The sequence below is a fragment of the Bradyrhizobium sp. CB1717 genome, from assembly GCF_029714325.1.
Lineage (GTDB): Bacteria > Pseudomonadota > Alphaproteobacteria > Rhizobiales > Xanthobacteraceae > Bradyrhizobium.
In genome coordinates this window covers 9,106,849-9,163,134 of record NZ_CP121666.1, presented here as the reverse complement: position 1 = coordinate 9,163,134, position 56,286 = coordinate 9,106,849, and the positions used below count along the sequence as shown (strand labels likewise).

At 65.0% G+C, this 56,286-nt stretch carries 50 protein-coding genes (2 of these 50 cut by a window edge); 30 read left to right on the top strand and 20 right to left on the bottom strand.

The features are described from left to right. The 3 genes from QA649_RS42560 to QA649_RS42550 all read left to right on the top strand — a co-directional run. Positions 1 to 815: the 3' portion of an ABC transporter permease gene (locus QA649_RS42560; RefSeq protein WP_283022377.1), read on the top strand. 4 nt of this gene lie to the left of the window's left edge; 815 of the gene's 819 nt are visible here — the last part of the coding sequence; its start codon lies off the left edge, out of view; its stop codon occupies positions 813 to 815. A gap of 121 nt (positions 816 to 936) precedes the next feature. Continuing rightward, complete coding sequence (gene phaZ, locus QA649_RS42555) at positions 937 to 2,265, top strand: polyhydroxyalkanoate depolymerase (protein ID WP_283022376.1); 1,329 nt, start codon at positions 937 to 939, stop codon at positions 2,263 to 2,265. 218 nt (positions 2,266 to 2,483) lie between these two features. Next, entirely contained in the window at positions 2,484 to 3,323 is an 840-nt protein-coding gene (locus QA649_RS42550) for a SprT family zinc-dependent metalloprotease (RefSeq protein ID WP_283022375.1), read from the top strand. 153 nt (positions 3,324 to 3,476) lie between these two features. On the opposite strand, the gene QA649_RS42545 is transcribed toward QA649_RS42550, so the two are convergent. Both QA649_RS42545 and QA649_RS42540 read right to left on the bottom strand, forming a co-directional pair. Next, positions 3,477 to 4,130, bottom strand: a complete 654-nt coding sequence (locus QA649_RS42545; RefSeq protein ID WP_283022374.1) for a hypothetical protein — start codon at positions 4,128 to 4,130, stop codon at positions 3,477 to 3,479. Between the two features lie 343 nt (positions 4,131 to 4,473). Beyond that, a complete protein-coding gene (locus QA649_RS42540) occupies positions 4,474 to 6,690 on the bottom strand; it encodes a penicillin-binding protein 1A (protein ID WP_283022373.1) in 2,217 nt (738 codons plus the stop codon). A gap of 181 nt (positions 6,691 to 6,871) precedes the next feature. On the opposite strand from QA649_RS42540, the gene QA649_RS42535 reads away from it, so the two are divergent. Next, positions 6,872 to 7,297: a DUF1330 domain-containing protein gene (locus QA649_RS42535; protein WP_283022372.1), complete on the top strand. Its 426-nt coding sequence runs from the start codon at positions 6,872 to 6,874 to the stop codon at positions 7,295 to 7,297. Between the two features lie 294 nt (positions 7,298 to 7,591). Here QA649_RS42535 and QA649_RS42530 read toward each other — a convergent pair whose 3' ends face one another. The 3 genes from QA649_RS42530 to QA649_RS42520 all read right to left on the bottom strand — a co-directional run bounded on the left by QA649_RS42530 (position 7,592) and on the right by QA649_RS42520 (position 10,798). After that, positions 7,592 to 8,818 (bottom strand): ABC transporter substrate-binding protein, encoded by a 1,227-nt coding sequence (locus tag QA649_RS42530; RefSeq protein ID WP_283022371.1) that lies wholly within the window; start codon positions 8,816 to 8,818, stop codon positions 7,592 to 7,594. A gap of 206 nt (positions 8,819 to 9,024) precedes the next feature. Next, entirely contained in the window at positions 9,025 to 10,248 is a 1,224-nt protein-coding gene (locus tag QA649_RS42525) for an ABC transporter substrate-binding protein (RefSeq protein WP_283022370.1), read from the bottom strand. A 133-nt stretch (positions 10,249 to 10,381) separates the two neighbouring features. Next, on the bottom strand, positions 10,382 to 10,798 hold the full coding sequence (locus QA649_RS42520; protein WP_283022369.1) for a DUF1304 domain-containing protein: 417 nt from the start codon (positions 10,796 to 10,798) through the stop codon (positions 10,382 to 10,384). Between the two features lie 40 nt (positions 10,799 to 10,838). Between QA649_RS42520 and QA649_RS42515 the strand changes: the two genes are divergently transcribed. Then, entirely contained in the window at positions 10,839 to 11,369 is a 531-nt protein-coding gene (locus tag QA649_RS42515) for a methylated-DNA--[protein]-cysteine S-methyltransferase (RefSeq protein ID WP_283022368.1), read from the top strand. 147 nt (positions 11,370 to 11,516) lie between these two features. Here the strand turns inward: QA649_RS42515 and QA649_RS42510 are convergent, their stop codons facing one another. After that, positions 11,517 to 14,306 carry a [protein-PII] uridylyltransferase gene (locus QA649_RS42510; RefSeq protein ID WP_018644339.1) on the bottom strand — a complete coding sequence of 930 codons (2,790 nt, stop codon included), beginning with the start codon at positions 14,304 to 14,306 and terminating at the stop codon, positions 11,517 to 11,519. A 188-nt stretch (positions 14,307 to 14,494) separates the two neighbouring features. On the opposite strand from QA649_RS42510, the gene QA649_RS42505 reads away from it, so the two are divergent. The 6 genes from QA649_RS42505 (at position 14,495) to QA649_RS42480 (ending at position 20,959) form a co-directional block, all read left to right on the top strand. Continuing rightward, positions 14,495 to 15,466 (top strand): aliphatic sulfonate ABC transporter substrate-binding protein, encoded by a 972-nt coding sequence (locus tag QA649_RS42505; protein WP_283022367.1) that lies wholly within the window; start codon positions 14,495 to 14,497, stop codon positions 15,464 to 15,466. A gap of 214 nt (positions 15,467 to 15,680) precedes the next feature. After that, positions 15,681 to 16,526 carry an ABC transporter permease gene (locus QA649_RS42500; protein WP_283022366.1) on the top strand — a complete coding sequence of 282 codons (846 nt, stop codon included), beginning with the start codon at positions 15,681 to 15,683 and terminating at the stop codon, positions 16,524 to 16,526. A 4-nt stretch (positions 16,527 to 16,530) separates the two neighbouring features. After that, positions 16,531 to 17,316, top strand: coding sequence for an ABC transporter ATP-binding protein (locus QA649_RS42495; protein WP_283022365.1), 786 nt, complete (start codon positions 16,531 to 16,533; stop codon positions 17,314 to 17,316). Positions 17,317 to 17,368: 52 nt separating this feature from the next. Then, complete coding sequence (locus QA649_RS42490) at positions 17,369 to 17,878, top strand: OsmC family protein (RefSeq protein ID WP_027572477.1); 510 nt, start codon at positions 17,369 to 17,371, stop codon at positions 17,876 to 17,878. A 188-nt stretch (positions 17,879 to 18,066) separates the two neighbouring features. Then, the gene (locus tag QA649_RS42485; RefSeq protein WP_283022364.1) at positions 18,067 to 18,876 is read left to right on the top strand and encodes a hypothetical protein; all 810 of its coding nucleotides are present in this window, start codon (positions 18,067 to 18,069) and stop codon (positions 18,874 to 18,876) included. Between the two features lie 406 nt (positions 18,877 to 19,282). Next, the gene (locus QA649_RS42480) at positions 19,283 to 20,959 is read left to right on the top strand and encodes a PAS domain-containing methyl-accepting chemotaxis protein (RefSeq protein ID WP_283022363.1); all 1,677 of its coding nucleotides are present in this window, start codon (positions 19,283 to 19,285) and stop codon (positions 20,957 to 20,959) included. 126 nt (positions 20,960 to 21,085) lie between these two features. Here QA649_RS42480 and mutS read toward each other — a convergent pair whose 3' ends face one another. Beyond that, entirely contained in the window at positions 21,086 to 23,824 is a 2,739-nt protein-coding gene (gene mutS / locus QA649_RS42475; protein ID WP_283022362.1) for a DNA mismatch repair protein MutS, read from the bottom strand. Between the two features lie 215 nt (positions 23,825 to 24,039). On the opposite strand from mutS, the gene pcaF reads away from it, so the two are divergent. From pcaF to QA649_RS42445, 6 genes are all read left to right on the top strand, one after another. After that, complete coding sequence (gene pcaF, locus QA649_RS42470) at positions 24,040 to 25,248, top strand: 3-oxoadipyl-CoA thiolase (RefSeq protein WP_283022361.1); 1,209 nt, start codon at positions 24,040 to 24,042, stop codon at positions 25,246 to 25,248. A 137-nt stretch (positions 25,249 to 25,385) separates the two neighbouring features. Then, on the top strand, positions 25,386 to 26,279 hold the full coding sequence (locus QA649_RS42465) for a dioxygenase (protein WP_283022360.1): 894 nt from the start codon (positions 25,386 to 25,388) through the stop codon (positions 26,277 to 26,279). A 117-nt stretch (positions 26,280 to 26,396) separates the two neighbouring features. Then, positions 26,397 to 27,098: a protocatechuate 3,4-dioxygenase subunit beta gene (gene pcaH, locus QA649_RS42460; RefSeq protein ID WP_283022359.1), complete on the top strand. Its 702-nt coding sequence runs from the start codon at positions 26,397 to 26,399 to the stop codon at positions 27,096 to 27,098. 1 nt (position 27,099) lies between these two features. Further along, positions 27,100 to 27,690 carry a protocatechuate 3,4-dioxygenase subunit alpha gene (pcaG, locus tag QA649_RS42455; RefSeq protein WP_283022358.1) on the top strand — a complete coding sequence of 197 codons (591 nt, stop codon included), beginning with the start codon at positions 27,100 to 27,102 and terminating at the stop codon, positions 27,688 to 27,690. Between the two features lie 230 nt (positions 27,691 to 27,920). Next, positions 27,921 to 29,609, top strand: a complete 1,689-nt coding sequence (locus QA649_RS42450; RefSeq protein ID WP_283022357.1) for a methyl-accepting chemotaxis protein — start codon at positions 27,921 to 27,923, stop codon at positions 29,607 to 29,609. A gap of 40 nt (positions 29,610 to 29,649) precedes the next feature. Continuing rightward, positions 29,650 to 30,741: a phosphotransferase gene (locus QA649_RS42445; RefSeq protein WP_283022356.1), complete on the top strand. Its 1,092-nt coding sequence runs from the start codon at positions 29,650 to 29,652 to the stop codon at positions 30,739 to 30,741. A gap of 165 nt (positions 30,742 to 30,906) precedes the next feature. Here the strand turns inward: QA649_RS42445 and QA649_RS42440 are convergent, their stop codons facing one another. From QA649_RS42440 to QA649_RS42430, 3 genes are read right to left on the bottom strand one after another with little or no spacing between them, the layout of a single operon-like run. Beyond that, positions 30,907 to 32,463, bottom strand: coding sequence for an MDR family MFS transporter (locus tag QA649_RS42440; protein WP_283022355.1), 1,557 nt, complete (start codon positions 32,461 to 32,463; stop codon positions 30,907 to 30,909). 30 nt (positions 32,464 to 32,493) lie between these two features. Further along, positions 32,494 to 33,657, bottom strand: coding sequence for an HlyD family secretion protein (locus tag QA649_RS42435; RefSeq protein ID WP_283022354.1), 1,164 nt, complete (start codon positions 33,655 to 33,657; stop codon positions 32,494 to 32,496). Further along, on the bottom strand, positions 33,650 to 34,132 hold the full coding sequence (locus QA649_RS42430; RefSeq protein WP_283022353.1) for a MarR family transcriptional regulator: 483 nt from the start codon (positions 34,130 to 34,132) through the stop codon (positions 33,650 to 33,652). Before QA649_RS42430 ends, QA649_RS42435 begins: the two co-directional genes overlap by 8 nt. 157 nt (positions 34,133 to 34,289) lie before the next feature. Here QA649_RS42430 and QA649_RS42425 point away from each other — a divergent pair, with 157 nt between their 5' ends. The 6 genes from QA649_RS42425 (at position 34,290) to QA649_RS42400 (ending at position 40,533) form a co-directional block, all read left to right on the top strand. Next, complete coding sequence (locus tag QA649_RS42425) at positions 34,290 to 34,784, top strand: transcriptional repressor (protein WP_283022352.1); 495 nt, start codon at positions 34,290 to 34,292, stop codon at positions 34,782 to 34,784. A 35-nt stretch (positions 34,785 to 34,819) separates the two neighbouring features. Further along, positions 34,820 to 35,773: a DMT family transporter gene (locus QA649_RS42420; RefSeq protein ID WP_283022351.1), complete on the top strand. Its 954-nt coding sequence runs from the start codon at positions 34,820 to 34,822 to the stop codon at positions 35,771 to 35,773. 12 nt (positions 35,774 to 35,785) lie between these two features. Continuing rightward, entirely contained in the window at positions 35,786 to 37,069 is a 1,284-nt protein-coding gene (gene ispG, locus QA649_RS42415; RefSeq protein ID WP_283022350.1) for a flavodoxin-dependent (E)-4-hydroxy-3-methylbut-2-enyl-diphosphate synthase, read from the top strand. A 232-nt stretch (positions 37,070 to 37,301) separates the two neighbouring features. Continuing rightward, entirely contained in the window at positions 37,302 to 38,198 is an 897-nt protein-coding gene (locus QA649_RS42410) for a TauD/TfdA family dioxygenase (protein ID WP_283022349.1), read from the top strand. Between the two features lie 181 nt (positions 38,199 to 38,379). Then, entirely contained in the window at positions 38,380 to 39,717 is a 1,338-nt protein-coding gene (locus QA649_RS42405; protein WP_283022348.1) for a Rieske 2Fe-2S domain-containing protein, read from the top strand. 3 nt (positions 39,718 to 39,720) lie between these two features. Further along, positions 39,721 to 40,533, top strand: a complete 813-nt coding sequence (locus QA649_RS42400; protein ID WP_283022347.1) for an N-acetylmuramoyl-L-alanine amidase — start codon at positions 39,721 to 39,723, stop codon at positions 40,531 to 40,533. A gap of 106 nt (positions 40,534 to 40,639) precedes the next feature. On the opposite strand, the gene QA649_RS42395 is transcribed toward QA649_RS42400, so the two are convergent. From QA649_RS42395 to QA649_RS42385, 3 genes are all read right to left on the bottom strand, one after another. Beyond that, positions 40,640 to 42,250, bottom strand: a complete 1,611-nt coding sequence (locus QA649_RS42395) for a Na+/H+ antiporter (RefSeq protein WP_283022346.1) — start codon at positions 42,248 to 42,250, stop codon at positions 40,640 to 40,642. Positions 42,251 to 42,307: 57 nt separating this feature from the next. Continuing rightward, positions 42,308 to 43,177 carry a class A beta-lactamase gene (bla, locus tag QA649_RS42390; RefSeq protein ID WP_283026222.1) on the bottom strand — a complete coding sequence of 290 codons (870 nt, stop codon included), beginning with the start codon at positions 43,175 to 43,177 and terminating at the stop codon, positions 42,308 to 42,310. A 215-nt stretch (positions 43,178 to 43,392) separates the two neighbouring features. Then, on the bottom strand, positions 43,393 to 43,767 hold the full coding sequence (locus QA649_RS42385; RefSeq protein WP_283022345.1) for a nuclear transport factor 2 family protein: 375 nt from the start codon (positions 43,765 to 43,767) through the stop codon (positions 43,393 to 43,395). A gap of 94 nt (positions 43,768 to 43,861) precedes the next feature. Between QA649_RS42385 and QA649_RS42380 the strand changes: the two genes are divergently transcribed. After that, positions 43,862 to 44,290: a GFA family protein gene (locus QA649_RS42380; RefSeq protein ID WP_283022344.1), complete on the top strand. Its 429-nt coding sequence runs from the start codon at positions 43,862 to 43,864 to the stop codon at positions 44,288 to 44,290. 181 nt (positions 44,291 to 44,471) lie between these two features. Further along, positions 44,472 to 46,280, top strand: coding sequence for a caspase family protein (locus QA649_RS42375; protein WP_283022343.1), 1,809 nt, complete (start codon positions 44,472 to 44,474; stop codon positions 46,278 to 46,280). Between the two features lie 20 nt (positions 46,281 to 46,300). Here QA649_RS42375 and QA649_RS42370 read toward each other — a convergent pair whose 3' ends face one another. Continuing rightward, positions 46,301 to 46,990, bottom strand: coding sequence for a DUF1345 domain-containing protein (locus tag QA649_RS42370; protein WP_283022342.1), 690 nt, complete (start codon positions 46,988 to 46,990; stop codon positions 46,301 to 46,303). Positions 46,991 to 47,179: 189 nt separating this feature from the next. Further along, positions 47,180 to 48,103 (bottom strand): polyprenyl synthetase family protein, encoded by a 924-nt coding sequence (locus QA649_RS42365; RefSeq protein ID WP_283022341.1) that lies wholly within the window; start codon positions 48,101 to 48,103, stop codon positions 47,180 to 47,182. A 161-nt stretch (positions 48,104 to 48,264) separates the two neighbouring features. On the opposite strand from QA649_RS42365, the gene mtgA reads away from it, so the two are divergent. The 3 genes from mtgA to QA649_RS42350 all read left to right on the top strand — a co-directional run bounded on the left by mtgA (position 48,265) and on the right by QA649_RS42350 (position 50,083). After that, entirely contained in the window at positions 48,265 to 48,939 is a 675-nt protein-coding gene (gene mtgA / locus QA649_RS42360; RefSeq protein ID WP_283022340.1) for a monofunctional biosynthetic peptidoglycan transglycosylase, read from the top strand. Between the two features lie 170 nt (positions 48,940 to 49,109). Beyond that, positions 49,110 to 49,292 carry a 50S ribosomal protein L32 gene (rpmF, locus tag QA649_RS42355; RefSeq protein ID WP_007598106.1) on the top strand — a complete coding sequence of 61 codons (183 nt, stop codon included), beginning with the start codon at positions 49,110 to 49,112 and terminating at the stop codon, positions 49,290 to 49,292. Positions 49,293 to 49,435: 143 nt separating this feature from the next. Beyond that, a complete protein-coding gene (locus tag QA649_RS42350; protein ID WP_283022338.1) occupies positions 49,436 to 50,083 on the top strand; it encodes a hypothetical protein in 648 nt (215 codons plus the stop codon). A 105-nt stretch (positions 50,084 to 50,188) separates the two neighbouring features. Here the strand turns inward: QA649_RS42350 and QA649_RS42345 are convergent, their stop codons facing one another. After that, a complete protein-coding gene (locus QA649_RS42345; protein ID WP_283026221.1) occupies positions 50,189 to 50,449 on the bottom strand; it encodes a hypothetical protein in 261 nt (86 codons plus the stop codon). Between the two features lie 221 nt (positions 50,450 to 50,670). Here QA649_RS42345 and QA649_RS42340 point away from each other — a divergent pair, with 221 nt between their 5' ends. Continuing rightward, positions 50,671 to 52,365 (top strand): bifunctional diguanylate cyclase/phosphodiesterase, encoded by a 1,695-nt coding sequence (locus tag QA649_RS42340; protein ID WP_283022337.1) that lies wholly within the window; start codon positions 50,671 to 50,673, stop codon positions 52,363 to 52,365. A 146-nt stretch (positions 52,366 to 52,511) separates the two neighbouring features. Here QA649_RS42340 and QA649_RS42335 read toward each other — a convergent pair whose 3' ends face one another. Further along, positions 52,512 to 52,880, bottom strand: a complete 369-nt coding sequence (locus tag QA649_RS42335; RefSeq protein ID WP_283022336.1) for an antibiotic biosynthesis monooxygenase family protein — start codon at positions 52,878 to 52,880, stop codon at positions 52,512 to 52,514. Positions 52,881 to 52,977: 97 nt separating this feature from the next. On the opposite strand from QA649_RS42335, the gene QA649_RS42330 reads away from it, so the two are divergent. Next, positions 52,978 to 53,442 (top strand): MarR family winged helix-turn-helix transcriptional regulator, encoded by a 465-nt coding sequence (locus QA649_RS42330; RefSeq protein WP_283022335.1) that lies wholly within the window; start codon positions 52,978 to 52,980, stop codon positions 53,440 to 53,442. 133 nt (positions 53,443 to 53,575) lie between these two features. Here the strand turns inward: QA649_RS42330 and QA649_RS42325 are convergent, their stop codons facing one another. The 3 genes from QA649_RS42325 to QA649_RS42315 form a co-directional block, all read right to left on the bottom strand. Then, the gene (locus QA649_RS42325) at positions 53,576 to 55,084 is read right to left on the bottom strand and encodes a tripartite tricarboxylate transporter permease (protein WP_283022334.1); all 1,509 of its coding nucleotides are present in this window, start codon (positions 55,082 to 55,084) and stop codon (positions 53,576 to 53,578) included. Positions 55,085 to 55,088: 4 nt separating this feature from the next. Then, complete coding sequence (locus QA649_RS42320; RefSeq protein WP_283022333.1) at positions 55,089 to 55,574, bottom strand: tripartite tricarboxylate transporter TctB family protein; 486 nt, start codon at positions 55,572 to 55,574, stop codon at positions 55,089 to 55,091. Positions 55,575 to 55,728: 154 nt separating this feature from the next. Then, a protein-coding gene (locus QA649_RS42315) for a tripartite tricarboxylate transporter substrate binding protein (RefSeq protein ID WP_283022332.1) crosses the window boundary here: on the bottom strand, positions 55,729 to 56,286 show its 3' portion. 417 nt of this gene lie beyond the right edge of the window; 558 of the gene's 975 nt are visible here — the last part of the coding sequence; its start codon lies beyond the right edge, outside the window; it ends in the stop codon at positions 55,729 to 55,731.

Here is a 56,286-nt window from a genome sequence, read left to right as displayed (position 1 = left end):
CCGAGCTCTCCCTCCACCGCGGCATCTCGCTCCACCGCATCGGTGCGATGATCCTGCGCTACTGGTACCTGCTGCTGTCGTCGTGGCCGCGGCTGCTCGAGCTGTTGTACTGGCCGGCGCTGCAGGTCATCACCTGGGGCTTCATCCAGTACTACATCGCGGAAAACGCCAGCTTCTTCGCGCGGGCCGGCGGCACGCTGATCGGCGCCGTCATCCTCTGGGACATCCTTTTCCGCGGCCAGCTCGGCTTCTCCATCTCGTTCCTGGAAGAGATGTGGGCGCGCAACCTCGGCAACCTCATGATGAGCCCCCTGAAGCCCATCGAGTTTCTGCTGTCGCTGACGGTCATGAGCCTGATCCGGCTCGCCATCGGCATCGTCCCGATGACGCTGCTCGCGCTGTTCCTGTTTCACTTCAACGTTTACGCGCTCGGCCTGCCGCTGATCGCCTTCTTCTGCAATCTGATCTTCACCAGCTGGTCGGTCGGCATCTTCGTCTCGGGCCTTGTGCTGCGGCACGGTCTGGGCGCCGAGAGCATCGTCTGGACCTTGATGTTCGCGATCATGCCGCTTGCCTGCATCTACTATCCCGTCAGCGTGCTGCCGGTCTGGCTGCAATATGTCGCCTGGGCGCTGCCGCCGACCTATGTGTTCGAGGGGATGCGCGCGCTGCTGATCGAGAACACCTTCAGGATCGATCTGATGCTGGAGGCGTTGGTCATCAATGCTGTACTTCTGGTTGCTTCTTTTTGGGCATTCCTTGCCCTTTTGCGCAGCGCCAAAAAACACGGCTCGCTGCTGTCGGGCGGCGAATAGCGTCACTTTCTCGTGGATTCAGGCCGATTTAACCGTCTCCGCTCCGTAGATGTACGGAACCATGCATTGACGCAATATTACGCATTCGGCAGTATGCTGCGATGCGAAGAGGATTATAGCGATGCCTATTGGTGAGTTTGGCGGCGCCCCGCCCCTGGCTGCAGAAGGCAGTCCGGTCCTGACGACGCCGATGTACTGGATGTACGAGATGGCCCACGCCTCTCTCAATCCGGCCCGTGCAGTCACCGACGCGACCAAGCTGCTGTTTCAGAATCCCCTCAATCCCTGGGCCCGTACCGAGGTCGGCAAGTCGGTCGCCGCGGCCTGCGAGTTGTTCGAGCGCACCACGCGCCGCTACGGCAAGCCGGAATGGGGCCTCGACGACACCGAGGTCAACGGCCTCCGCGTTCCCGTCGAGATCCGTTCGGTCTGGGAAAAGCCGTTCTGCCGGCTGCTCTACTTCGATCGCAAGTTCACCCGTCCGCTGCGCAGCCCGCAGCCGCGCGTGCTGATCGTGGCGCCGATGTCCGGCCATTACGCGACGCTGCTGCGCGGCACGGTCGAGGCCTTCCTGCCGGCGCATGAGGTCTACATCACCGACTGGGCCGATGCCCGCATGGTGCCGCTCAGCGAAGGGCGCTTCGATCTCGACGACTACATCGACTACATCATCGAGATGCTGCACGTCCTCGGCGGCAATACCCATGTGATGGCGGTGTGCCAGCCTTCCGTGCCCGTCGTCGCCGCCGTCTCGATCATGGAAGCGCGCCGCGATCCGTTCGTGCCGACCTCGATGACGCTGATGGGCGGCCCGATCGATACGCGCCGCAATCCGACCGGGGTGAACGACCTCGCCCAGCAGCGCGGCATCGACTGGTTCCGCAACCACGTCATCACCAAGGTGCCGTTCCCGCATCCGGGCATGATGCGCGACGTCTATCCGGGATTCCTGCAGCTCAACGGCTTCATCAGCATGAATCTCGACCGGCACATGGATGCTCACAAGCAGCTGTTCGCCAATCTGGTGAAGGGCGACGGCGACCTCGTCGACAAGCACCGCGACTTCTACGACGAATATCTCGCGGTGATGGATCTCTCGGCCGAATATTACCTGCAGACCGTCGACACGGTGTTCGTGAAGCATTCGCTGCCGAAGGGCGAGATGACCCATCGTGGAACCCGCGTCGATCCTTCCAAGGTCACGCGCGTGGCGTTGATGACGGTCGAAGGCGAGAACGACGACATCTCAGGTCTCGGTCAGACCGAAGCGACGCACGGTCTGTGCAGCTCGATTCCCGATCATCGCCGCGTTCATTACGTCCAGAAGGGCGTCGGACATTACGGCGTGTTCAATGGCTCGCGTTTCAAGTCGGAGATCGTGCCGCGGATTCACGACTTCATGGTCTCCGCTGCGAATCCGAGCTCGTTGCAGGCTCTCGCGGCCGAATAATCCTGAATTTCGGCTTTCCCGTCGAAATTTCCGCCCCTGCCGGAGCCTCCGGCAGGGGTAAGTTCCCTCCAGATTCGCGGTATCAAGGTAGCGTCATAGGAGTGAGTCACCCCTCACCCCTTGGGGGTGTCGCATGCGTCCAGCGGGGGCGAAAAAAGCCGGTTCCAACCCCAGTCTGTAGGGTCTCCCGGACTGAAGAACCCCTGTATATTGGGCAAATGATTTGTTTTTGCGCCGAGCGCTTTCCCTGGCGGTGGTTATGGCAGAATCCGGGCGAACTCCTGCCCCCCGGACTGACAGACATGGCCACTCGCGCACTCCTCTATCGGCGGCCCCACGAACCGAAGACCCTCGTCATCACCCATGGATCGCAATTCTTTGCGATACGCCTGCGAAGACATCGCCGAGCGCGCCGCTACACGCTCAGAATTCATCCGAGTGATCGCGAAGCCATCCTCACCATGCCGCCGCGCGGCACGCTGGCCGAAGCAAAAGACTTCGCGACGCGTCACGGCGCGTGGATCGCGGCACGTCTCGGCCGTCTGCCGAAGGCTGCACCGTTCCAGCCTGGCACAGTGATACCGCTTCGCGGCACGCCCCATCGCATCGTTCATCGCGCAGGCACCCGTGGCACGGTGTGGACCGAGACGCGCGACAGCGGTGAAAAGATTCTCTGCGTGGCCGGCGGTCTCGAACATGCCGACCGTCGTGTGCATGACTTCCTCAAGCGCGAGGCGCGCCGCGACCTGCAGCGTTCGGCGGAGGCCTATGCCGTCGAGCTCGGTGTCAGGGTCAAGCGCCTGTCGATCCGCGACCAGTCCAGTCGCTGGGGCTCCTGCACCTCGGCCGGCTCGCTGTCATTCTCCTGGCGCCTGATCCTCGCGCCACCCTTCGTGCTCGACTATCTCGCCGCCCACGAGGTCGCCCATCTCGTCGAGATGAACCACTCGGCGCGGTTCTGGCGCGTGTGCGGAAAAGTCTGCCCGTCGATGGAGCGCGCCAAGAAGTGGCTCGACACGCACGGCAACGATCTGCATCGGTACGGGGTCGAGGATTAGGCCTCGCTGTTGGCATCTTGGGAGGTGTCATCGCCCGCGCAGGCAGGCGATCCAGTATTCCAGAGGCCTTAGTGATTGAATCGATGGGCTGCGGCGTACCGGATTCCCCGCCTTCGCGGGGAATGACAGTGGAGAACGAGGCGCGTTCTCCACTCACGCACTGAAATCCGCACTCGTCCCCGCCTGCGCGCGTGACGCCAGATAACGCGCTTGCTGCTGCGCAGTCGCCCTTTGCCCCTCCGCCAGCATCGCCTGGAACGCCGCGTCGAGTTGCTCGCGGCTATAGGTCGTGGACCTGCCTTCACGCGGTGTCCATTGCGATTGGGTGATCGCGGTCGGTGCCTTCTCGACCGTGCCGCCAAGCCGCTCGGCGTATTGGTCGGCCCGCCACTGCGCCAGATCCGGTCCGCTCAGGCCGGGAGGATCCTTGCCGATCTCTGAGGCCGCTGCGTTGGTGATGGTCGAGGAGCCACCATTGTACAGCGTGGCCACCACCCTGCCGCCAACTTTCACCTGGGCGTAAATGTTCTCGGGTGCGTCGTCCGAGACGCCGGGTTGAGCTGCACCCGTGTCGTGGGCCATCAGCCAATGCATCGCCATCAAGTCGTGCAGGAAGGGATCATCCGCAGCCGATATCGGCTTGGCGCCTGTCAGCGGCTTGATCTGGGAGACGTCAATCCGGAAGCCGCCGGTCGCAGCTTGGGTCGTGTCCTCAACTACCGGCTGGAGGCCCGATGTCGCATTTGAAGTGGACGTTGATGCGGGCCGCAGATGAGGCAACACCGCGCTGGATACACCTGAAATCATGGAACGCTCTCCGGCTACTCACTCAACCTATGAGAGCAAATCCCGGGCCGCTGCCGGAAGCCTGAAGAGATTGATGTTTTTACGCTCAGCGAGCCGCCGGCCCCGGTCGATCTTGCCGCGCTAGGCAGGACTTGCCGAAGCGGCGGCGGGGAATGACAAACACGACTGAGGCCGCATTCTGCGCATTTTGCGAGATCCTTGTCTTGCGCCGCGACGATTGCGCCGGTCGCCTGATTAGCCCCGTCGCATCAAACGCTTCAAACGATCCACCCAGCGTCATGCCTGATGTCAGGGGTTGTTTTCGCAGTTTTTGTTTTGAGGCCATTGCGGCTTCAGCCCGCAGCTAGCGATTGCCGCCGAACAGCCGGTCCATCAGCCAGCCGTCGAGCCCGGCCGCCGCCTCCGGCCGCACATTGGCGCGCGTGGGCGGCGGCGGGCGATAGCCGCCGGCGCTCGCCGGTGCCGGTCCAGGCGCGGCCGCCGTCGGCGGCGACACTTGCGAGGCCGCCTGCGCGAGGTTCGACAGGCCCCAGGTCGCTTGCGAGTTCGGCAGATTGGCAACCGGCACGCCCTCGTGCGCCGTCTTCATGAAGCGCGACCAGACTTCGACGGGCAGGCCGCCGCCGGTGGCCTTCTTGGTCGGCGAGTTGTCGTCATTGCCGAGCCAGACGCCGGTGACGAGGTTGGCGGTGTAGCCGATGAACCAGGCGTCGCGATAATCCTGGCTGGTGCCGGTCTTGCCGGCCGCGGGCCAGCCGGGAATCTCCGCCTTCTTGGCAGTGCCTGATATCAGCGTCTCCCGCATCATCGCATTCATCATGCCGACATTGCGGGGATCGATCACCTGGTTCCGCTCGTCGGGCTGGCGCATGTAGAGCAGCTTGCCGCTGAGCGTCCTGATCCTCGTGACGACATGCGGAGCCACCGCGAAGCCGCCATTGGCGAAGGGCGCGTAGGCGCCGACCAGCTCGACCACCGAAACCTCGGAGGTGCCGAGCGCGATCGAGGCATTGGGCTCGAGTTTTGACGAGATGCCGAGCCGGTGCGCGGTGCGCACCACGTTCTTCGGCCCGACCTCGAGGCCGAGGCGGATGGCGACCGTGTTGAGCGACATCGCCAGCGCCTGGGTCAGCGTCACCGCGCCAAAATATTCGTGGGTGTAGTTCTCGGGCTTCCAGCCCTTGACCTCGATCGGCGCGTCCTGGCGGACCGTGTCGGGCGTCAGCCCCTGCTCGAGCGCGGTCAGGTACACGAACGGCTTGAACGAGGAGCCCGGCTGACGCCTGGCGGTGACCGCACGGTTGTACTGGCTCTCGGAATAGTTCCGCCCGCCGACCAAGGCGCGCACAGCGCCATCGGGCGTCATCGCCACCAGCGCGCCCTGGCTGACGTTGAACTTCACGCTCTTGGCGGCGAGTTCGTCGATGATGGCGGCTTCCGCCACACTCTGCAGCTTCGGATCGATCGTGGTCTCGACCTTGATGCTCTCATCGATCTGGCCGACCAGGTCGTCCAGCACTTCGCCGATCCAGTCGGCGACGTAATTGACCGTGCCGGCGCCGGCCGGCTTCACATTGTAGGAGGGATGGCCGATCGAGGCCTGCGCCTGTGCTTCCGTGATGAATTTTGCATCCGCCATCGCCGTGAGCACGATCTGCGCGCGCGCTTCGGCGCCTTCGGGGTTGCGGTTCGGCGCAAGGCGCGACGGCGATTTGACGAGGCCGGCCAGCATCGCGGCTTCGGCCACGGTGACGTTCCTTGCCGACTTGCCGAAATATTTCTGCGCGGCGGCCTCGACGCCGTAGGCGCCGGAGCCGAAATAGACGCGGTTGAGATAGAGTTCCAGGATCTCGTCCTTGGAGTGCTTGCGCTCGAGCCAGATCGCCAGCTCCGCCTCCTGCAGCTTGCGCTGCATGGTGCGCTCCTGGGTCAGGAACAGGTTCTTGGCGAGCTGCTGCGTCAGCGTCGAGCCGCCCTGCGACACGCCGCGATGGAGCACGTTGGTGACGAGGGCGCGCAGGATGCCGACGGGGTCGATGCCGAAATGCGAATAGAAGCGGCGGTCCTCAATGGCGATGAAAGCCTTCGGCAAATACGGCGGCAAATCCTTCAGCGCGACATTGGCACCGGCCATCTCGCCACGCTGCGCCAGCATGCTGCCGTCGATGCCGACGATCTGGATCGTCGGCGGACGCTTGGGAATCTCCAGCGACTGGATCGGCGGCAGGTGAGCGCCGACATAGATCACGACGCCGATCACGGCGATGACGCCCCACAGGCTCAGCACCGCGCCCCAATAGACCAGGCGGCCGAGGCTGAACCCGCCGCCGGATTTCGAGCGCCGCTTGGCGCCGCTGCGGCCGGCCGGTGCCTTGCGCTCACGCGGCGGCTCCTCGCCGGCATCGTCGTTCTTGCGCTTGGCGGATGATTTCGTTGATTTCTTCGGCTTGTCCTCGCCGCCGGGGATGCGGTCCGCAGCCGTCAGGCGCAGATCGGCGAGCGCCGCGGGCAAGCCGAACAGCGGCTCCTTCCGCCCACCCTTTTTCTTTCCCCACGCCATACGCAAATACGCCCGGTCAGCCCGCCCCGCCGCACGCTAGCGGTCGCTGTTTAAGGCCGGGTTACCCCGGCGTTAACGCGCGATTAGGAGGTGCGGCATTCGCCCGCCGCAGTTCCGCTCATCGGACGGTGAAGCTAGGATCGCCGCCACAAAACGAGAGGGAACACGCGAGGGAGTACCTATGGGCCACATCGATCCGACCAAGGAGATTTTTGCGCAATTCCGGGACAACGACCGCCCGGGCCCGATCCACATGCTCAACCTGGTACGCCTGCGAAAGGAAGCCGCCTACCCCGATGGCCGCAAGGCCAGCGGCGCGGAAGCCTATGCCGCCTACGGCCGCGAAAGCGGCCCGGTGTTCGAACGCCTCGGCGGCCGCATCGTCTGGCAGGGCAAATTCGAGCTGATGCTGATCGGTCCGCAGGAGGAACGCTGGGACCATTGCTTCATCGCCGAATACCCAAGCGTTGCTGCCTTCGTCGAGATGATCCGCGACCCCGTTTATCGCGAGGCGGTGAAGCACCGTCAGGCCGCCGTGGAGGATTCGCGATTGATCCGGCACGCGGTGCTGCCGGTGGGGAAGAATTTCGGGGAGGTGCCGAAGTAGACGCCGCACAAGGCGGTAGCCTCTCTCCCCGTCATCCCCGCTCAACGGCGAAGCCGTTGTCGGTGGAGGTGCGAGACCTACGATGCGAATGCATCGTGGGTCGAGCCTCGAAGGATGCGCGGCCCCCATGCTTCTTGGCGACCGCCAGCCGGGCCGTCACCTTCGAGGGCCGCCGAAGAGGCGGCCACCTCAGGGTGACGGTGATGGATTGGGCTCGCGATCAATTCGCGCAGCGCGGCTAAAAAAAATCGGCGGCTCTCAGGCCGCCGATCGCATTTCAGAATCAAGCAACCGCTAACCCGCCGGGCCAGCATCCTCCAGGATCGGGCCGAACAGTTCCCAGCGCTCGCCATTGAACTTCATCATCTGAAGCTGCTTGTTGACGCGGTAGTCGGTCGGCGAGGTGTTGACGGCGATCCCCGGAAGCAGCAGATCAAGCTGCACGTTCTTCAGGCTGGTCGCCTGCTTCATCACGTTTTCACGGGTCAGATCGTCCCCGCACTGCTTCAGCACGTAAATCATCAACTGGCTCGTGATGTAGCCATAGGAGTTGAAGCTCGAATCCTTGTCGCCCTCCGGATAGTACTTCGCCATGAACTCGAAGTACTTCTTCATGCCGGGGTCGTCCTTCCAGGTCGGGTCGAGCGGATCCTTGCCGTAGTTGACGCTGATCACGCCCTTGGAGGCCTCGAGGCCCGCGGGCTTCATCACCGCACCGACCGAGGTAGCGTTGATGTCGAGGATCTGTACCGGATGCCAGCCGAGCTCGGCGATCTTCTTGATCGCCTGCGCAGCCTGCTTCGGCGTCGTGGCGCTGAAGAACAGGTCCGCACCGGCGTCCTTGATCTTGAGGATCTGCGAATCGACGGTCGGGTCGGAGACTTCATAGGAGGTCTCTGACACGATCATGCTCGACGCCTTGTCGGCGAGCCCGGCCTTGATGCCGTTCAAATAGTCTTTGCCGAGGTCGTCATTCTGGTAGAGGATTCCGATCTTGGCGTTTGGATGGTTCTTGATGATGTACTGGCCGTAGATGCGGCCCTCGACGAAGTAGTTGGGGTTGAAGCCCATGGTCCACGGGAAGTTCTTCGGGTCCGTGAACTTGGACGCGCCGGTCGATGCGAACAGCTGCGGCACTTTCTTGGAATTGAGATATTTCTGCACCGCCGCGTTCGAGGGGGTGCCGAGAAGCTGGAAGGTGAGCAGCACCTCGTCGCTCTCGACCAGCTTGCGCACCTGTTCCACGGCCTTCGGCGGCGAGTAGGCGTCGTCATACTGGACGAGGTTGATCTTGCGACCGTTCACGCCGCCCTGATCGTTGATCATCTTCATGTAAGCAGCCTGCGTCTTGCCGATAGTGGCATAGGCCGAGGCGGGCCCGCTAAAGGGGTTGGTCTGTCCGATCTTGATTTCGGTGTCGCTGGCGCCCGGATCATATTTCTTCTGGGCATTGGCCGCACAGACCGATAGCGCCACGGTCAGCGCCGTTGCCGTGGCCAGATGCAGAATTCCATTCCTCATTCGCAATTCCCTCAGTTTGTTATTGCCGATGATCTGACCGGCGCGCGCTTGCGCGTCGGACGTCACCGCTGAGGGCGAGTGTGGAGGAGGCGTTGCTGCGACGCAAGGTCGGCGTTCGTGGGGTGCACGCTTGTAGGGTGGGTTACGCCAGCGGACTACGCTTCGCGTAGCCGCGGGCTAACCTACCCTACGAAGTCTTACCGAAACTAACCCGACGGGCCCGTGTCCTCGATGATCGGGCCGAACAGCTCCCAGCGTTCGCCGTTGAACTTCATCATCTGCATCTGCTTGTTGACGCGGTAGTCGTTCGGGCCGGTGTTGATCTTGATGCCGGGCAGCGCAAAGCTGGGCGTGAAGTCCTTGATGTTGGCGACCTGCTTCATCACGTTCTCACGCGTGAGGTCGTCGCCGCACTGTTTCAGCACCTGCGTCAGCAGCTCGGCCACCGAATAGGCATAGGTGTTGACGGTGTTGAGCTTGTCGCCTTCGGGGAAGTACTTGTCCATGAAGGCGAAGAAAGCCTTCACGCCGGGATCGTCCTTCCACTGCGGATCGCCCGGCTCCTTGCCGTATTGGGTCGAGATGATGCCCTTGGAGATGTCGAGCCCGGCCGGCTTCAGCGTCGCCGAGATCGGGCTCGCATTGATGTCGAGAATGTGCACCGGCGTCCAGCCGAGGTCGGCGAGCTTCTTGATCGCCTGCGCCGCGAATTTCGGCGTCGAGGCATCGAAGAACACGTCGACGCCCATCGACTTCAGCTTGACGACCTGCGAGTCGACCGTGGGATCAGTGACCTCGTAGGACAGCTCGCCGACGATCATGCTGGCCTTGTCGCCGAGACCGCTCTTGAGGCCCGCGAGATAGTCGCGGCCCATGTCGTCGTTCTGATAGAGCACGCCGATCTTGGCGTTCGGATGCTCCTTGAGAATGTATTTGGCGTAGATGCGTCCCTCGGACACGTAGTTGGGATTGTAGGCGATGGTCCAGGGATAGTTCTGCGGATCGTTGAAGCGTGCCGCGCCGGTGGAGGCCAGAAGCTGCGGCACCTTCTTGCCGTTGAGATATTTCTGCACGGCGGCGTTGGCCGCGGTACCGATTAGCTGGAAGGTGAACAGCACCTCGTCGCCTTCGACCAGCTTGCGCACCTGCTCCACCGTCTTCGGCGGCGAATAGGCGTCGTCATACTGGATCAAATTGATCTTGCGGCCGTTGATGCCGCCCTGATCGTTGATCATCTTGAAGTAGGCGGCCTGCGTCTTGCCGATATTGGCGTAGACGGAGTAGGGCCCGGAGAACGGAACGGTCTGGCCGATCTTGATCTCGGTGTCGCTCGCGCCGGTGTCGTATTTCTTCTGGGCGAGGGCTTGGCTGGCGGAGAACGCGAAGGCGAGCGCTGCCGTGGCAGCTAGGAAAGCTCTGCGATTGGTCATGTTGGGTTGTTCCTCCTGACGGAATTTTCGGCCGATGGTCTTTTTCCGTTGTCGCAACGGCCGCCATCGCTGCCTGAGATTGTGGAGGAAGGGCAGCCGCCGCGCAAGGATCGCGGCGCTGCGCCGAAGCGTCTCAGGCCAGAAACAACGCAACCAGCGCGACCGCCGCCGGCACCGCCTGCACGATAAGGATCCGCGTGCTGACGGTCGCCGCGCCATAGGCGCCGGCCACGATCACGCAGAGCAGGAAGAACACCTTGATCTGGAACGCGAAGGCCGGATTGCCGTGGACGAGGCCCCAGATCAGGCCGGCGACCAGGAAGCCGTTATAGAGCCCCTGATTGGCGGCCAGCACCTTTGTGATCTCGGCCTTCTCCGGCGTATTGCGAAACACCTTCAGGCCCTGTGGCTTGTCCCAGAGGAACATTTCCAGGATCAGGAAGTAGGCGTGCAGTGCGGCGACCAGCGCCACCAGGACATTGGCGATCAGGTTCAAGTTGAGCTCCCCCAAAAGCGTCAGCTTTCGGGTGGACGTTAGCACGGCTGCCATGGCAAGTGCGATGGGTGTATTTCGATTGCCTGGTGCCGCAATGCCCGTTCGATCAACCAAGACGCCTGAACGCTTCGGCCTCGATCGCATGGCGACGCCGATCGGGATCGCGCTGCTGGTCACCGATGCCGAGGGCAATCTGCGGGCGCTCGACTGGGAAGACTATGAGCACCGCATGCGCGAGCTGTTGCGCCTGCATTACGGCGCGGTGGATCTCAGCGATCAGCCTGCGCCGACGGCGATGCGCATTGCGCTGTCGGGTTATTTCGACGGCGATCTCGATCAGCTCTCAGGGATTGCATGGCGTATCGCAGGGACGCCATTCCAGCAAAAGGTCTGGACCGCGCTTGCCAAAATCCCGGCCGGGACCACGCTGAGCTACGGCGCGCTCGCGGCAAGGATCGATACGCCAAAAGCCATTCGCGCCGTCGGCCATGCCAACGGCTCCAACCCGATCAGCGTCGTGCTGCCGTGCCATCGCCTGATCGGCGCGGATGGCTCGCTGGTGAAATACGGCGGCGGGCTGGAGCGCAAGCGCTGGCTGCTGCGGCACGAGGGGGTGGAGGTTTAGGTCTCTCTCCTCGTCATTCCGGGGCGCGCCGCGCAAGCGCCGAGCTATGGTGCGCAATTGCGCACCTGAGAATCCATCGTGCCACCGACTCCGCGGATGAATGGATTCCGGGTTCGCGCTACGCGCGCCCCGGAATGACAGGCTATTTCACGCCGCCGGCTGAACCGCCTTGTCGCCGGCCATCACGTGGGTCAGCGCGCTCTTGATCGCGGATTGCCGGGTCGGCGCGTTGATCTGTGCGCCGAGGAGGTCGGTGACGTAGAACACGTCGCGGGCACGCTCGCCGAAGGTCGCGACATGGGCCGAGGCGATGTTGAGGTTGAGCTTCGAGATCGCGGTGGTCAGCTCGTAGAGCAGGCCCGGGCGGTCGAGGCCGGAGACCTCGATCACGGTGTAGCGGTCGGACCATTGGTTGTTGATGGTCACTTCCGGCTCGATCACGAAGGGCTTTGCCTTGCTGCGCACGGTGCGCCGCGCCACCACTTCGGGCAGGCGCAGCTTGCCTTCCAACACGTCCTCGATCATCTCGCCGATGCGCGTGGCTCGGCGGCCCTCGTCCTCGTCGCGGTCGTATTCCCTGGAGATCGAGATGGTGTCGAGCGCACGGCCGTCGGTCGTGGTGTAGATCTGCGCGTCGACGATGTTGGCGCCGGCCGAGGCGCAGGCGCCGGCGATGATCGACAGCAGCCAGGGATGGTCGGCGGCGAAGATCGTGAGCTCGGTGACCCCGCGCACCTCGTCGAAGCCGACATTGATCGCGAGCTTGTGGCCGGCCTGCTCGCTTGAACGCACGAAGCGGGCGTGGCGGATCTTGCGCGGCAGCTCGACCTTGAGCCAGTAGGCCGGATAGTGCCGGCCGATATAGGCATCGAGCTCGTCCTTCGGCCATTCGGCGAAGGCCATGCGGAACTCGGCATGCGCGGCCGCGAGGCGCTTGCCGCGGTCGACTTCCGAGAAGCCCCCTGTGAGCACCGGCTCGGTCTCGTAATACAGCGAGCGCAAGAGCTGCGCCTTCCAGCCGTTCCACACGCCGGGGCCGACGCCGCGGATGTCGGCGGTGGTGAGGATCGTCAGCAGCTTCATCTGCTCGACCGACTGCACCACGGCGGCAAAGTTCTCGATGGTCTTGCGGTCGGAGAGGTCGCGCGACTGCGCGACCGTGGACATCGTCAGATGCTCCTCGATCAGCCAGGCCACGAGTTCGGTATCAGCCGGGCTGAAGCCGAGCCGCGGGCAGAGCCGGCGCGCCACCTTGGCGCCGGCGATGGAGTGATCCTCGGGCCGGCCCTTGGCGACGTCGTGCAGCAGCGTTGCGATGTAGATCACTGCGCGGTGCTCGGGTCTCGTTTTGCGCATCAGGTCGCTGGCGAGAGCGAACTCCTCGATGCCGCCGCGCTCGATGTCCTGCAGGAAGCCGATGCAGCGGATCAGATGCTCGTCGACGGTGTAGTGATGATACATGTTGAACTGCATCATCGAGACGATCTTGCCGAAGGCGCGGATGAAGTGGCCGAGCACGCCGGTCTCGTTCATCCGTCGCAGCACGATCTCGGCGTTATCGGAGGTCAGGATCTCCATGAACAGCCGGTTGGCTTCCGGATTTTCGCGCAGCTGCGCGTTGATCAGGCCGAGCGAGCGCGTCACGTCGCGCATCGCATCCGGATGAAAGGCGAGGTTGTTCTTCTGCGCCAGGCGGAAGATGCGGATCAGATTGACCGGATCGTGCTTGAACACGTCGGGCGCGGCGACGTTGATGCGGTTGTTGTCGACGATGAAGTCGTCGCTGTCGGGCACGCGCCGCTTCACCGCGGTCGGCCGCAACCGCGCCATCATCCGGCTCAGCACCGGCGCGGGCTTGGCCTGCTGGTCCTCGAGCTTGGCGCAGAGGATGGCGGTGAGGTTGCCGACCTCCTTGGCGACCAGGAAGTAGTGCTTCATGAAGCGCTCGACGTCCTGCATGCCGGGATGCGAGGTGTAGCCGAGCCGGACCGCGATCTCGCGCTGCAGGTCGAAGGACAGGCGCTCCTCGGCGCGGCCAGAGTAGAAATGCAGATTGCAGCGCACCGACCAGAGGAAGTCGGCGCAGCGGCGGAAGCTGCGGTATTCCTGCGCGTCGAACACGCCGCGCTCGACCAGCTCGTCGGTGTCGCGCACGCGGTAGACGTACTTTGCGATCCAGAACAGCGTGTGCAGGTCGCGCAGCGCGCCCTTGCCGTCCTTGACGTTTGGCTCGACCAGATAGCGCGACTGGCCGCCGCGGCGATGCCGCTCCTCGCGCTCGGCGAGCTTTGCCGTGACGAATTCGGATGCGGTGCCCTGCACCACTTCCTTGTCGAAGCGCTCGACCAGCTCGTCATAGAGCGGCTGGTCGCCGGTGAGGAAGCGCGTCTCCAGGATCGCGGTGCGGATGGTCATGTCGCCGCGCGCCTGCCGGATCGATTCGTCGACCGAGCGCGTGGCGTGACCGACCTTCAGGCCCATGTCCCAGAGGCAATAGAGGATGGCCTCGGCAACCTGCTCGCCCCAGGCGGTCTGCTTGTAGGGCAGGATGAAGAGGAGATCGATGTCGGACTCGGGGGCCATCAGGCCGCGGCCGTAGCCGCCGGTCGCGACCACCGCCATGCGCTCGGCGCCGCTCGGGATCGGCGAGCGATAGAGATGGCGGGTCGCGGCCGAATAGAGGATGCGGATGATCTCGTCCTGCACGTGGCACAGCCGCTCGGCGCAGCGGCGGCCGTGGCGGTCCTTCAGCAGGATCGCCTGCGCCGCGGCGCGCGCCGCGATCAGCTCGGCCTTGAGCAATTGCGCCATGGCGGTGCGGAACGCGTCCTCGCGTCCCTCGTGCTTCTCGGCAAGCGCATCGACCGCGGCGGTGATCCGCGCGGTGTCGAAGCGATCGTCCACCTGTGGCTTCTGCTCAGTTGCGACGCTATCCATGTCTCACCGGATATAAGAGGTGACAGGCGCTGTCACCCGTCATTCGCGGGCAATAGTCGTTCCGTGCTGGAAAAGGCTGGCTTCGGACAAATCTGTTCTCGGCCGGCGCCCTTTCAAGGGTCGGATTTTCTCGTTGACCTCTAGATATAACTCATTGAAAAACAATGAAGTTTTGGAGGAGGCCGGGCATGACCAGGATTACACGACGCATTCTGCTGGCGGGCGCAATGACGCTCGCTTTGATCCCTGCGGCGCAGGCCGCCGATCCACTCAAGGAAATCCGCATCGACTGGGCGACCTACAACCCGGTGTCGATGGTGCTGAAGCAGAAGGGGCTGCTGGAGAAGGAGTTCGCCAAGGACGGCATCACCATCACCTGGGTGCAGTCGGCCGGCTCCAACAAGGCGCTGGAATTCCTCAACGCCGGCTCTATCGATTTCGGCTCGACCGCAGGCTCGGCGGCGCTGGTGGCGAAGATCAACGGCAACCCGATCAAGTCGATCTATGTCTATTCGCGTCCCGAATGGACCGCGCTGGTGACGGGCAAGGACTCCAAGATCGCTGATGTCGCCGACCTCAAGGGCAAGCGCGTCGCGGTGACGCGCGGCACCGATCCGCACATCTTCCTGGTGCGCGCGCTGCTGGGCGCGGGCCTGACTGAAAAGGACATCACGCCGGTGCTGCTCCAGCATGCCGACGGCAAGACCGCATTGATCCGCGGCGATGTCGATGCCTGGGCCGGTCTCGATCCCATGATGGCGCAGGCCGAGGTCGAGGAGGGCGCAAAGCTGTTCTATCGCAAGGCCGATGCCAACACCTGGGGCATCCTCAATGTGCGAGAGCAGTTCCTGAAGGACTATCCGGATGCCGCCCGCCGCGTGCTCGCGGTGTACGAGGAGGCGCGCAAATATTCGCTGGCGAATTACGACGAGCTGAAGAAGACCTTCATCGCGGTGACGAAGCTCCCCGAGGCCGTCGTCGACAAGCAGCTCAAGGAGCGCACCGAGCTCACCCACAGCCGCATCGGCGCAGCCCAGCGCGAGTCGATCCTCGCCGCCGGCCTCGCGCTGCAACAGGCCGGTGTCGTCGACGCCAAGGTCGACGTGAAGGCGACGCTGGATGCCTTGATCGACGACCAGGTGCCGCTGCCGACGAATTGATCTTTCTTCTACCCTCCCCTGGAGGGGGAGGGTCGATCGCGCGCAGCGCGAGCGGGGTGGGGTGACAGTCTTTCCGCGGAAGCGGTGCCCGTGTGGAGAGATCACCCCACCCCGCTGTGCATTTCGCTTCGCTGCATGCCCAGCGACCCTCCCCCTCCAGGGGAGGGTAAGGGGCACCCTTGCATTCCCCCTCTAGACGCGCTTCCTACCGGCCATGATCTCCGACGCGCCAGCGCTGCAACAATCATCGGAACCAGCCGAGAGCGCCGCCGCGCCTTCGCGGCTGTCGCGCTATGCGCGGCCGATGTTGGGCGTGCTGCTGCCGCTTACGCTCGCGCTCGGGTGGGAGCTCGTGGTCTGGTCCGGCTGGTCCAACGGGCGCCTGGTGCCGCCGCCCTCTCGCATCTTCACCACCATCACCGAGCTCGCCCGTTCCGGCGAACTGGTGCGTCACATCACTGCGACGCTGTGGCGTGTCGGCCTCGGCTTCGCCTTCGGCGTAGTTGCGGGGACGCTGCTCGGCGCGATCTCCGGCTACTGGTCGCTGGCGCGCCGGCTGCTCGATCCGACCGTGCAGGCGTTGCGCGCGATCCCGTCGCTTGCCTGGGTGCCGCTGTTCATCCTGTGGCTCGGCATTTTCGAGACCTCGAAGATCGCGCTGATCGCGGTCGGCGTGTTCTTCCCGGTCTATCTCGGCGTGATGGGCGCGATCCTCTCGGTCGATCGCAAGATCGTCGAGGTCGGCCGCACCTTCCGTCTCTCCGGCTTCGCGATGATCCGCCGCATCCTGCTACCCGCCGTGCTGCCGGCTTACGTGGTTTCCTTGCGCGTCGGCCTCGGTCTCGGCTGGATGTTCGTGGTCGCGGCCGAGCTGATCGGCGCCTCCGAAGGCCTCGGCTATCTCCTGCTCGACGGCCAGCAGCTCGGCAAGCCCGCGCAGATCCTTGCCGCCATCGTGATCTTCGCCATCCTCGGCAAGCTCACCGACTGGCTGATCGAAGTTGCCGCCGCGCCGTTCCTGCGCTGGCAGGACGCCTTTGGTCGCGCGAAGGGAGCTTGAGGCAATGCTGGCGCTCGACCGGGTCAGCAAGACCTATCCCAATGGCGTCGAGGCGCTGGCGCGCTTCTCCGCCGAGATCAAACAGGGAGAGATCATCGCCATCATCGGCGGCTCCGGCTGCGGCAAGTCCACGCTGCTCCGCGCCATCGCCGGCCTCGATCGTGCCAGCTCCGGCACGGTGACGCTCGACAGCGAAGCGATCGCTTCGCCGCATGCCAAGATCGGCATCATCTTCCAGGAGCCGCGCCTGCTGCCCTGGCTCAGCGTCGCCGACAATATCGGCTTCGGCCTCGCCGACCTGCCCGCGGCCGAGCGGCGCGCGAAGGTGGCGCGCGCGCTGGAGCGCGTCGGGCTTGCCGACAAGGCACAGGCCTGGCCGCGCGAGCTTTCGGGCGGGCAGGCGCAGCGCGTCGCGATCGCCCGTGCGCTGGTGCCGCAGCCCGAGGTGCTGCTGCTCGACGAGCCGTTCTCCGCACTCGATGCCTTCACGCGCAGGGATCTGCAGGATCATCTGCTCGACCTATGGGCCGACACCCGCCCGACCTTGATTCTCGTTACACATGACGTCGACGAGGCCGTGGGGCTGGCCGATCGCGTACTGGTGATGCGGCCGCGACCGGGCCGGCTGTTCGACCAGATCGAGATCAATCTCGGCCGGCCGCGCGACCGCAATTCGCCGCTGTTCGAGAATTTCAAGCGGAGTGTGCTGACATCACTCGATCGTTCGCTCGACCGCAGCGTGCCCGACCGGGACGCAACCCAGGGTCCCGGCCAGGCCATGTGGTGGTGACAATGTCTCTCTGAGCCGGTACATCGAGGAGCGATTTTTCCGGGAGAGAACAATGGACGCCGCTGAACTGCGCCAGATGCAGGCCCCGATCAAGGAGCGCTACAAGACCGATCCCAAGGCCGCGCTGATCACGCTGAAGGCCAAGGGTTCCACCGACAGCGAAGGTATTGCGTGCAAGGTCGAGACTGGCCGCGCCATCGCGATGGCCGGCCTGCATCCCGCCACCGGCGGCTCCGGCCTCGAGCTCTGCTCCGGCGACATGCTGCTGGAAGCGCTCGTCGCCTGCGCCGGCGTCACGCTGAAATCGGTCGCGACCGCGATCGAGGTGCCGCTGAAGACCGGCAACGTCTACGCCGAAGGCGATCTCGACTTCCGCGGCACGCTCGGCGTGGACAAGGAGACCCCGGTCGGCTTCGCCGAGATCCGCTTGCGCTTCGAGGTCGATACCGATGCGCCGCAGGACAAGCTCGATCTGCTGCTCAAGCTCACCGAGCGCTATTGCGTGGTCTACCAGACCATCAAGAACGGCCCGAAGGTCTCGGTGTCGATGCAAAGGATGTGAGATGAGGACCGCAGCCTGACAATCGGTGTCGTCCTGGCCTTGTGCGCAATTGCGCACTGGAGCCAGGACCCATTACCCCAAGCGCCGATTGTCTCGCGGTACCGGCAACTACGACCGTCCAACACAGCGAAGCCTGTGGTTATGGGTCCTGGATCTGCGCTTCGCTTGTCCAGGACGACGAATGAAAAATGTCCCTCGACCTCCACTTCATCCTTTTCCTGCTCCTGCGCATGGCGATCGCGGCGGCGTTCGTGGTGACGGCGTCTGTTATCACCGAACGCTCGGGGCCGGTGATCGGCGCGCTGATCGCGACCCTGCCGGTGTCGGCAGGTCCGTCCTACGTCTTTCTTGCGATCGACCATGACGCCGCCTTCATCGCGCAGGGCGCGCTGGCGAGCCTGCCGGTCAATGCGGCGACGATCTTCATGTGTCTCACCTATGTCGTGCTGTCGCAGCGGCACGGACTCGTCGTGAGTTGCGGAAGCGCGATCGCGGTGTGGATCGTGCTTGCCTCGATCATCCGCCAGTTCGAGTGGTCGCTCACCGCGGGCCTTGCTGCCAATTTGATCGCATTCGGCATCTGCATTCCGCTACTCGCAGGTTATCGCCATGCGAAAATGCCGCTGGTGACGCGCCGCTGGTATGACGTCCCGATGCGGGCCGCGCTGGTCGCGACCCTCGTTGCCATCGTGGTCTCGACCTCCGGCTGGGTGGGTCCCCGCATCAGCGGCATCATCGCGCTGTATCCCGTGGTGTTCTCCAGCATCATGCTGATCCTGCATCCGCGCATCGGCGGTCCGCCGACGGCCGCCGTCCTCGCCAACTCCGCGTGGGGCCTGCTCGGATTCGGCATGGCGATCGCCGTCATGCACGTCGCGGTGGTGCAATTCGGCTCGGCTGTCGGTTTGACTCTCGCACTCGGCACCTGCGTCACCTGGAATCTGACGCTGTGGGGGATCGGCCGGCGCGCGATGCGCAAGGCGCGACAGGAGCCGTGAGACTACGGAAAAACACGACATGGCGTCGCGCGAATACGTTATGCCAAGTTCAATTTGCGCCGATGAGATGATGCGGCATCTCCTCAAGCCGTTGAATGAGAAACCTCATTTCAGCTTCTGCCGTTTTTTCCCGGCTTGAACGCCTCTGTCCATCGCGCGGACATGCTGATCCATCGGCCGCCGAATTCCGACATTTCTATTAGAACTTTGTTCGAGCTTTTCCCGTACGAATCGGATCGCACACCAGCTTCCGATTCCGTCCGCGCAAATTGGCGCGGCTCTCTTTTTCAAGGCGAACGGCCCACGGGAGCCGCAGACTGAGATACGGCGACGCTGCCGCGCGGTCACATCCCTGGTTCCGACGGGCGCGTCCCCATCGGTGGTTTTTCGAGATGGAGATTGTTTGATGTTTGGTCGCAAGTCCCGCAGTGATTCGGACGCACAACTCGCCGCCATCGGCCGCTCGCAGGCCGTGATCGAATTCAACCTTGATGGGACGATCATCACGGCCAACAAGAATTTTCTCGATGCCCTCGGCTATCGGCTCGACGAAATCCAGGGCAAGCATCACTCCATGTTCGTGCCGGCCGACCAGCGCGACAACGCCGAGTACAAGGCGTTCTGGGCCGCATTGAACCGTGGCGAGTATCAGGCGAGCGAGTTCAAGCGGATCGCGAAGGGCGGCCGCGAGGTCTGGATCGAAGCATCCTACAATCCAGTGCTCGACGGCAACGGCAAGGCGGTGATGGTCGCCAAGATTGCGACCGACATCACTCAGAAGAAGATCCGGAGCATGACGGACGCCTCGAAGATCGCCGCCAGCAGCCGTGCCCAGGCCGTGATCGAGTTCAAGCTCGACGGCACCATCGTCACCGCCAACGAGAATTTCTGCAAGGCGCTCGGCTACTCGCTGGCCGAGATCGAGGGCAAGCATCACAGCATGTTCGTCGAGGCCGCCGAGCGTGACGACGCCGGCTATCGTCAATTCTGGGCCGCGCTCAACCGCGGCGAATATCAGGCCGGCGAGTTCAAGCGTATCGGCAAGGGGGGGCGCGAGGTCTGGATCCTCGCCTCCTACAATCCGCTGCTCGACGAGAAGGGCAAGCCGTTCGGCGTCGTCAAGTTCGCGACCGAAATCACCGCGGAGAGGCTGAAGAACGCCGATCTCGCCGGTCAGATCGCGGCGATCGACAAGGCCCAGGCCGTGATCGAGTTCAACATGGACGGCACGATCATCACCGCCAATACCAACTTCCTCGCCACGCTCGGCTATTCGCTGGCCGAGATCAAGGGCAGGCATCACAGCATGTTCGTCGAACCCAGCGAGCGCGACGGCGCCGCCTATCGCGAGTTCTGGGCCGCGCTCAACCGCGGCCAGTACCAGGCGGCCGAGTACAAGCGCATCGGCAAGGGCGGCAAGGAGGTCTACATCCAGGCCTCCTACAATCCAATCCTCGATCTCAACGGCAAGCCGTTCAAGGTCGTGAAATATGCCACCGACACTACGCGACAGGTGCTGGTCCGCATGGGCAACGAACGCGTCCGCGGCATGATGGAATCGGTCGCCGCCGGCTCCGAGGAGCTGAACGCCTCGGTGCGGGAGATTTCCGAGGCGATGACCAAGTCGCGCGAGACCGCGATGAGCGCGGTGGATCAGGTTGCCGCCGCCGACGCCCAGGCGCAGCGCCTCACCGAGGCCGCGCAGGCGATGAGCGGCATCGTCGAGATGATCAACAACATCACCGGTCAGATCAACCTGCTCGCGCTCAACGCCACGATTGAATCCGCCCGCGCCGGCGAGGCCGGCCGGGGCTTCGCGGTTGTCGCCTCCGAAGTGAAGAGCCTCGCCAACCAGGCTAAGCAGGCGACCGACAAGATCGGCCAGGAGATCGGCAGTCTCAACGGCATCTCCGGCGACGTCGTCAGCGCGCTCGGCTCGATCAAGCAGGCGATCAACAATGTCAGCGAATACGTGACCTCGACCGCCGCCGCCGTCGAGGAGCAGAGCACGGTCACGAACGAGATGTCGACCAGCATGCAGCGCGCGGCCGCGGAGGCCGCGGCGATCGCGGCGAGGGCGTAAGGCCAAGCGCTCGGGAATCGTAGGGTGGGCAAAGGCGCGCGCACTTCGCGCGCCGTGCCCACCATCTTTCTGCGAATTCGTCGTTGCATGGTGGGCACGCTGCGCTTTGCCCACCCTACGGCACCGCTACTGCTTCGGCAGCTTGGCCTTCAACGCATAGAGCGCATCGAGCGCCTCGCGCGGGGACATCTCGTCGGGGTGCAGCGCTTTCACCGCGTCCATCAACAGCTCGGCCTCGCTCGGCGGCGCGGCCTCGGCGGCGGCGCGGGAGGGGACGGCGAACAGCGGCAGATCGTCCACCAGCGCACGCGCGGTCTGGCCACGGTCCTGCGCCTCCAGCTTGGAGAGCACGGATTTTGCGCGCGTGATCACCGCGGGCGGCAGGCCGGCGAGCTTCGCCACCTGGATGCCGTAGGAGCGATCGGCCGAGCCCGGCAGCACCTCGTGCAGGAACACGACGTTGCCCTGCCATTCCTTCACCCGCACCGTCGCATTGAACATGCGCGGCAGCTTGGCCGAGAGCGCAGTCAGCTCGTGATAATGCGTGGCGAACAAGGTGCGGCAGCGGTTGCTCTCGTGCAGGTGCTCGATCGCGGCCCAGGCGATCGAGAGGCCGTCGAAGGTCGCGGTGCCGCGGCCGATCTCATCCAGGATCACGAGCGAGCGCTCGCCGGCCTGGTTCAGGATCGCCGCGGTCTCGACCATCTCCACCATGAAGGTGGAGCGGCCGCGGGCGAGATCGTCGGCGGCACCGACGCGCGAGAACAGGCGGTCGATGATGCCGATCCGCGCGCGTGTCGCCGGCACGAAGCTGCCGATCTGGGCGAGCAGCGCAATCAACGCGTTCTGGCGCAGGAAGGTCGATTTACCGGCCATGTTCGGGCCAGTCAGCAGCCAGAGCTGGCCGGATTTTTGTGCGGGGCTTGGCGAGAGATCGCAGGCATTGGCGATGAACGGCTCGCCGTTGCGCTTGAGTGCCTGCTCGACCACGGGATGACGCCCGGCCTCGATCGCGAAGGCGAGGGAGCCGTCGACCTCGGGCCGCACATAGTTCTCGTCGATCGCGAGCTTGGCCAGCGACGTCGCGACATCGAGCAGCGCAAAGCCTTGCGCCGCCGCACGCAGATCGTCGCTGATCTCCAGCGCCTTGGCACAGAGCTTCTCGAAGATCTCGAGTTCGAGGCCGAGCGCGCGGTCGCCGGCATTGGCGATCTTGGCTTCGATCTCGCCGAGCTCGGCAGTTGTGAAACGCACCTGGCCCGCCAGCGTCTGGCGGTGGATGAAGGTCGCATTCAGTGGCGCCGACATCAGCTTGTCGCCGTGCTGCGCGGTGACCTCGACGAAATAGCCGAGCACGTTGTTGTGCCGGATCTTCAGGCCCTTCACGGAGGTCGCGTCGGCGTAGCGGGCCTGCATCGAGGCGACCACCAGGCGCGAGGCGTCGCGCAGGTTCCGGGCTTCATCCAGTGCCGGTTCGTAGCCGGCGCGCACGAAGCCGCCATCGCGCTTGATCAGCGGCAGCTGCTCGTCGAGCGCTGTCGCGAACTCGGCCGCGAGCTCGCGCGAGGGCCGCTTCAGCGCCGCCATCACCGCCGCGATCTCCTGCGGCGGCTGGTCGAGCTCGCCGAGCCGCGCCAGCACCTGATCGGCGGCGATGATGCCGTCGCGGATGCCGGCGAGGTCGCGCGGTCCGCCGCGGCCGACCGAGAGACGGGCTAGTGCCCGCGACATGTCGGGCGCGCCGCGCAAAATGCTGCGGATGTCCTCGCGCGCGGCGGAATCGGCAACGAAAGCGCCGACCGCATCGAGCCGCCGCGCGATCGCCGGCGCGTCGGTCAGCGGTGCGGCGAGGCGTTGCGCCAGCAGACGCGAGCCGGCCGAGGTCACGGTGCAGTCGATCGCGTCGAGCAGCGAGCCGCGGCGCTCGCCGGCGAGCGTTCGCGTCAGCTCGAGATTGGCGCGCGTCGCCGGATCGATCGCCATGGTCGCGCCCGAGGCCTCGCGCGCGGGCGGCGACAGCGGCGGATGCTTGCCGACCTGGGTGCGGTCGACATAGGTGACGGCAGCGGCCGCAGCCGTGGCTTCCAGACGCGTCAGCTGCGCCAGCCCATCCATGGTCGCGACCGCAAAGTAATCGCACAGGCGCTTCTCGGCGGTGGCGCCGTCGAAGACGTCGCGGGTCAGCGGCGTCACCGCCGGCAGCTCGCGCAGGGTCTGGCCGAGCTCGCTGTCGTTGTAGAGCGCGTCGGTGACGATGGCCTCGTTCGGGTTGATGCGTGCCAGCGTCGCGGCGAGCTCGCCGCCCGAAACCTCGGTCACCATGAATTCGGCGGTCGAGATGTCGATCCAGGCGAGGCCGAAGCGGTCGCCGCCGGCGGAGGAGCGCGCGCGCGCGATCGCCAGCAAGTAGTTGTTGGCGCGCGCGTCGAGCAGCGTGTCCTCGGTCAGCGTGCCCGGCGTGACCAGCCGCACCACGCCGCGGCGCACGACGCTCTTGTTGCCGCGCGCTTTCGCCGCCGCGGGATCCTCGGTCTGCTCGCAGACCGCGACCCGGTGACCGGCCGAGATCAGGCGGTGAAGGTAATCCTCGGAGCGCTCGACCGGAACGCCGCACATCGGGATGTCGGCGCCCTGATGCTTGCCGCGCTTGGTCAGGACGATGCCGAGCGTCCTCGAGGCGATCTCGGCGTCCTCGAAGAACAGCTCGTAGAAGTCGCCCATCCGGTAGAACAGCAAGAGGCCCCGATGCGCCGCCTTGATCTCGAGGTACTGTTCCATCATCGGCGTGACGCGCGCTGTGGCTTCCGCCTGCGGCGCGGGCGTTTCGTCGGGCGGCGGTACGGGTATCGGCTGTTGCATGGTCATGGGCGGCGCAACCTACAAAATTTCGGCACCTGCTCCTATCGGTTTGGCCGGAGAGGGGAGGTTTTCCACGTTGTCCGCACCGCGGCATGCGTGGCGGGCCGCAGGCCCCTGCAAATCGCACGCGAAACCGTCAATTGACCTGCCGCGGGCGCCCTCCTAAAACTCCGCCGACATTGAAGAATTTGGCCGGATCGCGGCATTCAGGGAGAACAACGATGCGTGACGTCTTTATCTGCGATGCCGTGCGGACCCCGATCGGTCGTTTCGGCGGCTCGCTCGCCAAGGTGCGTGCCGACGATCTCGCCGCAGCCCCGATCAAGGCGCTGATGGCCAAGCATCCCAATCTCGACTGGGCGCAGGTCGACGAGGTCTTCTTTGGCTGCGCCAACCAGGCCGGCGAGGACAACCGCAACGTCGCGCGCATGGCGCTGCTGCTGGCCGGCCTGCCGGATTCGGTTCCCGGCCAGACCCTGAACCGGCTCTGCGCCTCCGGCCTCGACGCCGTCGGCGCCGCAGGCCGTGCCATCCGCGCCGGCGAGATCGAGCTTGCGATTGCCGGCGGCGTCGAATCCATGACCCGCGCGCCCTTCGTGATGGGCAAGGCGCAGGAAGCGTTCTCGCGCTCGGCCGAAATCTTCGACACCACCATCGGCTGGCGGTTCATCAATCCGCTGCTCAAGGCGCAGTATGGCGTCGATGCGATGCCGGAGACCGGCGAGAACGTCGCCGAGGAATTCCAGGTCTCGCGTGCCGACCAGGACGCCTTCGCGATCCGCTCGCAGCAGCGCGCCGGCGCCGCCATCGCGGCGGGTTATTTCGCGGAAGAAATCACGCCGATCACGATTCCCGGCGGCAAGGCCGGCCCCATCACGGTCGACAAGGACGAGCATCCGCGGCCTGAGACCACGCTGGAAGGTCTGGCAAAACTGAAGCCGATCGTGCGCAATCCCGGCACGGTCACCGCCGGCAACGCCTCCGGCGTCAATGACGGCGCCGCCGCGATGATCCTCGCCTCGGAAGCCGCGGTGAAGAAGCACGGCCTGACGCCCCGCGCGCGCATTCTCGGCCTCGCCTCGGCGGGCGTGCCGCCGCGCATCATGGGCATCGGCCCGGTGCCGGCGACCCGCAAGCTGATGGAGCGTCTCGGCAAGAAGATCAGCGATTTCGACCTGATCGAGCTCAACGAGGCCTTCGCCTCGCAGGGCATCGCCTGCATGCGTCAGCTCGGCGTCGCCGACGATGCCGATTTCGTCAATCCGCATGGCGGCGCCATCGCGCTCGGCCATCCCCTCGGCATGAGCGGCGCGCGTCTCGCGCTCACCGCCGTGCATGGCATGGAGAAGCGCGGCGGCAAGCTGGCGCTCGCCACCATGTGCGTCGGCGTCGGCCAGGGCGTCGCCGTCGCGATCGAGAAGGTGAACTGACGGGACGCTACGCGTCCCGTCATCCCGGAGCCGCTCGTTAGAGCGGAATCCGGGATCTCGAGATTCCGGGTCTGGTCCTTCGGACCATCCCGGAATGACAGTGTTGAAGTTACGCGAGTCGCTTCAGGGACCATTCCATGATCATCGAGCGCGAGCAGGACGTCACGGCCGCGGCACTGGCGGTGATGGAGCGGACATCCGATCCGCGGCTGCGCCAGATCATGGTCTCCCTGGTCAAGCACCTGCACGCCTTCGTGCGTGACGTTCGCCTGACCGAGAAGGAGTTTCGCGATGCCACCGCTGTCATCGCCGAGCTCGGCAAGCTCACGACCGACACCCATAACGAAGTCGTGCTGATGGCGGGCTCGCTCGGCGTCTCCCCGCTGGTGTGCCTGCTCAACAATGGCGATCAGGGCAATACCGAAACCGACCAGTCGCTGCTCGGGCCGTTCTGGCGACTGAACTCGCCGCGGGTCGAGAATGGCGGCTCGATCGTGCGCTCGGAGACACCGGGGGCGCCGCTGTTCGTCAATGGCCGCGTCGTCGACAGGGACGGCCGTCCCGTCGCGGGCGCGGAGGTCGATGTCTGGCACGCTTCGCCGGTCGGCCTCTATGAGAACCAGGACCCTGAGCAGGCCGACATGAACCTGCGCGGCAAGTTCACGACCGACCAGGACGGGTGCTTCGCCTTCCGCTCGGTGATGATGGTCGGCTATCCCATTCCGACGGACGGTGTGGTCGGCCGCCTGCTGGAGGTGCAGAGCCGGCACCCCTATCGACCCGCGCATCTGCATGCCCTGATCTTCAAGCCCGGATTCAAGGTGCTGATCTCGCAGGTCTACGATCCCGCCGACCCTCATATCGACAGCGATGTGCAGTTCGGGGTGACGCAGGCGCTGATCGGCAAGTTCCAGCGCCGCGAGACGCCGCATCCGACCGCGCGCGACGTCACGACGCCCTGGTACTCGCTCGATCACACCTACCGGCTCGAGGCTGGGGAAGCGGTGCTGCCGCGTCCACCGATCAAATAGCGCGCCTGCCAGCGCAGGAAGGCGGCCAAACCCGCTTCCCCAAATTAGTTATATCCTATAATGATTGGCGGAAGCGTTGACCGGCTGGATCTAAAATGGCCGGGGAGGAGTTCGCCAATGACATTCATCTATCCCATCGATAGCAACAAGGCGCATCCGCTGCCGCTGTCGCCCGAGTACAAAAGCTCGATCAAGCGCGCGCCGAACAAGCCCTTGATCCCGATGCGCCACACGCTGTCGGAGCTGACCGGCCCGGTCTACGGCCAGGAGACCGTGCGCGAGGGCGACAACGATCTCACCACCCAGCACACCGGCGAGCCGATCGGCGAGCGCATCATCGTGCACGGCCATGTGCGCGACGAGGACGGCCGCGGCGTGCCGAACTCGCTGGTCGAGATCTGGCAGGCCAATTCGTGCGGCCGCTATGTCCATGTCCGCGACCAGCATCCGGCGCCGCTCGATCCGAATTTCACCGGCGCGGGCCGCACCGTGAGCGATGCTGCCGGCTACTACCGCTTCGTCACCATCAAGCCCGGGGCCTATCCCTGGGGCAATCACCACAATGCGTGGCGCCCCGCGCATATCCATCTCTCGGTGTTCGGCCATTCCTTCGTCACGCGGCTGGTGACGCAGATGTATTTCCCGGCCGACCCGCTGTTTCCGTTCGACCCGATCTTCAACTCGGTGCCGGACGAGAAGGCGCGGGCGCGGATGGTTTCCTCGTTCGACTTAGAGAACACCCAGCCCGAATGGGCGCTGTGCTACCGCTTTGACATCGTGCTGCGCGGCAAGAACGCCACGCCCATGGAGAACCACTAACGTGCAGGATAACGGGATCACCCCATCGCAGACCGTCGGTCCGTTCTTCAAATACGGACTGACGCCAACCGGCGAGTATGCCTGGAACGACGCGTTCACCAATTCGACGCTGACGCCCGACGTCACCGGTGACCGTGTCCGCATCGAGGGCCGCGTGTTCGACGGCGACGGCGTTGTCGTGCCCGATTGCATGCTGGAGATCTGGCAGGCGGATGCGCAAGGACGCTTCGCCGACCCGCAGGACAAGCGCGCGTTGCCCAATGCCAGCTTCCGCGGCTTCGCCCGCTGCGGCACCGACAAGGACGGCAATTACTCCTTCGACACCATCAAGCCGGGCGTGGTGCCCGATCCCGACGGCAAGCCGCAGGCGCCGCACATCGTCCTCGCCGTGTTCGGGCGCGGCATGCTCAGGCATCTCTACACCCGCATCTATTTCAGCGACGAGGCCGGCAACGCCGCCGACCCCGTGCTGGCGCTGGTGCCCGCTGAGCGCCGCGCCACGCTGACCGCGGTGCGCGAGGCCGGCAAGCCGGTCTATCGCCTCGACCTGCACCTCCAGGGCGACGACGAGACGGTGTTCTTCGACATGTGAGGCAATGCGTCGCGGCGACTCCGGGGCGCCGCGACGCGCTTCTCATTCAGCGCAATTGCAGCCGGTGCTGCACGTTTGAGCGTCAGTCTCACTGACCCAAAACCGATTGATCGATCCTACTCCCGTAGTTCTGCGGAGCTTTTCCGTCTGCAACCTGTCCGCGAAGAAAGTCCGTATTTACCGTAACGATCTAGGCTCGGTGCGGATTTGATTCGCGCCTGGATTGCCATATGAAAATTCGTCTGTCGTTGTCTTCCGCGATCATTGCGTTCGGCATCGTGCTCGCCATCGGCTTCACCGCGGTCGTCTCCACCAGTCTCTATGCGCTACGCGAGCTCAAGGTCGGCGGTCCGCTCTATTCCGATATCAAGCTCGGCAATGACCTCATCGCCGACATCCTGCCGCCGCCGGAATATGTCATCGAGGCCTACCTCGAGGCCACGCTCGCGATGCGCGAGCCGGACCAGCTGGCGGCCCATGCCGAGCGCCTGGTCCAGCTTCGCAAGGACTACGACGAGCGCAAGGCCTACTGGGTCGCCTCCAGCCTCTCGGCCGACCTGAAGACTGCCCTGGTGTCGAAATCCGATGCCGAGGTGCAGAAATTCTGGAAGGCGTCCGACCAGCTCCTGCCAGCCCTGAAGGCCAAGGACATGGCTGCCTCCGAGCGCACCTATGCGCAGCTCAAGGAGGCCTACACCGCGCATCGCGCCGTCATCGACAGCATCGTCGAGAGCGCCAACAAGCAGAATGCCGACATGGAGAAGCTGGCAGCGGACCGCGACAGCTCGATCCTCTATATCCTGCTCGGTGTCTCCGCCGCGGTACTGGCTTTCATTGCCGCCGGCCTGCTCGGCGTTGCCCTTGGCGTGGTCCGTCCGATCGTGCGCATGACCGGCACGATGCAGAAGCTCGCGACCGGCGATCTCGCCGCCGACATCCCCTTCGCGCATCGGCAGGACGAGATCGGCTCGATGGCGGGCGCCCTCGAGGTGTTCAAGCAGGGGGCGATCGAGAATTCCCGCCTGCGCGAGGAGCAGTTGCAGAACGAGCAGGAGGCCGCACGTGCCAAGCGCTCCGCCCTGCATCAGATGGCCGAGACGGTGGAGCGCGAAACCGGCCGCTCGGTCGATACCGCGAGCGCCGCGAGCCAGGGCGTAGAACGGGTCGCCTCCAGCCTGTCCGAGATCGCCCGCTCGCTGTCCACGGAATCACAGGCTGTCGCCGCGGCCTCGACGCAGGCGCTGGGCAGCTCGCAGACGGTTTCGGCCGCAGCCGAGGAGCTGAGTGCCTCGATCCGGGAGATCGCGACCCAGGTTGCACGCACCTCGACCGTCACGAAGTCGGCGGTCGAGGGCCGCGAGCAGGCGCGTTCGACCATCCAGGCGCTGGCCGGATCGGTGAAGAGGATTGCCGAAGTCTCCGACCTCATCGGCGGCATCGCCGGTCAGACCAACCTTCTGGCGCTCAACGCCACCATCGAGGCGGCGCGGGCCGGCGAGGCCGGCCGCGGCTTCGCGGTGGTCGCGGCCGAGGTGAAATCCCTGTCCGACCAGACCGCCAAATCCACCGAGGAGATCGGGCGTCTGATCGCCGAGATCCAGGCCTCGACACAGGCGGCCGTGGACGCGGTCGAGGCCATGGGCGGCCACATCGTCGAGATCGACGGCGTTGCGACCTCGGTCGCCGCGGCGATGGAAGAGCAGGACGCGGCGACACGGGAGATCGCGCGATCGATCTCCGAATCGGCGTCCGCCGCAAAGGACGTCTCGGCCAAGATCGGCAATGTCAGCCGCGATGCGGCTTCCGTGAACGAGCGCGCCGCGGAGGTCAGGCAGGCGATCGCAGGGATGGCGGCGAACCTCGAGCAGCTGCGGTCGGTCGTGGTCCGGACCGTGCGGGACTCCACCGCCGCGGCATAAGCTGGTCGGTCGCTGGTGCCCGGGATCGTGATCGTGCAGTATGGCGCGGGACAGGGGCATCGTGGTCATGACACTTCCACAATTGCCGGCGGTCGTTGAGCCCGCCCGACTGACGGCTGCGCTGCGCCGGGGCGGCGTGCTGGATGCTGGCGCGGTGCGCGAAGTGAAGGTGCTGCATCAGCGTGACACCGTCGTGTCACATATCGTCCGCCTCGGGCTGCGCTATGTCGGCGAATCCACCGGCGCTCCGCAGTCGCTGATCCTCAAGACTCCCAATTCCGCGTTCGCCGAAAGCCTCGCCAATGGCGGCCGGCGCGAGGTGGATTACTACACCCAGCTCGTGCCGAAGATGCCGCCGGGACTGGTGCCGCGCTGTTTTGACGGGCATTTCGACGAGGGCGGCCCCAGCTGGCATCTGCTGCTCGAGGACCTCACCGACAGCCATGACATCGCGATGGCCTGGCCGGTGCCGCCCTCGCGCGAGCAGACGTTCGCCATCGTCACCACGCTCGCACGCTGGCATGCAGCCTGGTGGGACCATCCGAGCCTCGGCGACACCGTCGGGACCTGGGCGAGCATGGACGAAAGCGCGCAACGCATGGAGACGTTTGCGGGCCATTATGACCGCTTCGCCGACCTACTCGGCAATCGCCTCAGCGAGGAGCGGCGAATCCTCTACCGTCGCCTGATCGATCAGTCGGAGCGGCTGTCCCAGCGCTACCATTCGCGCCGTCATCTCAGCATCACGCATGGCGACGCCCATACCTGGAATTTCATGCTGCCGCGCGCGGGCGTCTCTGACACCGTGCGCATCTTCGATTTCGATCTCTGGAGCATCAACGTTCCGACCCACGACCTCGCCTACATGATGGCCATGCATTGGTATCCGGAACGCCGCCAGGCGCTCGAACGCCCGCTGCTCAATCTCTACCACGACACGCTGATCGAGAGCGGCATCACCGGCTACACGCGCGGCGCACTCGATCGCGACTACCGCTGGGCGGTGCTCTGGCAGATCACGCGGCCGGTCTGGCAGTGGAGCATCAACATCCCGCCGCTGATCTGGTGGAACAATCTGGAGCGCGTGATGATCGCGGTCGAGGATTTGGGGTGCGAGGAGTTGTTGGGGTAGGGGAGGCGCCACAAGCCCGATGTCGTCCTGGCGAAAGCCAGGACCCATTACCCCAGGGCGTGGTTGTGGCACAAACTGTAACCGCGAGCCTTCCAAACTCCGTTCGGTGGTAATGGGTCCTGGATCTGCGCTTCGCTTGTCCAGGACGACGGGGGGTGAAGGAGCCTACTCCATCACTGCATGTTCGGGCCCTGCCGCCTGCTTGCGCAGGGTGGCCTTGGTCGAGCCGATCATCAGCGCGAGCGGGATGGTGCAGAGGATGAAGACCATCACCAGCATGTAGTCATGCGCGAAGGCGATGATCTGCGCCTGCACGCCGACCATCCGGTCGGCCATGGCGCGGCCGGCGTCGGTGGAGAGGTTGATGATGCCGCGCACGTCCGGCATTTGCAGGGCGTGGTTGAATGGGTTGATGTGCTCGGAGAGGATCGCATAGGTCCGCCGCGTGCCCTGCGTCAGCTCGGCGATGACGACCGAAATGCCGACCGAGCTCGCGACATTGCGCATCAGGGTCAGCATGGCGGTGCCATCGGTGCGCAGATGGTTCGGCAGGGTCAGGAACGACACCGTCGAGAGCGGCACGAAGACGAGACCGAAGCCAAAGCCCTGGATGATGCTGACGGTCACGATCTCCGGCACCTGGGTCAGGTCGGTCCAGCCGGTCATCTGGAACAGCGAGCCCGCGGTCAGAGTGAGGCCGGCGATGATCAGCGTGCGGGCCTCGAAATAGCGCATCATGCGGCCGACCAGCATCATGGCGAAGAAGGTGCCGAAACCGCGGCTCGCCAGCAGCAGGCCGGCCGTGATGATGGGATATCCGATCACGTTCTGCATGTAGGGCGAGGCCAGCGCCATGGTGGAGAACAGCACGAGGCCCATCACGACCATGAACACGCAGCCGGTGACGAAGTTGCGATCCCGGAACAGCGCAAAGCGGATGAACGGCGTCGAGGTCGTGAAAGAGTGCGCGAGGAAGAAGTAGAATGCGACCGCCGAGACGATGAACTCCGCGATGATCTCGTTGGATTCCAGCCAGCCGAGCTGCTCGCCGCGATCGAGCGCGAGCTGGAGCGCGCCGATCGCGATTGCCAGCGCTGCGAAGCCGAGCCAGTCGAATTTGAGGCTGAGGTCCTTCTTGGTCTCGTCCATGAAGACGATCAGCCCGAGCACGGTGATCGCGCCGAACGGCAAATTGACGAAGAACACCCAGTGCCAGGAATAGGTCTCGGTCAGCCAGGCGCCCAGCGATGGGCCCATGATCGGGCCCATCATCACGCCCATGCCCCAGATCGACATCGCCTTGGCGCGCTCCTGGAGCGTGTAATAGTCGAGCATGACCGACTGCGACAGCGGCACCAGCGCCGCGCCGAACACGCCTTGCAGCAGGCGGAACAGCACCATCTGGTTGATGTCCTGCGCGAGGCCGCACAGCACCGAGGCGAACGTGAAGCCGGCCGAGCAGATGATGAAGATGCGCTTGCGGCCGAAGCGGTTGGCGATCCAGCCCACCGGCGCGGTCATGATCGCGGCGGCAACGATATAGGCGGTCAGCACCCAGTTGATCTGGTCCTGCGAGGCCGACAGGGTGCCCTGCATGTAGGGCAGTGCGACGTTGGCGATGGTGGTGTCCAGCGCCTGCATGATGGTCGCGGTCATGGCGCAGATCGTCACCATGTTCCGGCGCAGGCCGGGGACCATCAGGCTGGCATTGGGGCCGGACATCGCGTCAGTCCTTGTCTTAATCTTTGAGTCTTACTCTTTGTCCTGGCCCGCGGTCGCCGACAGGCCGAGCAGGCCGGCGAGCGAACGCTTGTGGCCGGTGTCGATGGTGGCATAGACGCTCATGCCGGCCTTCAGCTTCCGGACGTATTTGTCGGTCTCGTCGAAATAGATCCTGACAGGCACGCGCTGCACCACCTTGACGAAATTGCCGGTGGCGTTCTGCGGCGGCAGGATCGCGAACTGCGCACCGGTGCCGGGCGAGAGCGAGCCGATCTTGCCCTTGAAGACGTGGTTGGGAAACGCGTCGACCTCCAGCGTGACCGGCTGGCCTTCGGTGACATAGGTGAGGTCGCTCTCCTTCGGATTGGCGTCGACCCAGGGATGGGCGATGTCGACGATGGAGAACACCGCCGAGCCGGCCGCGACGTAGCGTCCGAGCTGGATCTGCTCGACCTGCGTGGCGACGCCGTCCATCGGCGCGCGCAGCACGGTGTGGTCGAGATTGCGCTGGGCGTCGTCGAGCTTTGCCTTGGCCTGCGCATAGGGCGGGAACTGCTCGAGCGGCAGGTTGGAATCGCCGAGCAACTGCGTCTTTGCGTTGGACAGCTGCTGTTTGACGAACTGCGTCTGTGCGCCGGCGGTCACCAGCGCGTTGGCGGCGTTGTCGAGATCGAGCTGCGAGCCGTAATTGTTCTTCACCAGCGCCTGCTTGCGCTCGACGTCGCGCTGCTTCAGGTCGACGCCCTGCTGGGCGAGGTTGAGCATGTCGCCGTAGATCTTGATGTTGGCGACGAGATTGTCGTAGGTCGTGCGGGCCTGGGCGAGCTGTGCCTTGGCCTCATCCACCGCGTGGCGGAACGGAGCGGGGTCGATCTCGAACAGCTCGTCGCCCTGCTTGACGGATTGCCCCTCTTTCACGAGGACCTTAAGGATCTTGCCGGAGATGTCGGGCGTCACCAGCACCTTCTGCGCGCCGACATAGGCATCGTCGGTGCCGACATAGCGTCCGCCGTTGAGATAGAAGGTGACGCCGCCGATGGCGGCGATCACGGGCAGCACGACCATCAGCAGGAAGCGCCGATAGCGGCGCAGGCCGGCCAGCAGGCGGCGGCGCGGATCGGTGCCGGCCTTCTTGGTGGGCTTGCCGCTGTCGTTCTTCTGCTCGGGCTGGAACTTGAGAACCTGATCAGCCATAGCGCTGCTCCTTACGCACTTGTTCCGCGCCGGATGTCTGGGCGGCGTTACGCACGTTTTCCTTGATTGTTTCGAGTTGGGTGAGGAGACGGTGGGCGTCCGCCGGGCTGATGCCGTCGAGCGCGTTCGCCGTGAGCTCCGACTTCAGGCCGCTCATCCGTCCCAGCAATTGCCGCCCGGCCTTCTTGAGATAGAGGCGCTTGACGCGGCGGTCCGAAGGATCGCTGCGGCGCTCGATCCAGTCATTGTCGCAGAGCTTGTCGATCAGGCGCGTCAGCGTGATCGGCTGCACCTCGAGTAGTTCGGCGAGTTCGGACTGCTTCATGCCCTCGCTGCGCTCGACCTTGGCCAGCACCGCCCATTGTGCGCGGGTGATACCGAAGCGCGAAGCCTCCTTGTCGGCATAGACGCGCAGCAGGCGGTAAAGCTCGGCGAGCGTAAACAGGAAGTTCTGGTCCACGGACCCGCGGCTCATAAGCTTGGTCTCCAATAAGCTTGGGATAATATAAGCAAGCTTATGATTATTGTGTGGCGGATTATCGGGACGCAGTCCCGCGGGATGAGCATGGCTGGCAGCCGCCGGGCCGGTGATGCTTTGGGTTCCATCGCCGAAATGCTAGAACGCAGGCCGCATGACCCTCGCAAAGCCGGCCTTTCCCGCGCCTGACCATGATCACGGCCGCTGCACCGCGGACGCGCTGGCGCATGCCGAGGAGGTTTGCGAGCAGCGCGCGCAGAAATTCACGCCGATCCGCCGCCAGGTGCTGGGTGCCTTGCTCTCCAGCCATCGCCCGCTTGGGGCCTATGAGGTCATCGACGAACTGGCAAAATCGATGGCGCGGCCGGCGCCGATCACGGTCTATCGCGCTCTCGATTTCCTGATGGCCAACGGCCTCGTGCACCGCATTGAGAGCCGCAACGCCTATCTCGCCTGTGCCGCCCATGACCATGACGCGACCTCGGCGGTGGCGTTCCTGATCTGCGAGCGCTGTGGCCTGGTCGGTGAGATCCCGTCGGGGTCCTTTGCCGGGAATCTCAATGCCGCCGCACGCAGCTCAGGCTTCGTGCCGAAGCTGTCTGTGGTGGAGATCACGGGCGTCTGCGCCCATTGTCAGAAAATGTCTTGAAGCAACAACGGCGCAAAGCCGGATCTCAGGAAGAAATGTCCGCAACCCAAGCCAACCCGTCCGCCGGCCGTCCTCTCAGCGCCGGCGCCATCGCCCTGATGCTCATGCTGTGCCTGACCTGGGGATTCAACCAGATCGCGGTGAAGCTGGTGCTGCCGGACATCCCGCCGATGCTCCAGGCGATGATCCGTTCGATGGGCGCGCTGCCGGTGCTGTTCATCATCGGCACCCTCCGCGGCGTGAAATTCTTCGAGCGTGACGGGACGTGGAAGGCCGGCCTGATCGCGGGGCTGATGTTCGGCATCGAGTTTGTGCTGATCTTCCAGGGCCTGCGCCTCACCTCGGCCTCTCGCGCGGTGGTATTCCTCTACACGGCCCCGTTCTTCGTCGCGCTCGGCTCCTACCAGGTGCTCGGCGAGCGGCTTGGCGCCTCGCAATGGCTGGGTCTTGCCATCAGCTTTGCCGGCGTCGCGCTTGCGATCGGCGTGCCGCAGCCCAATGTCGATTCGCATGTCCTGCTCGGCGACCTCCTGATCGTCGGCGGCGCCGGGCTCTGGGCGGCAACCACGCTGGTCGCCAAGGGCACGCGTCTGCGCTTCGCCGCGCCCGAGAAGGCGCTGGGCTATCAGGTCGCGACCTCGATCCCGATCCTGGGGCTGGCGGCCTGGCTGTTTGGCGAATCCATCACCCACACGCCGGCGCCGCTGTCCCTCGGCCTGATGGCCTTCCAGGCGATCTGGGTGGTGGGAACCACGTTCACGCTTTGGTTCGCGCTGGTGAAGGCCTATTCGGCCAGCAAATTGTCCGCTTTTACCTTCATCACCCCTTTGTTTGGCGTGGTGGGTAGCTATTTCATCATGCACGACACTCTGAGTCTGACATTCGGGGCCGCCGCGGTCCTTGTAATTGCTGGGCTTTTTCTGGTTAACCGTCCCAGCCAAACGGCTGCGGCGCCGCGCGATGCATTGCTGAACGTCACCAAAACCTGATATTTGGACGCCATGAACAAGCTCGAAAACCCTCTCGATTCCGACATCGCGGGCCCCGCGGCCCGGCACCGCACCACCCAGGTCAAGGTCGGCGACGTCGCTGTCGGCGGCGGTGCGCCGATCGTCGTGCAGTCGATGACCAACACCGACACCGCCGATATCGACGGCACCATCGCCCAGGTCGCAGCGCTCGCGCGCGCCGGCTCCGAAATGGTCCGCATCACCGTGGACCGCGAGGAGGCCGCTGCCGCCGTCCCGCACATCCGCGATGGCCTCGCCAAGCGCGGCATCACCACGCCCTTGATCGGCGACTTCCACTATATCGGCCACAAGCTGCTCGCGGCCTATCCGGCCTGCGCCGAGGCGCTCGCCAAGTACCGCATCAATCCCGGCAATGTCGGCTTCAAGGACAAGCGCGACACCCAGTTCGCCGACATCATCGAGATCGCGAACAAGAACAGCAAGCCGGTCCGCATTGGCGCCAATTGGGGCTCGCTCGACCAGGAGCTGCTCACCAAGCTGATGGACGAGAACGCGGCCTCGCCGAATCCGCGCGACGTGCGCGCGGTGACGCGCGAGGCCATGGTGCAGTCCGCGCTGCTCTCGGCCGCGCGTGCCGAAGAGCTCGGCATGCCCAAGGACCGCATCATCCTCTCCGCAAAGGTCTCCGCGGTGCAGGACCTCATCGCGGTCTATCAGGATCTCGCCTCTCGTTCCGACTACGCCATCCATCTCGGCCTTACCGAAGCCGGCATGGGCTCGAAGGGCATCGTGGCGTCCTCGGCTGCGCTCGGCATCCTCTTGCAGCAGGGCATCGGCGACACTATCCGCATCTCGCTGACGCCGGAGCCCGGCGGCGACCGCACCCGTGAGGTGCAGGTCGGCCAGGAGCTCTTGCAGACCATGGGCTTCCGCACCTTCGTGCCGCTGGTTGCGGCGTGCCCCGGCTGCGGCCGCACCACCTCGACCACGTTCCAGGAGCTGGCGCGCTCGATCCAGGATTTCATCCGCGACGAGATGCCGACCTGGAAGACGAAATATCCGGGCGTCGAGGAGCTCAACGTTGCGGTGATGGGCTGCATCGTCAACGGCCCCGGCGAATCCAAGCACGCCAATATCGGCATCTCGCTGCCCGGCACCGGCGAAGCCCCGGCCGCGCCCGTGTTCGTCGACGGCAAGAAGTTCCGCACGCTGCGCGGGCCCACCATCTCCGCCGACTTCAAGGCGCTGGTGATCGACTACATCGACCAGCGCTACGGCCAGGGCGCCAAGGTGCCGGCGCCCGCGGCGGAGTGATTTCACTCCGCTAGCAACCAATCACTCCGCTGTCGTCCCGGCGAAAGCCGGGACCCATAACCACAGGCCGTGGTTATGATGCGAGATCGTGGCTCCGAGTCTTCGCCAAATCCAGTTCGGTGGCTATGGGTCCCGGCTTTCGCCGGGACGACACTGATGTTTGCAACGCAGATTGCACATCCATAGCTACGCGCTACCATGCTCCCAACCAAGAACGATCGGGAGACACGCCATGAGCTCACTCGCCGGCAAGCAGGGCCCGCGCTATCGCCACACCGCTGAAGACGGCGCACCCTACGAGACCATCGCGGTCGAAAAGCTCACCCCCATCATCGGCGCGGAAATCTCCGGCGTCGACGTCGGCAAGCTCGTCTCCGATGACTCTCGCTCCAACCGGCAGATGGACGAGATCCACCGCGCGCTCGCCGAAAACCTCGTCATCTTCTTCCGCGACCAGCACATTACGCCGCAGCAGCATCTCGCCTTCGGCCGCAAGTTCGGCGAGCTGCATTTTCATCCGGCCGCGCCGCACGAGGACGAAGATCCGGCCTTGATGAAGATCTACGCCGACAAGAACTCGCCGCGCGCCAACGGCGAGGGCTGGCACTCCGACGTGTCCTGCGATCTCGAGCCGCCGATGGGCTCGATCCTCTACATCAAGCAGTGCCCGCCGCGCGGCGGCGACACGCTGTTCGCCAATATGTACGCGGCCTATGAGGCGCTGTCGGACCGCATGAAGGTCTATCTCGACGGGCTCACGGCGTTGCATGACGGTGAGCCGATCTATCGCGGGCTCTACGCGAACTACGGCGTCGCCGACCGTCCGTCCTATCCGAACGCCGAGCATCCCGTGGTCCGCACGCATCCGGTCACGGGCAGGAAGGCGCTCTACGTCAACCGCGGCTTCACCCGCCACATCAACGGCATCCCGCGCGACGAGAGCGACGCGATGCTCGCCTATCTCTACCAGCACGCCGAAAACCCGCTGTTCCAGTGCCGCTTCCGCTGGACCGAGAACGCCATCGCCTTCTGGGACAACCGCTGCACCCAGCACCGCGCGATGTGGGATTACTGGCCGCATACGCGCTCGGGCACGCGCGTGACGGTGAAGGGGGAGAGGCCGGTTTAGGCGACGGTGCCGTAGGGTGGGCAAAGCGAAGCGTGCCCACCATCTCGCCCGGCATGCAACAAGATGGTGGGCACGGCGCGCGAAGAGCGCGCCTTTGCCCACACTACGAGAGCCGTTCTTGCGTTGACGTCTTCCCGCTCCCGCGCCAATCTTCCAAAAAAACAAATCGGGAGGATTTTCCATGCTCCGCGCAGAGGACAATAAATTCCTGACCGAGTCCGGCCCCGGCACGGGCATGGGCGAGCTGCTGCGCCGCTTCTGGATTCCCGTCCTGCTCTCGGAAGAGCTCCCTGAACCCGATGGCGAGCCGAAGAAGATCGTCGTGCTCGGCGAGGAGCTGCTCGCCTTCCGCGACACGCGCGGCGTGGTCGGTGTCATCGATCAATACTGCCCGCATCGCGGCGCCAATCTCTGGCTTGGTCGGAACGAGGAGTGCGGCGTCCGCTGCGTCTATCACGGCTGGAAGTTCGACACCGACGGCCGCTGCGTGGACATGCCGACCTCCTATCCCGATCTCAACGCCAAGGATCTCATCCGCATCAAATCCTATCCGGTGCGCGAATGGGGTGAGATGATCTGGGCCTATATGGGCCCGGCGGAGGCCATGCCCGAGCTGCCCGATCTCGAAATGGCGCTGCTGCCGGCCTCGCACCGCTACGTCAGCAAGAAATGGCAGGACTGCAACTGGGTGCAGGCGCTGGAAGGCTCGATCGACACCGCGCATTTCACCTTCGCCCATCTCTCCTTCGACAAGGAGGAGAACGAGATCCTGGATATCAAGAAGCATTTTGTGAATCCGCTTCAGCGGATGTCGAGTGACCACATGCGCTGGATCGCAGAGGACCCACGCCCCGTGATCAAGGTCACTCCGCACGAAGCGGGGCTGACGATTGCCGGCGGCCGGCTTACCGGGAGCGACAACATCTACTGGCGCATCGCGCAATTCCTGATGCCGTTCCATGCCTATGCGCCGAGTGCGATGCAGGGCGAAAACATTTTTGGCCAGACCTTCGTGCCCGTCTCCGACACCAATTGCTGGATCTATACTTACGCCTGGAATCCGGAGCGGCCGCTGACGCAGGCCGAACGCGATGCCTATGACCGCGGCAACGGCGTGATCGCGGAGGTCGACGACAATTACGTGCCGCTGCGCCACAAGGGCAACGACTATCTGATCGACCGCAAGCTCCAGAAGACCCGGAGCTACACCGGCATCAAGGGCGTCTCCGAGCAGGACGCCGCGGTGCAGGACAGCCAGGGCCCGATCGCCGACCGCACCCGCGAGCATCTCGGACCGACCGATCTCGGCATCATGCATTTCCGCAAAGTCGTCATGGATCTGGCGCGCGCGCTTCAGCAGGGCGAGCCGCCGCCGCAGGCCGCGCATCAGGACCGCTATGCGGTGCGCTCCGGTGCCTGCGTCACCAGCAAGGCCAAGGACCTGCCCGCGGTGATGCTGGAGCGTTTCGGCGATGTCGCCGGCTTCGTCGGCCGTCCCAGGATTGCGGCAGCGGAGTAGCGCTTGAGGCAATCGCGCAGCATCATCGCAGCTCTTCTTGCGCCGCTGATCGCGTCGATCCTGCTGACGTCGTTCGCTGTTGGTCCCGCCGCTGCCGCGCGGAAAATTGCGAAATCCAGGCCGCCGCCATCACCGGTCAAATGCGAGATGCCGAAATTCCGGATCGTTGTGGATGTCGGTCACACCCCGGACTCCTACGGCGCCTTGAGTGCGCGCAACGATCCGGAGTTCGGCTTCAACTTCCGGCTCGCACGGCTCATCACGGCGAAGCTCAAGTCCGAGGGCTTTGCCGCAACCCGCCTGCTCGTCACGGACGGCAAGGCGCGGCCGAGCCTGTTCAAGCGCGTCGGTGCCGCCAATGACGGCCGCGCCGATCTCTTCCTGTCGGTTCATCACGATTCGGTGCCGGACAAGCTGCTCGACACCTGGGAATTCGACGGCGCGAAGAGCTATTTCAGCGATCGATTTTCGGGCCACTCGCTGTTCGTCTCCGAGCGCAATCCGCACTTCACCACCAGCCTGAAATTGGCGCGGATGATCGGCAGGCAGTTGAAGGAGCAGGGCCTGCACTATGCGAGCCAATACACCTTGCCGGTGATGGGCCGCTACCGGCGCCAGTTGCTCGACAAGGATGTCGGCGTCTATCGCTATGACGGGCTCATCGTGCTGTCGCGAACAAGAAGCGCCGCCGTGCTGCTCGAAGCCGGCTCCATCATCAACCGCGACGAGGAGATGGAAATGAACTCGGCGGAGCGGCAGGAGCTGATAGCAGGGGCCGTGGCCGCTGCGGTGGGGGAATTTTGCGAGAGGCGGTAGCTGGCCCCGGGGCTTCAGCCCGTCATTGCGAGCGCAGCGAAGCAATCCAGAGTCTTTCCGCAGAGGCAGTCTGGATTGCTTCGTTGCGCTCGCAATGACGAGAGGGCTACAGCGGCCCGCCCCGGTACTCCCGGTTCGCCAGGCTCGCCTCCTCCAGATCCAGATCCCGCTCGATCCGGCGCCTCGTCTCGTCGGTGATCTGGCCGTCGCGCAAGAGGTCGTGGATGAATTTGCGCTCGGCGTCGATCAGGTTGCGGGTCAGTGCGGTGCCGGCGGCCGAGACGTCGTGATGGGCGGGATCAAGTGAATCGGGCAGCTGGTTGACGCGGATCTCGTGGCGGGCGCGCAGCAGCCGCATCACCTCGTCGGAGATCTCCTTTTCCGCGGTCAACGCATCGAGCGACTTCAGTGCGGCGTCGAGCGCCTGGCGTCGCGCCGTGATCTCCGCCTCGTGCTCGCTGACATGCTCATGGCGGCCGGCCTCGGCGACACCGAGCCAGCGCACCACCGGCGGCAGCGTCAGGCCGACGCCGATCAGCGTCACGAAGATGACGCCGAAGGCGACGAACAGGATCAGGTCGCGATAGGGAAAGGCCTCGCCGCCGGGCAGCGTGAACGGCAGCGCCAGCGCGGCCGCCAGCGACACGGCGCCACGCACGCCGGTGAAGGCAAGCACGAACGGCCATTGCCATGGCGGGGACGGATCGCGCTCGCGCAACGACTTGGAGAGGATGCGCGGCAGATAGGTCGCGGGATAGAGCCAGACGAACCGCGCGGTCACGATGATCATCAGGACCACGGCGGTCGCGATCAGGATGTCGTCGAGCGGAAATGCCTTCGACTTCTCGTAGAGCGCGCGCATCTGGAAGCCGGTGAGCAGGAACAGCAGGCCCTCGATCAGGTAGATGATGAGGTCCCAGAAGAAAATGCCTTGCAGGCGCGTCGATGCCGAGATCAGCAGCGGGCCGTTCCAGCTCACATAGAGGCCGCAGGCGACAGTGGCGATCACGCCGGAGCCGCCGACATGCTCGGGCAGCCAGTAGGAGACGTAAGGCGTGATCAGCGACAGCGTCAGCTCGACCTGGGGATCCCTGGACCATTTGCGGAAGCGGAGGGAGAGCCAGCCGACGCCGATGCCGAAGGCGATCTCGCTGGCCACGATCAGCAGGAACTCGCCGGCCGCCAGCGGCAGCGAGAAATGTCCAACCATGATGGCGGCGAGCGCGAAGCGGTACAGGATCAGCGCGGTGGCGTCGTTGGCAAGCCCTTCGCCTTCGAGGATGACGACGAGCCGGCGCGGCAAGTTGAGCCGGCGCGCGATCGCGAGCGGCGCCACCACGTCGGGCGGCGCGACGATGGCCCCGAGCAGGAAGCCCACGGTCAAGGGCAGGCCGATCAGATAATGCGTGGCGGCCGCCACCAGCGCCGCGGTGAAGATCACCGCGCCGACCGCGAGCAGCACGATCGGCCGCAGATTGTTCCTGAACTCGCGCCAGCTCATGGCGACGCTCGCCGAGTAGATCAGCGGCGGCAGCACCATCAGCAGCACCAGTTCCGGCGGCAGCTCGACCGGCGGCATGCCCGGCACGAAGGCGAGGCCGACGCCGGAGAGCATCAGCAGGATCGCAGGAGCAATGTTGAAACGACGCGCGACAAGCGCGGTGCCCGCCAGCACCGCGAGCAGGATCAGGAAGGTCTGGAATTTCGCTGCGATCATGGCCTGTCTTGGCCCGGAAGCGGCCAAGAGGTCAATGCGGCGGTCAATGCGGTGGCCTTACGCCAGCCGCTCTGCCACCATGCGTCCGATGCGGGCAAATACAGCCGCGATCTGCGCGGAATTCGGCGTGCCGCCCTGGGTATAGGCCGCGATCAGGATCGGCACATCCGGCTTGGTACCAGTCTTGGGCCAGACGACGGCGATATCGCCCGACGCATCCTTGCCGTTGTTGCCGGTCTTGTCGCCGATTGTCCAATCCGCCGGCAGGCCGCCGCGCAGCCGGTTCGCGCCGGTCTTGCAGTTCACCATCCAGTCGGTCAGTTGGGCACGTGACGCCGCTGACAGCGCCTCGCCCGTCACCAGCCGGCGCAAATTGCCCGCCATCGCGGCCGGCGTCGTGGTGTCCTGGGGATTGCCGGGCGGAGAGCGGTTGAGCTCGGGCTCATTGTGGTCGAGCCGCGTGGTGGTGTCGCCGAGCGATCGCCAGAATGCGGTGAGCGCGGCCGGCCCGCCGATCCGCGCCAGCAGCAGATTGGCGCAGGTGTTGTCGCTGAGCTCGACGATCGCCCTGCACATCTCGGCGACCGACATCTTGCCGGCCGCGAGATTTTGCTTGGCAACCGGAGCATAGTCGAGCAGGTCGGCCTGACTGTAAGCGATCATGGCCGCAAGCTGCTCCTCGCCGCGGTCGACCCGCGCCAGCACGCAGGCCGCAAGCGAAGCCTTGAAGGTCGAGCACATGACGAAGCGCTCGTCGGCACGCCAGGCGAGCTTCTTGCCGGTCGCGAGATTCTCCGCATAGAGCCCGATCCGCCCGCCGCTGTCGCGCTCATAGGTTTCGAGCTCTGGCGGCGCCTCTGCCGCAAGAGCGGGAGAAGCGGCCATCCAGGCAAGCGAGGCGAGCAGGGAACGGCGGTCGAGATGCATCGAGAGACCTTCAGGCGAGTGGAGAATGAACACGTAGCGTGCGCTTTATCCGCGCCGTCATTGCGAGCGCAGCGAAGCAATCCAGAGTCTCTCCGCGGAGGGATTCTGGATTGCTTCGTCGCAAGGGCTCCTCGCAATGACGGGGCGAGAGCGGCGCTCGCAATGACGGAGAATGGCGAGCGAGTGCGCCCGATTTCGGGCAGCGGAAGCGCCCCTCACTCCCTCAGATCATACCTGTACGATTTCGACACGATCTGCCAGCCATCTGCGAGCTTCATCGCCACCAGATAGTCGGTGAAATAGCGCGGCGGCAGCTGGCAGCGCACCTTGATGAAGGCGGTCTTCTCGTCGGAGCGGTCGATGGTGACGATGAAATCCTCGCGCGGCTTGCCTTCGGCCTTGCCGGAGGCGCGCTTGCGCACGCGGTCGAGCCAGTCCGGCACGGTCAGGACCTGGAGCTCGCCCTTCTCGATCCAGCGCAGATCGGCGGAGGGATGGAAGATGGCGCCGAGCTTTTCAGCGTCGCCCTCATAGAGCCCGTCAAAATAGGATTGCACGACGGCTTCGACGCTCGAACGGTTCTGGCTCATGGGGCATCCCTTTACATGATGGCTTGGGCGGAACTTAGTCGTACACATCATAATGCGCTATGGGTGTGTCAGCTATTTGCGCGAAGGCTTCGCCATGACCGGATCAGAAAATTCGAACGCTCGTATCCTGACCGGCGAATGCTATTGCCGCACGGTGCGCTTTGAAGTGGCGGACGCGTTCTCCTATGCGATGAACTGCCACTGTTCGAACTGCCGCCGCACCACCGGTTCGGCCTTCAAGCCGTTCGCCGGCATCGCGCAGGAGAAGCTCCACATCGTCCAGGGCGGCGACCAGCGGCTCATTTTCGGGGACGCCACCACCCATGACGCCCACTGCGCCCGCTGCGGCTCGCTGCTCTATTCCCGGATGCGGGAGGGAAAATGGGTCCATGTCGCCATGGGAACCCTGGTCGATGCCCCCTCGATCCGGCCGAGCGCCCATATTTTCGTGGGCTCGAAGGCGCCCTGGCACGAGATTACGGACGATCTGCCGCAGTATCGGGGACATATCGGGGATTCCTAGGGGAACCGGCCCCGCGCCGCGTGTGTCGCCGAACCCCGACCGCGCTGGCGCGACAAACATAGAGGGTCTTTCGGCCTGTCGTCGAAGCCGCCTTCGTGACCTCCATCACGAGCGCCGGCGACGGGTCCTGCTAGAGCGATCCCAAAGGGGCCGGATGGCCCCGAACTTCGGAAGTCGTGTCATGCGCAACCTGCTCAGACTTTACCCGCTTCTCCTCGCTGCCACGCTGCTGCTTGGCGCCGAGCCCGCCTTTGCCGGAAAGCGCGTGGCGCTGGTGCTCGCCAACTCCGCCTACCAGCACGCCCCCTCGCTGGCCAACCCCGTCAATGACGGTGCGGTGATGGCGAAGACGTTGAAGGAGGCCGGTTTCGACGTGGTCGATTCCCGGCACGATCTGTCGGCCCAGGATACGCGGCGTGTGCTGCGCGACTTTGCCGATGCGACCCGCACTGCCGATATTGCCGTGGTCTACTATGCCGGTCACGGCATCGAGGTCGAAGGCTCGAACTATCTGATCCCCGTCGACGCCAGGCTCGAGCGCGACACCGACGTCTACGACGAGGCGCTCTCGCTCGACCGGATCCTGGTCGCGGTCGAGCCCGCCAAGCAGCTCCGCCTGGTGATTCTGGACGCCTGCCGCGACAATCCGTTCGGCAAGACCATGAAGCGCACCATCGCCTCGCGCGGCATCGGCCGCGGCCTCGCCCAGGTCGAGCCGACCAGCCCCAACACGCTGATCGCCTATTCGGCCAAGGCCGGCTTCACGGCGCAGGATGGCGACGGCGCCAACAGCCCGTTTACGGTCGCGCTGTCGAAGCATCTGACGACGCCGGGCCTCGATGTCCGCCGCGCTTTCGGCTTCGTGCGCGACGACGTGCTGAAGTCGACCGGCAACAAGCAGGAGCCGTTCGTCTATGGCTCGCTCGGCGGCGACGACGTCCCGCTGGTGCCGGTCAAGGCGGTGGCTGCAGCGCCTGCGGCGAACCCTCAGGCCGACATGCGCCGCGACTACGAGCTCGCGCTCCAGGTCGGCAACAGGCCGGCGTGGGAAGCCTTCCTGGCCCAGCACCCTGACGGCTTCTATGCCAACCTCGCCAAGCTGCAGATCGACAAGATTCAGGCCGAGCAGGCCCATGCGGCGGCGATCGAGAAGGCGAAGCAGGCCGAGGCCGAGCGCGATCGTCTTGCCGCGCTCGGCGCGCAGAAGGATGCGCAGGCCAAAGCTGCGGCCGATGCAAAGGCCGCCGAGCAGGCCCAGCTCGCCGCGCAGAAGACGAAGGAGCAGGCGCAACAGCAGGCGGCCGCCGCCGAGCAGCAGCGCGTCAATCTCGCCGCCTCGGCGCCGAGCACTGCGCCGGCCAGCACCGCGAGCCCGGCCGGCACCAACGTCGCCTCGCTGACGCCGGCGGCGACGCCAGCCGATCTCAGCCGCTCGGTGCAGACCGAGCTTGGCCGGGTCGGTTGTTTCTCCGGACAGGCCGACGGCAATTGGAGTACGTCCTCGCAGCGCTCGCTGTCGCAGTTCAACCGCTACGCCGGCACCAAGCTCGACGTGAAGGTCGCGAGCACCGACGCGCTCGATGCGGTCAAGTCGAAGCCGTCACGGGTCTGCCCGCTGGTTTGCGAGCATGGCTTCAAGGCCGACGGCGACAAGTGCACGAAGATCGTTTGCCGCGAAGGCTATGCGGTCAACGACGACAATGAGTGCGAGAAGCAGCGCGCCGCCAAGCCGGCCAAGCCTGCAACCGCCAAGCGCGACGACGGCGACGAGCGTCCGGCGCGGCAGCGCCGTCAGGCCGGCGGTGCGGCGGCCGAAGCGGCAGGCGGCTACGGTGCAGCTGCCGGCATCGCTGCCGCCGGCCGTCGCTCGGGTGGCGGTCAGGTGTTCTGCAACAGCAGCGGTTGCCGTCCGGTCAGTCGCGGCTGCCATCTCGAATATCGTGGCGGCGGCGGCCCCGGCAACGACGCCAATGCCGAAGTGTGCAACTGACCCTTCGCCGGGACGACAGCTTAGTTTGAAATCGCGCTCGCCGCGATGTTCACCGTCAGCGCCAGCAAGGCCGTGTTGTAGATGAAGGACACGATGCCATGTGCCGTGGCGGTGCGGCGGATGATCTTGTCGGTGATGCCGACGTCGGAGACCTGCGCGGTCATGCCGATCACGAACGAGAAGTAGACGAAGTCCCAATAGTCGGCGTGGTCTTCCTTGTCGCCGCTCGGAAACTGCAGGCCGCCCGGCTTGGCGTTGCGATAGTAATCATGGGCGTAGTGCAGCGCGAAGGTGGTGTGCACGGCGGCCCATGACAGCGCGATCGTGGTGATCGCGATGGTCAGCTCCAGCGCCCCGCGATGTGGCGTGCCGAGCTCGGAAACGATCGCCGCAACGCTGGCGAAGGCGCCGATTGCCGTCACCAGCAGGATCACGAAGCGGCCGTCATCCTGCATCGCGGCGGCGCGGCGGATGTGCTGGTGGTCGTTGCACAGCATCATCGCATAGACCAGCACGAGATAGACGGCGATCAGCGCATCCCAGCCGAACAGCAGCCGCGTCACCAGCCGGTGCGAGCCCGGTAGCAGCAGGCTGACCAGGATGCCGGCCGCGAGCGCGATGAAGGTCCGCGGCCGTGCATAGATCAGCCGCACCGGCCGCGACATCTTGCGGAAGCGGACGAGGACGGGGTCTTCTTTGTCGGTGGCCATGACGGTGACGGCTCTCTCGCTCAACTCTCGTTGTCGCCGCATCGCAGGTGCGCTCCCTCCCCGCTTGCGGGGGAGGGGTGGGGAGAGGGGTGTCTCCACATTCGAGAACCCCCAAGAGGAGGGAACCCTCACCCGGCGCTTTGCGCCGACCTCTCCCGCAAGCGGGAGAGGTGAGAGCGCCCGGAGTTGTCAGCTCTTCCGCTCGGCGACGAAGCGTGCGGCGGCTTGCAGCACAGCGGCGCGATCGCCGAAGATCGCGACGGCGCTGTCGGCGCGCGCGAGCAGGTCGCGCACGCGCTGCTTGGCGCCTTCGATGCCGAGCTGGGTGACGAACGTGGTCTTGCCGAGCGCGGCATCGGCGCCGGCCGGCTTGCCGAGCGCGGCGGCATCGCCTTCGACGTCGAGCAGATCGTCGGCGATCTGGAAGGCTTCGCCGAGCGCACGGCCGTAATCGTCGAGCGCCTGATACTCCTTCTGCGACGCCTGGCCGAGGATCGCGCCGGCGATGCAGCCGTAGCGCAAGAGCGCACCGGTCTTCATCTGCTGAATCCGGGCGACATCGATCGGTTCGTTGCCGCCGAAGCGGCCTTCGCCGGCGAGGTCGAGGATCTGGCCGCCGACCATGCCGCCGATGCCGGCGCAGCGCGCCAGCGCGCGCGTCAGCAAGAGCCGTACATTGGCGTCGCGATGGATCTCGTCGCGCGTGACGATGTCGAAGGCGAGCGTCAGGAGGCCGTCGCCGGCGAGGATCGCGGTGGCGTCGTCGGTCTGCTTGTGCAGGGTGGGGCGGCCGCGGCGCAGGTCGGAATTGTCCATCGCCGGCAGATCGTCATGGATCAGCGAATAGCAGTGGATGCATTCGAGCGCGGCGCCCACGAGCAGGGCCGCATCGCGCGGCACGCCGAACACCGCTGCGCTTTCGACCACCAGGAACGGCCGCAGGCGCTTGCCACCGTTCAGGCTCGAATAGCGCATTGCGTCCATCAGTCGCTTGGGCCGGGCGATCTCATCGTGCAGGATGTCGTCCGACAGCAGGCGCCCGAGCAGGGCTTCGGTGTCATCAGCGGTCTTGTCCAGACGTTTGGCGAAATCGGACGGGGACGTGCCGGTCATCAAGAAAGGCTCCAGAACTAAAATTCGGCGGGACAATCCTTTATGCGCCCGCATCAGTCAATCGCTTGGAAGGCCTAAAAAGTGCTGGAAAAGGCCCGAATTATCACAGACTTAATGGTCCAGCCCGTGGCCGCGGTTCAGTTTGCGCCGGAAAGGTCGATTTGCGCATCGTCAAGATCCTGCTGGTGGTGCTCGCGGTCGTGGTCCTCGCGCCCTATGTGATCGCGCCGTTCTACCGCGCCGGCCATCCTGTTTCGACGCTGATGGCCTGGCGCAGCTTGCGGGGTGCGCCGATGCAGCGGGAATGGATCGATCTGGCTGACATGTCGCCCTATCTGCCGCGTGCGGTGGTGGCGGCCGAGGACGCTCATTTCTGCAAGCATCATGGCATCGATTGGGGCGCGCTGCGCGAGGCGATCGACGATGCGAAGGAGGACGGCACCCCATTCCGGGGCGCCTCCACCATCACCCAGCAGGTCGCAAAAAACCTGTTTCTCTGGCAGGGGCGCGATTTCATCCGCAAGGCGCTGGAATTCCCGCTGGCGTTGTGGATCGACCTGGTGCTGCCCAAGGCCCGGATTCTGGAAATTTACCTCAACATCGCCGAGCTTGGCCCCCAGGGCCAGTTTGGGGTCGAGGCGGCCAGTGCCTATGCCTTCGGCAAATCGGCCGAAAACCTCTCACCCCGGGAGGCCGCGCTGCTGGCCTCGATCCTGCCGAATCCGGTCAAACGCAGCGCCCGGACCCCGGGACCGGGCGTCCGGCGGCTGGCGGCCACCTATATGGCGCGGGGGCAGGCGAGCTCACTTGTGACCTGCTGGCGGGAAAATCGCTGATTCCGGGCCCTTTTTGGACGCATTTTCCGGGCCAAAAGCCTAGCTTTACGGCCAGCCTTCCTCTATAAGCCCGGCCTTGATCGGCATTCAGCTCGCCTCGTATTGCGGGTGCTGAGCCGTCCCTTCCCGGACGATGCCCCTGATGACACCAATCCCTAGAGGATATTGAAATGGCCGTTCCGAGAAGAAAAACCTCGCCGTCGCGCCGTGGCATGCGCCGCTCGGCAGACGCCATCAAGAAGCCGACCTATGTGGAAGACAAGGACTCCGGCGAGCTCCGTCGTCCGCACCATCTCGACCTCAAGACCGGCATGTACAAGGGCCGTCAGGTCCTGAAGAAGAAAGAGTCCTAAAGTCAGGACCTTTCTCCGGGCAGGATGATTAAGCCTGCCTGATTGCGGCCAACCCATGAGATATGGCAGTGACGGCGGCGGAGCCAATGCTTCGCCGCCGCATTGTCCTGTCTGGATATCTTGATCGAGAAGGCATCTCGTCGATGGTCGGTTTCCCGCTGCTTCTGATTCCGCTCGCGGTCTACAACATCATCGCCTTCCTGATGCCCAGCGTGTCCTTCTCGGACGTGCTGTTCAAGGTGCCGATGATCACGGGCGAGACCTGGCCGGTCACGCTCGCCGATCTCCTGCTCGCGCTCGGCGTGGTGCTGTTGCTGCTCGAGGTGGTCAAGGGCGCGCGGCCCGGCTCGAAATTCCTGATGGATCATCTGCTGTCGCTGATCATCTTCGGCGCGGCCGCCGCCGAATTCGTGATGTGGCCCAAATTCGGCAACTCCACCTTTTTCCTGCTGGTGCTGCTGGCGATGGCCGATTTCCTCGGCGGCATCGCCCAGCGCACGCGCCGCCGCGTCACCTATGTCGCCGAGACGACGGTGCCGGCGCCGCGTAAGGCGAAGCGTCGGGCCGAACCGCCGGCCGATGAAGCCGCCGCCGAGCCCAAGTTCGAGCCGGTGCCGGCGCAGCCAGCGCCGGTGGTCCCACCCGCGCCCTCCGCGCAGTCGGTCGCCGAATCCGTGCTGATGGACCATCCCGCGCCGAAGCCGGTGATCCCGCCCTCGCCGGAAATCCCTTCGCCGCATCTGCAGCCGGGCAACGGCACGCCGTCCTCGCCCGACGCGCCGCCGCGCTGATTTCTCTGAGTTTGGCTTAGTCCCACCGCAACGTCGGTGTGCTCCTCGCCCCGCTCTTCGCGGGGAGAGGTGAAGGAAGACGGCCTCGCTTCAAAAATTCGATCCTCAAGCCACCTGTCGCGTGCGCGCGGTGACGCTTCCGAGCGGACGCTTGCTGCCATAGGCCATCCGCGCATCTTCGGACGAGCCGCGGCGGAGCCGGCTGGCCTGGGGCAGGTGCTCGGCATTGGCGATCAGCTGGGTGACGAAGCTTGAATCGGGGCGGGGCAGCGGCACCTTGTGGAGCCATTGCACAGTCGGGATCAGCGGCACCAGGGCCGTGCCCATGCTGCCTGCCGCCTCATCCGATCGATCAGTACTCAACATCGCGATCACCGTTGATCCGGCGGACATTGTCGCGTTTCGGGACGCGCGCGCCGGTGCGTGTCAGTACTCGCAAGGCCTATGCCGGGCGGGCCGGTTTGGTTCCCCCCTCGCTTCACAACGTGGTTTCCAAATTGTTTATCAACTTTGCCTAGGGTCGAAGCCGAATCTGGCTTTATCCTGTGCCGGCTCAGGACTCCCCGCTGTCCCGAAATGAGGCGATTTTGACCCCCGCATTGCCGCAAGCCTCCGACATCCTGGCCGCCCTCGGCCAGGCCGTGTTCGCCTGGGACATCGCCAGCGACGTCATCGTCTGGGGCGAGCAGGTCGGTGCCGTCTTCCCCGGCATCCCCGCGGAGCGGCTCGCGACCGGCGCCGAATTCGCCAAGCTGATCGAGCCGGCGCAGTCGCTGCGGACCGCCGCGCTGGCGCAGACCTCCCCCGTGCACGGTGCCGACGGCACGCCCTACCGCGTCGAGTATGGCGTGCGCATGAGCGCCTCCGATCCCGTGGTCTGGATCGAGGAGACCGGCCGCTGGTTCGCCGGCCCCGATGGCCGGCCCACGCGTGCGATCGGCTCCGTCCGCATCAACAATGAGCGTCACGCCCGCGACGAGGAATTGTCAAAGCTGGCCCGGCTCGATCCGCTGACCGGCGAGCTCAACCGCGCCCATCTGATCGCGGCGCTGGCCGAGGCGATCGAGGAGACGACCCGCTTCCGCTCGACTGCGGCCTTCATGCTCGTCGGCATCGATCACCTCGCCCGCGTCAACGACGCTTTCGGCTTCGACGTCGCCGATGCCGTGATCCTCGACATCGCCAAGCGCATCCGCGCGCGCCTGCGCGGCGGCGATGTGCTCGGGCGCTTCTCCGGCAACAAGTTCGGCCTGATCCTGAAGAACTGCACCATCGACGACATGAACGTCGCCGCCGAGCGTTTCCTCGCCGGCATCCGCGACGAGGTGGTGCCGACGAAATCCGGTCCGGTCTCGGTCACCGCCTCGATCGGCGCGGTGAGCCTACCGCGCTATGCTCGCAACACCGACGAGGCTGTAAACCGCGCCCATGAGACGCTCGACGCCGCCAAGCGCCGGCGGGCCGGCTCGTTTGCGGCGTGGCGTCCGGATGCCACGCGCGATGCGCAGCGCCGCGTCAACATCCGTGTCACCGACGAGATCGTCACGGCGCTGAACGAGCGTCGCATCAAGCTTGCCTATGAGCCTGTCGTGTCGGCTGGCTCGCGCCAGCGCGCATTCCACGAATGCCTGGTGCGGATGGACCAGGGCGACGGCCAGGTCCTGCTCGCGCCCGACATCGTGCCGGTCGCCGAGCGGCTCGGCCTCATCCGCCTGGTCGATCACCGCGTGCTCGAGCTCGTGGTTGCCGAGCTCGCGGCCGCGCCCGATGTCAGTCTCAGCCTCAATATCTCGCCCGACACCACCATGGATCCGGACTGGTGGGCGGGAATCGAGTCGCTGATGCTGGCCCATCCCGGGGTCGCCGAGCGGCTGATCGTCGAGATCACAGAGACGGTCGCGATCCAGGACATCGACGACGTCCGCGGCTTCGTCACGCGGCTGAAGAATTTCGGCAGCCGCATCGCCATCGACGATTTCGGCGCCGGCTACACCTCGTTCCGAAACCTGCGCAAGCTCGGCGTCGACATCGTCAAGATCGACGGCGCCTTCGTGCAGAACATCACGCACTCCGCCGACGACCGCGCCTTCGTCCAGACCCTGATCGACCTCGCCCGCCGCCTCGACATCAAGACCGTCGCCGAATGGGTGCAGGACGAGGAGGCCGCCAACATGCTGCACGACTGGGGCTGCGACTACATCCAGGGCCGGCTCATCGGGCTGGCATCGGCCGAGCGGCCGTGGGGCGTGGCGGCGGAGGATGCGCTGCCTGCGGCAAGCTGAGACATCGTAGGGTGGGCAAAGCGAAGCGTGCCCACGACTTCTGTTGTGGTCGTGGCGAGATGGTGGGCACGGCGCAAGTGCGCCTTTGCCCACCCTACGAGAGCGCGCGTGGGGTCGACCCTCTCCGTTGCCATTGCGAGCGCAGGCTACGCCACACAAATCCCTGCGACCGCGACCTTCTGGAACAGATGCGGACTTGCGACGGCCGACGCGGGGTAGTCCGCGATCTTCGCGCGGAACTCCGGGTGGGTGAACGCCGCACGGAAATGCGCATTGGACTCCCAGACCGCGTAATTGAGATAGGTCGGATTGTCGCCGATCGCACGATGCAACTGGGTCGAGATGAAACCCGGCTGCCGCTTCATGAAAGCGGCATCGTCCTGCCAGCTCGTCAGGAAGGTCTGTTCATCCGCGGCATCGAGCGTGAACAGGTTCACCAGCACCACGGGGCCGGCCTCGAGCGCGACCTGGCGGTCGATCGGGAAAGTTGGGTCGAGCGGACGCATCAGGGGCATGGCATCACTCCGGTTAAGTTGGTATCATCATGTCAATTCGACAGTATGTGACATAGATATTTGACATGATGATGTCAAGATAGGATGATCATTACAAATGACCAGGACCAAGCGGACCGCGGCGGGCGAGGCCCTGACCGGCTTCATTCTCGAGCTGTTCCGGGCCAACGGCCAGCTCCTGACCGCCGGTGATCGGCTGGTCGCCTCGCTCGGCCTCACCAGCGCGCGCTGGCAGATTTTGGGGGCGATCGTCGATGCCGAGCGTCCGGAGCCCGTGGCCTGGCTGGCGCGCAATCTCGGCGCCAACCGCCAGAACGTGCAGCGGATCGTCAACGATCTCGAGCGCGATGGCCTCGTTGCCTTCGAGACCAATCCGCATCACCGCCGGGCCCAGCTCGTCGTGCTCACCAACAAGGGCAGGCAGGTCTTTGACGCCGCCGGCCGCTTGCAGGCCCCTTGGGTCAACGGCCTGGCGGAAGGTCTGTCAGTGAGGGAGATCGAGACGGCTCATCGCGTGATTGGCGCGCTGCGCGATCGGCTGGAAGGAAGCGGCGAGGGGTGACTGGGCCGCTCCTCTTGCGCCGTAGGGTGGGCAAAGCGAAAGCGTGCCCACCATAGAGAGATGGTGGGGACGGCGCATCCGCGCCTTTGCCCACCCTGCGAAGTTTGAGCGGAGCAGCGAGGGGCGCGGCGCCTCACGCCCCTTCATCCAGCGCCACCAGCTCGCGCTTCTTGCGCAGCGCGGGCATCAGCGGCGCGATCAGCAGCACCAGCGCCAGCGTCAGGCACGCCGCCGAGATCGGCCGCTGCACAAAAGTCCAGAGATCGCCCTGCGACAGGATCAGCGACTTGCGCAGATTGTTCTCCAGCATCGGCCCGAGCACGAAGGCGAGCACCAGCGGTGCCGGCTCGTAGCCGAGCTTGCGCATGAAATAGCCGATGATACCGAACGCGATCATCACATAGACGTCGAACACGTTGTTGCTCGAGCAATAGACGCCGAGGATCGTGAACAGGATGATCAGGGGGAACAGGATGTTGTAGGGCAGCTTCAAAAGCTGCACCCACATGCCGATCATCGGCAGATTGAGGATCAGCAGCATGACGTTGCCGATATACATGCTGGCGACGATGCCCCAGAACAGGCCGGGGTTTTGCGTGATCAGCAGCGGGCCCGGTTGCAGGCCGTGGATGACGAAGGCCCCGAGCAGCAGCGCCATCACCACGTTCGGCGGAATGCCGAGTGTCATCAGCGGAATGAACGCACCGCCGGCCGCCGCGTTGTTCGCAGACTCCGGTCCCGCAACGCCCTCGATCGCGCCATGGCCAAAGCGCTCCGGCGTTTTCGACAGACGCTTCTCGAGCGCATAGGACGCAAACGAAGCCACCACCGCGCCGCCGCCCGGCAGAATGCCGAGCAGGAAGCCGAGCAGCGTGCCGCGCGCCACGGGGCCGGCGCTCGCCTGCCAGTCCTCCTTGTTGGGCAGGAGCTGGGTGATCTTGGCGTTGATGATGTCGCGCTTGATCGCCTGCTCGGTGTTGAGCAGCACCTCGGCGACGCCGAACAAGCCCATGACCACGGGCACGAGGCCGATGCCGTCGATCAGCTCCATGCGGCCGAAGGTGAGGCGCGGCTGCGCGGTGATGCTGTCGAGCCCGATCAGCCCGAGCACCACGCCGATGCAGGCCATCAGCAGCGCCTTCGGCATCGAGCCCTGCGTGAGGAAGGTGAGCACGACGAGGCCAAGCACCATCAGGCTGAAATACTCGGCCGGGCCGAATGCGATCGCGATGCTGGCAAGCTTTGGGGCCACCAGCATCAGGGCGACCAGCGCGAACGTGCCGGCGATGAAAGAGCCGAAGGCGGAGATACCGAGCGCAGGACCGGCGCGGCCCTGCTTGGCCATCTGGTGGCCGTCGATGCAGGTGACGACGGAGGCCGCCTCGCCGGGGATGTTGACCAGGATCGAGGTGGTCGAGCCGCCATACATCGAGCCGTAGTAGATGCCGGCCATCATGATGATGCCGGATTCCGGCGTGCCCGAGAGCGTCACGGGCAGCAGCAGCGACATCGCCGAGATCGGCCCGATGCCCGGCAGCACCCCGACCAGCGTGCCGATGAAGACCCCGATGAAGCAGTAGAGCAGGTTGATCCCGGTCAGCGCGACGCCGAACCCATGCGCGACATTGGCGAGCGTGTCCATGCGGTCAACCGATCCCGAACAGGCCAGAGGGCAGCTGGATCAACAGCAGGCGCTTGAGCACCCACCACATCCCTGATGGCACCAGCACGGCGATCGGGATCGCCAGCGTCCAGCGCACCGGGTCGATCAGCCGCAACAGCAGCAGCATCAGCGGGATCGACGACAGCAGGAATCCCAGCGGCTCGAGCGCGAAGGAGAATGCGGTGAGGCAGGCGATGACGAGCAGCGGCTTGCTCCAGCGCACGTTCTCCCAGCGCGAGGCCAGCGTCGGCCCGCCCTCGGTGATCGCCGAGACGATGATGGAGCCTGCGAACACGCACATCAGGATGCCCGTGTAGAACAGCACATAGCCGGAGCCGGGATCGTTGATGGTGCCGAGCTTGAGCTTCAGCCCCGACCAGATCACGAAGCCGCCGAGCCCGAGCCCGATCAGCCCGCCCCAGAGCTCGGAGTTGTTGAGGCGGAGTTTGACGTTGGTTTGGTTGTTCATTCGCTTTCCTCTCGTGCCCCGGACGCAGCGCAGCGCAAAGCGGTGCGCTGCGGAGCCGGGGCCCATGAGTGTGGACGAAAAGGTGGGTCCCGGCTCTGCGGTGCATCGCTGAAGAAGCGCTGCACCGCGTCCGGGACAAGGAAGCAGTTCAGCCCTACTTCTTCGCCAGCCCGAGCGTATCGATCACCTTGCGCTCGGACTCCGTGACCTCGACGACGAACTTCTTGTAGTCCTCGGTGTTCTTATAGTTCGGCACCATGTCGTATTTGGCGAGCGTGGCGATCACTGCGGGATCCTCGACCGCCTTCTTGAAGGCGTCGTGAAGCTTGGCGACGATTTTGGGATCCATGCCCTTCGGCCCCGCGATGCCGAACGGCGAATCATAGACCATAGGATAGCCGAGCTCCTTCAGCGTCGGCACATCAGGGTAGTTCGGCGACCGCGCGCCGGTCCATACCATCAGCAGCTTCAGCTTGCCGGCATCGACCAGCGGCCGCCACCCCGTGGAATCGGCTTGCAGCATCGTGTGCTGGCCGAGCACGGCCGCGTTGGTCTCCGCGCCGCCCTTGAATGGCACCTGCGTCAGCTTGATGCCGGACATCGCCGCGATCTGCTCCATGCCGATATGCAGCGAGGTGCCGGTGCCCGGCGTCGCATAGGTCACCTTGCCCGGATTGGCCTTGGCGAAGTCGACGACATCCTTCCAGGACTT

What these genes read in the sequence shown, in the direction of transcription:
- phaZ (WP_283022376.1), top strand. Translation starts at nt 937, where the DNA reads ATGCCTATTGGTGAGTTTGGCGGCGCCCCGCCCCTGGCTGCAGAAGGC.
- QA649_RS42550 (WP_283022375.1), top strand. Translation starts at nt 2,484, where the DNA reads ATGATTTGTTTTTGCGCCGAGCGCTTTCCCTGGCGGTGGTTATGGCAG.
- QA649_RS42545 (WP_283022374.1), bottom strand. Translation starts at nt 4,130, where the DNA reads ATGATTTCAGGTGTATCCAGCGCGGTGTTGCCTCATCTGCGGCCCGCA.
- QA649_RS42540 (WP_283022373.1), bottom strand. Translation starts at nt 6,690, where the DNA reads ATGGCGTGGGGAAAGAAAAAGGGTGGGCGGAAGGAGCCGCTGTTCGGC.
- QA649_RS42535 (WP_283022372.1), top strand. Translation starts at nt 6,872, where the DNA reads ATGGGCCACATCGATCCGACCAAGGAGATTTTTGCGCAATTCCGGGAC.
- QA649_RS42530 (WP_283022371.1), bottom strand. Translation starts at nt 8,818, where the DNA reads ATGAGGAATGGAATTCTGCATCTGGCCACGGCAACGGCGCTGACCGTG.
- QA649_RS42525 (WP_283022370.1), bottom strand. Translation starts at nt 10,248, where the DNA reads ATGACCAATCGCAGAGCTTTCCTAGCTGCCACGGCAGCGCTCGCCTTC.
- QA649_RS42520 (WP_283022369.1), bottom strand. Translation starts at nt 10,798, where the DNA reads ATGGCAGCCGTGCTAACGTCCACCCGAAAGCTGACGCTTTTGGGGGAG.
- QA649_RS42515 (WP_283022368.1), top strand. Translation starts at nt 10,839, where the DNA reads ATGCCCGTTCGATCAACCAAGACGCCTGAACGCTTCGGCCTCGATCGC.
- QA649_RS42510 (WP_018644339.1), bottom strand. Translation starts at nt 14,306, where the DNA reads ATGGATAGCGTCGCAACTGAGCAGAAGCCACAGGTGGACGATCGCTTC.
- QA649_RS42505 (WP_283022367.1), top strand. Translation starts at nt 14,495, where the DNA reads ATGACCAGGATTACACGACGCATTCTGCTGGCGGGCGCAATGACGCTC.
- QA649_RS42500 (WP_283022366.1), top strand. Translation starts at nt 15,681, where the DNA reads ATGATCTCCGACGCGCCAGCGCTGCAACAATCATCGGAACCAGCCGAG.
- QA649_RS42495 (WP_283022365.1), top strand. Translation starts at nt 16,531, where the DNA reads ATGCTGGCGCTCGACCGGGTCAGCAAGACCTATCCCAATGGCGTCGAG.
- QA649_RS42490 (WP_027572477.1), top strand. Translation starts at nt 17,369, where the DNA reads ATGGACGCCGCTGAACTGCGCCAGATGCAGGCCCCGATCAAGGAGCGC.
- QA649_RS42485 (WP_283022364.1), top strand. Translation starts at nt 18,067, where the DNA reads ATGTCCCTCGACCTCCACTTCATCCTTTTCCTGCTCCTGCGCATGGCG.
- QA649_RS42480 (WP_283022363.1), top strand. Translation starts at nt 19,283, where the DNA reads ATGTTTGGTCGCAAGTCCCGCAGTGATTCGGACGCACAACTCGCCGCC.
- mutS (WP_283022362.1), bottom strand. Translation starts at nt 23,824, where the DNA reads ATGACCATGCAACAGCCGATACCCGTACCGCCGCCCGACGAAACGCCC.
- pcaF (WP_283022361.1), top strand. Translation starts at nt 24,040, where the DNA reads ATGCGTGACGTCTTTATCTGCGATGCCGTGCGGACCCCGATCGGTCGT.
- QA649_RS42465 (WP_283022360.1), top strand. Translation starts at nt 25,386, where the DNA reads ATGATCATCGAGCGCGAGCAGGACGTCACGGCCGCGGCACTGGCGGTG.
- pcaH (WP_283022359.1), top strand. Translation starts at nt 26,397, where the DNA reads ATGACATTCATCTATCCCATCGATAGCAACAAGGCGCATCCGCTGCCG.
- QA649_RS42450 (WP_283022357.1), top strand. Translation starts at nt 27,921, where the DNA reads ATGAAAATTCGTCTGTCGTTGTCTTCCGCGATCATTGCGTTCGGCATC.
- QA649_RS42445 (WP_283022356.1), top strand. Translation starts at nt 29,650, where the DNA reads ATGGCGCGGGACAGGGGCATCGTGGTCATGACACTTCCACAATTGCCG.
- QA649_RS42440 (WP_283022355.1), bottom strand. Translation starts at nt 32,463, where the DNA reads ATGTCCGGCCCCAATGCCAGCCTGATGGTCCCCGGCCTGCGCCGGAAC.
- QA649_RS42435 (WP_283022354.1), bottom strand. Translation starts at nt 33,657, where the DNA reads ATGGCTGATCAGGTTCTCAAGTTCCAGCCCGAGCAGAAGAACGACAGC.
- QA649_RS42430 (WP_283022353.1), bottom strand. Translation starts at nt 34,132, where the DNA reads ATGAGCCGCGGGTCCGTGGACCAGAACTTCCTGTTTACGCTCGCCGAG.
- QA649_RS42425 (WP_283022352.1), top strand. Translation starts at nt 34,290, where the DNA reads ATGACCCTCGCAAAGCCGGCCTTTCCCGCGCCTGACCATGATCACGGC.
- QA649_RS42420 (WP_283022351.1), top strand. Translation starts at nt 34,820, where the DNA reads ATGTCCGCAACCCAAGCCAACCCGTCCGCCGGCCGTCCTCTCAGCGCC.
- ispG (WP_283022350.1), top strand. Translation starts at nt 35,786, where the DNA reads ATGAACAAGCTCGAAAACCCTCTCGATTCCGACATCGCGGGCCCCGCG.
- QA649_RS42410 (WP_283022349.1), top strand. Translation starts at nt 37,302, where the DNA reads ATGAGCTCACTCGCCGGCAAGCAGGGCCCGCGCTATCGCCACACCGCT.
- QA649_RS42405 (WP_283022348.1), top strand. Translation starts at nt 38,380, where the DNA reads ATGCTCCGCGCAGAGGACAATAAATTCCTGACCGAGTCCGGCCCCGGC.
- QA649_RS42395 (WP_283022346.1), bottom strand. Translation starts at nt 42,250, where the DNA reads ATGATCGCAGCGAAATTCCAGACCTTCCTGATCCTGCTCGCGGTGCTG.
- bla (WP_283026222.1), bottom strand. Translation starts at nt 43,177, where the DNA reads ATGCATCTCGACCGCCGTTCCCTGCTCGCCTCGCTTGCCTGGATGGCC.
- QA649_RS42385 (WP_283022345.1), bottom strand. Translation starts at nt 43,767, where the DNA reads ATGAGCCAGAACCGTTCGAGCGTCGAAGCCGTCGTGCAATCCTATTTT.
- QA649_RS42380 (WP_283022344.1), top strand. Translation starts at nt 43,862, where the DNA reads ATGACCGGATCAGAAAATTCGAACGCTCGTATCCTGACCGGCGAATGC.
- QA649_RS42375 (WP_283022343.1), top strand. Translation starts at nt 44,472, where the DNA reads ATGCGCAACCTGCTCAGACTTTACCCGCTTCTCCTCGCTGCCACGCTG.
- QA649_RS42370 (WP_283022342.1), bottom strand. Translation starts at nt 46,990, where the DNA reads ATGGCCACCGACAAAGAAGACCCCGTCCTCGTCCGCTTCCGCAAGATG.
- QA649_RS42365 (WP_283022341.1), bottom strand. Translation starts at nt 48,103, where the DNA reads ATGACCGGCACGTCCCCGTCCGATTTCGCCAAACGTCTGGACAAGACC.
- rpmF (WP_007598106.1), top strand. Translation starts at nt 49,110, where the DNA reads ATGGCCGTTCCGAGAAGAAAAACCTCGCCGTCGCGCCGTGGCATGCGC.
- QA649_RS42350 (WP_283022338.1), top strand. Translation starts at nt 49,436, where the DNA reads ATGGTCGGTTTCCCGCTGCTTCTGATTCCGCTCGCGGTCTACAACATC.
- QA649_RS42345 (WP_283026221.1), bottom strand. Translation starts at nt 50,449, where the DNA reads ATGTTGAGTACTGATCGATCGGATGAGGCGGCAGGCAGCATGGGCACG.
- QA649_RS42335 (WP_283022336.1), bottom strand. Translation starts at nt 52,880, where the DNA reads ATGCCCCTGATGCGTCCGCTCGACCCAACTTTCCCGATCGACCGCCAG.
- QA649_RS42330 (WP_283022335.1), top strand. Translation starts at nt 52,978, where the DNA reads ATGACCAGGACCAAGCGGACCGCGGCGGGCGAGGCCCTGACCGGCTTC.
- QA649_RS42325 (WP_283022334.1), bottom strand. Translation starts at nt 55,084, where the DNA reads ATGGACACGCTCGCCAATGTCGCGCATGGGTTCGGCGTCGCGCTGACC.
- QA649_RS42320 (WP_283022333.1), bottom strand. Translation starts at nt 55,574, where the DNA reads ATGAACAACCAAACCAACGTCAAACTCCGCCTCAACAACTCCGAGCTC.